Origin of the sequence: Aquirufa rosea (assembly GCF_004118285.1) — a bacterium.
Taxonomy (GTDB): domain Bacteria; phylum Bacteroidota; class Bacteroidia; order Cytophagales; family Spirosomataceae; genus Aquirufa; species Aquirufa rosea.
The window spans coordinates 1-57,671 of sequence record NZ_SDHY01000002.1; the positions used below are offsets into that span (position 1 = coordinate 1).

44 protein-coding genes (1 of these 44 running past the window's edge) are annotated in these 57,671 nt (G+C 39.8%); 22 read left to right on the forward strand and 22 right to left on the reverse strand.

The annotated features are described in order from the left end of the window. From ESB04_RS03020 to ESB04_RS03035, 4 genes are all read left to right on the forward strand, one after another. On the forward strand, positions 1–710 hold a 710-nt coding region (locus ESB04_RS03020), incomplete at its 5' end, for a gliding motility-associated C-terminal domain-containing protein (protein WP_164969576.1). Positions 711–737: 27 nt separating this feature from the next. Continuing rightward, on the forward strand, positions 738–1,700 hold the full coding sequence (locus ESB04_RS03025; protein ID WP_129026158.1) for a PorP/SprF family type IX secretion system membrane protein: 963 nt from the start codon (positions 738–740) through the stop codon (positions 1,698–1,700). An 850-nt stretch (positions 1,701–2,550) separates the two neighbouring features. After that, a complete protein-coding gene (locus tag ESB04_RS03030; RefSeq protein ID WP_164969577.1) occupies positions 2,551–3,030 on the forward strand; it encodes a gliding motility-associated C-terminal domain-containing protein in 480 nt (159 codons plus the stop codon). A gap of 9 nt (positions 3,031–3,039) precedes the next feature. Then, a complete protein-coding gene (locus ESB04_RS03035; RefSeq protein ID WP_129026162.1) occupies positions 3,040–4,020 on the forward strand; it encodes a PorP/SprF family type IX secretion system membrane protein in 981 nt (326 codons plus the stop codon). 70 nt (positions 4,021–4,090) lie between these two features. Here ESB04_RS03035 and ESB04_RS03040 read toward each other — a convergent pair whose 3' ends face one another. From ESB04_RS03040 to ESB04_RS03055, 4 genes are all read right to left on the reverse strand, one after another. Further along, the gene (locus ESB04_RS03040; protein ID WP_129026164.1) at positions 4,091–5,158 is read right to left on the reverse strand and encodes an alkaline phosphatase family protein; all 1,068 of its coding nucleotides are present in this window, start codon (positions 5,156–5,158) and stop codon (positions 4,091–4,093) included. A 13-nt stretch (positions 5,159–5,171) separates the two neighbouring features. Then, on the reverse strand, positions 5,172–6,341 hold the full coding sequence (locus tag ESB04_RS03045; protein ID WP_205749465.1) for a sialidase family protein: 1,170 nt from the start codon (positions 6,339–6,341) through the stop codon (positions 5,172–5,174). A gap of 76 nt (positions 6,342–6,417) precedes the next feature. After that, positions 6,418–7,152, reverse strand: a complete 735-nt coding sequence (locus tag ESB04_RS03050; RefSeq protein ID WP_129026166.1) for a DUF3575 domain-containing protein — start codon at positions 7,150–7,152, stop codon at positions 6,418–6,420. A gap of 107 nt (positions 7,153–7,259) precedes the next feature. Then, on the reverse strand, positions 7,260–8,087 hold the full coding sequence (locus tag ESB04_RS03055; RefSeq protein ID WP_129026168.1) for a M48 family metallopeptidase: 828 nt from the start codon (positions 8,085–8,087) through the stop codon (positions 7,260–7,262). Between the two features lie 132 nt (positions 8,088–8,219). Here ESB04_RS03055 and ESB04_RS03060 point away from each other — a divergent pair, with 132 nt between their 5' ends. Beyond that, a complete protein-coding gene (locus tag ESB04_RS03060; protein WP_129026170.1) occupies positions 8,220–10,949 on the forward strand; it encodes an AsmA family protein in 2,730 nt (909 codons plus the stop codon). On the opposite strand, the gene ESB04_RS03065 is transcribed toward ESB04_RS03060, so the two are convergent. The 8 genes from ESB04_RS03065 to ESB04_RS03100 form a co-directional block, all read right to left on the reverse strand. Then, positions 10,946–12,052, reverse strand: a complete 1,107-nt coding sequence (locus ESB04_RS03065) for a YncE family protein (protein ID WP_205749466.1) — start codon at positions 12,050–12,052, stop codon at positions 10,946–10,948. The genes ESB04_RS03060 and ESB04_RS03065 overlap by 4 nt on opposite strands. 71 nt (positions 12,053–12,123) lie before the next feature. Next, positions 12,124–13,380, reverse strand: a complete 1,257-nt coding sequence (locus ESB04_RS03070) for a PQQ-dependent sugar dehydrogenase (protein WP_129026172.1) — start codon at positions 13,378–13,380, stop codon at positions 12,124–12,126. A gap of 97 nt (positions 13,381–13,477) precedes the next feature. Further along, positions 13,478–14,611 (reverse strand): acyltransferase family protein, encoded by a 1,134-nt coding sequence (locus ESB04_RS03075; RefSeq protein WP_129026174.1) that lies wholly within the window; start codon positions 14,609–14,611, stop codon positions 13,478–13,480. Positions 14,612–14,696: 85 nt separating this feature from the next. After that, complete coding sequence (locus ESB04_RS03080; RefSeq protein WP_129026176.1) at positions 14,697–16,004, reverse strand: aminotransferase class V-fold PLP-dependent enzyme; 1,308 nt, start codon at positions 16,002–16,004, stop codon at positions 14,697–14,699. A gap of 23 nt (positions 16,005–16,027) precedes the next feature. Continuing rightward, on the reverse strand, positions 16,028–18,211 hold the full coding sequence (locus tag ESB04_RS03085) for a c-type cytochrome domain-containing protein (RefSeq protein ID WP_129026177.1): 2,184 nt from the start codon (positions 18,209–18,211) through the stop codon (positions 16,028–16,030). Between the two features lie 5 nt (positions 18,212–18,216). Continuing rightward, the gene (locus tag ESB04_RS03090; RefSeq protein WP_129026179.1) at positions 18,217–19,671 is read right to left on the reverse strand and encodes a DUF1501 domain-containing protein; all 1,455 of its coding nucleotides are present in this window, start codon (positions 19,669–19,671) and stop codon (positions 18,217–18,219) included. Positions 19,672–19,683: 12 nt separating this feature from the next. Further along, a complete protein-coding gene (locus tag ESB04_RS03095; RefSeq protein WP_129026181.1) occupies positions 19,684–22,002 on the reverse strand; it encodes a PSD1 and planctomycete cytochrome C domain-containing protein in 2,319 nt (772 codons plus the stop codon). 12 nt (positions 22,003–22,014) lie between these two features. Next, complete coding sequence (locus tag ESB04_RS03100; RefSeq protein ID WP_129026183.1) at positions 22,015–22,992, reverse strand: Kelch repeat-containing protein; 978 nt, start codon at positions 22,990–22,992, stop codon at positions 22,015–22,017. Between the two features lie 145 nt (positions 22,993–23,137). On the opposite strand from ESB04_RS03100, the gene ESB04_RS03105 reads away from it, so the two are divergent. Together ESB04_RS03105 and ESB04_RS03110 are read left to right on the forward strand one after the other, a co-directional pair. Further along, positions 23,138–24,550 (forward strand): PQQ-dependent sugar dehydrogenase, encoded by a 1,413-nt coding sequence (locus ESB04_RS03105; protein WP_129026185.1) that lies wholly within the window; start codon positions 23,138–23,140, stop codon positions 24,548–24,550. A 323-nt stretch (positions 24,551–24,873) separates the two neighbouring features. Beyond that, positions 24,874–27,321, forward strand: coding sequence for an outer membrane beta-barrel family protein (locus ESB04_RS03110; RefSeq protein WP_129026187.1), 2,448 nt, complete (start codon positions 24,874–24,876; stop codon positions 27,319–27,321). Here ESB04_RS03110 and ESB04_RS03115 read toward each other — a convergent pair. Then, positions 27,314–28,405: a formylglycine-generating enzyme family protein gene (locus ESB04_RS03115; RefSeq protein ID WP_235832168.1), complete on the reverse strand. Its 1,092-nt coding sequence runs from the start codon at positions 28,403–28,405 to the stop codon at positions 27,314–27,316. The genes ESB04_RS03110 and ESB04_RS03115 overlap by 8 nt on opposite strands. A gap of 294 nt (positions 28,406–28,699) precedes the next feature. Here ESB04_RS03115 and ESB04_RS03120 point away from each other — a divergent pair, with 294 nt between their 5' ends. From ESB04_RS03120 to ESB04_RS12655, 6 genes are all read left to right on the forward strand, one after another. Further along, positions 28,700–29,134: a Rieske (2Fe-2S) protein gene (locus ESB04_RS03120; RefSeq protein WP_235832169.1), complete on the forward strand. Its 435-nt coding sequence runs from the start codon at positions 28,700–28,702 to the stop codon at positions 29,132–29,134. A gap of 86 nt (positions 29,135–29,220) precedes the next feature. Further along, positions 29,221–29,682 (forward strand): Rieske 2Fe-2S domain-containing protein, encoded by a 462-nt coding sequence (locus ESB04_RS03125; protein WP_164969579.1) that lies wholly within the window; start codon positions 29,221–29,223, stop codon positions 29,680–29,682. Positions 29,683–29,693: 11 nt separating this feature from the next. After that, on the forward strand, positions 29,694–30,629 hold the full coding sequence (locus ESB04_RS03130; RefSeq protein WP_129026191.1) for a DUF5777 family beta-barrel protein: 936 nt from the start codon (positions 29,694–29,696) through the stop codon (positions 30,627–30,629). Positions 30,630–30,636: 7 nt separating this feature from the next. Next, complete coding sequence (locus ESB04_RS03135; RefSeq protein WP_129026193.1) at positions 30,637–31,188, forward strand: YceI family protein; 552 nt, start codon at positions 30,637–30,639, stop codon at positions 31,186–31,188. Between the two features lie 5 nt (positions 31,189–31,193). Further along, a complete protein-coding gene (locus ESB04_RS03140; protein WP_129026195.1) occupies positions 31,194–32,294 on the forward strand; it encodes a c-type cytochrome domain-containing protein in 1,101 nt (366 codons plus the stop codon). 143 nt (positions 32,295–32,437) lie between these two features. After that, a complete protein-coding gene (locus ESB04_RS12655; protein WP_129026197.1) occupies positions 32,438–35,278 on the forward strand; it encodes a sulfatase-like hydrolase/transferase in 2,841 nt (946 codons plus the stop codon). Between the two features lie 61 nt (positions 35,279–35,339). Here the strand turns inward: ESB04_RS12655 and ESB04_RS03150 are convergent, their stop codons facing one another. Beyond that, a complete protein-coding gene (locus ESB04_RS03150) occupies positions 35,340–36,944 on the reverse strand; it encodes a beta-N-acetylhexosaminidase (RefSeq protein WP_129026199.1) in 1,605 nt (534 codons plus the stop codon). Between the two features lie 269 nt (positions 36,945–37,213). Here ESB04_RS03150 and ESB04_RS03155 point away from each other — a divergent pair, with 269 nt between their 5' ends. Genes ESB04_RS03155 through ESB04_RS03165 form a run of 3 tightly spaced genes read left to right on the forward strand, consistent with a single transcriptional unit; the run spans position 37,214 to position 39,246 of the window. Beyond that, positions 37,214–38,137, forward strand: a complete 924-nt coding sequence (locus ESB04_RS03155) for a bile acid:sodium symporter family protein (protein WP_129026201.1) — start codon at positions 37,214–37,216, stop codon at positions 38,135–38,137. A 2-nt stretch (positions 38,138–38,139) separates the two neighbouring features. Further along, the gene (locus tag ESB04_RS03160) at positions 38,140–38,901 is read left to right on the forward strand and encodes a sialate O-acetylesterase (protein WP_129026203.1); all 762 of its coding nucleotides are present in this window, start codon (positions 38,140–38,142) and stop codon (positions 38,899–38,901) included. An 18-nt stretch (positions 38,902–38,919) separates the two neighbouring features. Continuing rightward, on the forward strand, positions 38,920–39,246 hold the full coding sequence (locus ESB04_RS03165; RefSeq protein ID WP_129026205.1) for a cupin domain-containing protein: 327 nt from the start codon (positions 38,920–38,922) through the stop codon (positions 39,244–39,246). A gap of 19 nt (positions 39,247–39,265) precedes the next feature. On the opposite strand, the gene ESB04_RS03170 is transcribed toward ESB04_RS03165, so the two are convergent. Continuing rightward, positions 39,266–40,303: a sodium:calcium antiporter gene (locus ESB04_RS03170; RefSeq protein WP_129026207.1), complete on the reverse strand. Its 1,038-nt coding sequence runs from the start codon at positions 40,301–40,303 to the stop codon at positions 39,266–39,268. 118 nt (positions 40,304–40,421) lie between these two features. On the opposite strand from ESB04_RS03170, the gene ESB04_RS03175 reads away from it, so the two are divergent. Genes ESB04_RS03175 through ESB04_RS03185 form a run of 3 tightly spaced genes read left to right on the forward strand, consistent with a single transcriptional unit; the run spans position 40,422 to position 43,332 of the window. Further along, positions 40,422–41,303, forward strand: a complete 882-nt coding sequence (locus ESB04_RS03175; protein WP_129026209.1) for a ThuA domain-containing protein — start codon at positions 40,422–40,424, stop codon at positions 41,301–41,303. 30 nt (positions 41,304–41,333) lie between these two features. Then, on the forward strand, positions 41,334–42,167 hold the full coding sequence (locus tag ESB04_RS03180; protein ID WP_235832170.1) for a sugar phosphate isomerase/epimerase family protein: 834 nt from the start codon (positions 41,334–41,336) through the stop codon (positions 42,165–42,167). Between the two features lies 1 nt (position 42,168). Then, on the forward strand, positions 42,169–43,332 hold the full coding sequence (locus ESB04_RS03185) for a CPBP family intramembrane glutamic endopeptidase (RefSeq protein WP_129026211.1): 1,164 nt from the start codon (positions 42,169–42,171) through the stop codon (positions 43,330–43,332). 66 nt (positions 43,333–43,398) lie between these two features. Here ESB04_RS03185 and ESB04_RS03190 read toward each other — a convergent pair whose 3' ends face one another. Continuing rightward, positions 43,399–44,757, reverse strand: coding sequence for a PhoPQ-activated pathogenicity-related family protein (locus tag ESB04_RS03190; RefSeq protein ID WP_317127015.1), 1,359 nt, complete (start codon positions 44,755–44,757; stop codon positions 43,399–43,401). 105 nt (positions 44,758–44,862) lie between these two features. Next, entirely contained in the window at positions 44,863–45,726 is an 864-nt protein-coding gene (locus ESB04_RS03195; RefSeq protein ID WP_129026213.1) for a bile acid:sodium symporter family protein, read from the reverse strand. A 164-nt stretch (positions 45,727–45,890) separates the two neighbouring features. On the opposite strand from ESB04_RS03195, the gene ESB04_RS03200 reads away from it, so the two are divergent. Both ESB04_RS03200 and ESB04_RS03205 read left to right on the forward strand, forming a co-directional pair. Next, positions 45,891–47,180 (forward strand): purple acid phosphatase family protein, encoded by a 1,290-nt coding sequence (locus tag ESB04_RS03200; RefSeq protein WP_164969580.1) that lies wholly within the window; start codon positions 45,891–45,893, stop codon positions 47,178–47,180. 158 nt (positions 47,181–47,338) lie between these two features. Then, the gene (locus tag ESB04_RS03205; protein WP_129026217.1) at positions 47,339–48,772 is read left to right on the forward strand and encodes a Gfo/Idh/MocA family oxidoreductase; all 1,434 of its coding nucleotides are present in this window, start codon (positions 47,339–47,341) and stop codon (positions 48,770–48,772) included. A gap of 265 nt (positions 48,773–49,037) precedes the next feature. On the opposite strand, the gene ESB04_RS03210 is transcribed toward ESB04_RS03205, so the two are convergent. Together ESB04_RS03210 and ESB04_RS03215 are read right to left on the reverse strand one after the other, a co-directional pair. Then, on the reverse strand, positions 49,038–50,210 hold the full coding sequence (locus tag ESB04_RS03210) for a L,D-transpeptidase family protein (protein ID WP_164969581.1): 1,173 nt from the start codon (positions 50,208–50,210) through the stop codon (positions 49,038–49,040). Between the two features lie 96 nt (positions 50,211–50,306). Then, a complete protein-coding gene (locus ESB04_RS03215; protein ID WP_129026221.1) occupies positions 50,307–51,044 on the reverse strand; it encodes a sulfite exporter TauE/SafE family protein in 738 nt (245 codons plus the stop codon). Positions 51,045–51,185: 141 nt separating this feature from the next. Between ESB04_RS03215 and ESB04_RS03220 the strand changes: the two genes are divergently transcribed. Continuing rightward, positions 51,186–52,073, forward strand: a complete 888-nt coding sequence (locus tag ESB04_RS03220; RefSeq protein ID WP_129026223.1) for a DUF4382 domain-containing protein — start codon at positions 51,186–51,188, stop codon at positions 52,071–52,073. Between the two features lie 63 nt (positions 52,074–52,136). Here ESB04_RS03220 and ESB04_RS03225 read toward each other — a convergent pair whose 3' ends face one another. From ESB04_RS03225 to ESB04_RS03235, 3 genes are all read right to left on the reverse strand, one after another. Beyond that, on the reverse strand, positions 52,137–55,442 hold the full coding sequence (locus ESB04_RS03225) for a glycosyl hydrolase (protein ID WP_129026225.1): 3,306 nt from the start codon (positions 55,440–55,442) through the stop codon (positions 52,137–52,139). A gap of 144 nt (positions 55,443–55,586) precedes the next feature. Next, positions 55,587–56,858 (reverse strand): purple acid phosphatase family protein, encoded by a 1,272-nt coding sequence (locus ESB04_RS03230; RefSeq protein ID WP_129026227.1) that lies wholly within the window; start codon positions 56,856–56,858, stop codon positions 55,587–55,589. 83 nt (positions 56,859–56,941) lie between these two features. Continuing rightward, positions 56,942–57,671, reverse strand: the 3' portion of a protein-coding gene (locus ESB04_RS03235) for a serine hydrolase domain-containing protein (RefSeq protein WP_129026229.1). 515 nt of this gene lie beyond the right edge of the window; the window shows 730 of its 1,245 coding nt (coding positions 516–1,245); its start codon lies beyond the right edge, outside the window — the gene reads right to left on this strand; its stop codon occupies positions 56,942–56,944.

The following is a 57,671-nucleotide window of genomic DNA, read 5'->3' on the forward strand; positions in this document are numbered from 1 at the left end:
TAGATTCAGACAATGATACCATACCTGACAAGGTGGAGGCTGGACCAAATCCAAATAATCCACTAGACACGGACTCAGATGGAATGCCAGATTTCCAGGATATTGACACAGATAATGACACAATTCCAGATAAGCTGGAAGCTGGTAAAGATCCAAGTACTCCAATTGATACAGATAAAGATGGAACTCCGGACTTCAGAGATCTTGATTCTGACAATGATGGTCTATTAGACAGAGTGGAAGCTGGTCCAAACCCAGGTACTCCTTTAGATACAGATAAAGATGGTACTCCTGATTTTCAAGATACAGATTCGGATAATGATGGAATCTTAGATAGCATGGAAGACAATCTTGACTATGGAGGCTTAGCGGACTGTGATAATGATGGTATTCCAAATCGTCTTGATGCAGATGTTTGTCCTTCTTTCATCCCACAAGGTATCTCGCCTAATGGTGATGGCAAAAATGACAAGTTAATCATCCCAGGCATTTTGGGCACAAAGAATACCTTAACCATATTCAACCGTTGGGGTGAGGTAGTATTCGAAACCAAAGACTACAAAAACGATTGGGGTGGTGAAAGTACTAATGCGTTTATTCTAAAAGATGGTATACTTCCAGACGGAGTTTACTACTACATCGTTGACTTTTATGGTGTTAAACCAAATATTTCAACATACATCTTTATTAATAGACTTAAAGTGAAGTAATAATCACCATTGAAAACAGAAATAAAAATGAATACGAATCCATATATAAATTCGAACAGCACTAAACCATCCAGCATGCCTATCAAAGGCATGTTGATGGGAGTATTAGCTGCTATGCTAGTTAGCATTTGTTCATACGAGTCAAAGGGACAAATTGAGACCATGTACAGCTTGTACCGTTTCAATCCTCAAATCGTTACTCCTGCCCATGCAGGATCCACAGAAGTTTCGGACATCACAGTCATTAACCGCCGCCAATGGGCAGGCTTTGAAGGAGCTCCTACCACTTTTGCGGCTAGTTTAAACCAAAAATGGGGTGTCAATAAAGGAATTGGAGTGTTAGCACTTGTTGACCAAGCTGGTCCAATTAAAACAACCACAGTAAGTGCCGATTTCGCTTATCATGTATCCTTAAATGAAAAATGGACGATGTCGGGAGGTATTAGAGGTGGATTCGCCAATATGACTATCCAATGGTCTTCAATTCGCTTAACACATGGTGGTGATGACAACTTCCAAGAGGATATCTCTAGTGGATTAAAATTCAACACAGGTTGGGGGGTACGTTTCTCCAAGGGAGATGGATTATTTATTAGTGTATCACAACCAAGGGTACTTAAATATGATTTCGGTGCCAAAAGTGGAGCATATAAGGATGTTGACTATTTCTATTCAATGTTAGGTACCAAAGTTAGAATTGGATCACAGGTAACATTATACCCTAGCGCATTATTCCGAATTGCTACGGATGTTCCTTTGAGTTACGATGTTAACATTAATAGCCGTATCCGTGAAAGATTTGATTTGGGAGTAAGCTATCGCAAAAGTGATAGCTATGGCTTCCGAATCGGATTCCAGGCAACAAAAAACTTGTATGCAGGTTATGTATATGAACTACCAATTTCAGCCATCAGCAAGATTACCACTCAGACACATGAAATAGGCTTAAGATTTACCTTCAACAAGAAAAATACTGAAGAAACAAAATAGTAAGTATTAAAGACAGTAGATTAGAGAACGAAAACTGGAAAGCTAGGTTAATTTTTGATCTAGCTTTTTTTATTTTTCCTAAAGTAGTATTTCAATACCTATTATACAGAGAAACCAGTTTCCATCAATCCCGTCATTTAGTTAAAAAAAATGTAAACAATTGTGCAATTGAAAATCTATGTAAAGAATTAGTACGAGTATTATTTATCAGGTAGCCCAAATAGCTATAAGAAAATTTAACTACTAATTTCTTAGAGCTTAAACACAATTAAAATATCATTATAGACATCGATTTGAGCATAAAATCAAACTTTTGTAAAGAAAAGCTTAAATTAAATACCCTATGCTTTAATAAGTATACCCTTAACAATTCTCAGCAATTCATGCTCTATAATCGACTGAAATTCATCAATTTTCACCCCAGAAAAGCAAAAGATTTTTTTTGTTTTTAATTTAAAATCGAGAACAAATAATAATTATGTTCTATTTTTTAAATTCATGTAACTTGGTACCTTTGTTCAGCAATAAATAAATCAACGATTTACAATTGCAGTGTAATCAGTGTTCTACATGTTCTAAATTATGATGAAAACATCTTACTCTCAGCTCAACCCACGGTTCGGCGATTCTGTGCTAAAACCACAGAGAATTTTCAATCTGAATAAACTTGTCCTTCCTACTTTAATCACGAATTAAAGAAATCAACTTGTTCTCCAACATTGTTTTGTTGGTTAACGCTTACAGATTGTCCTAGGAAATCCAGGTATTTAGAAATTAGTTGTGTTCTACCATTTGATAAATGAATTCTATAGTTACTAGAAAATTGTTCTTAATCACCTCATCCATAAAAATGACCTCGACATTTTTTATGGTAGCTGGGCTAGTAATGAATTCTTGGGTAGTTTCTGCAAAAGTTAAAGTTTCGAACATCCATTCCATCATTTCTTTGCCGATTTCTGCAGATTCAAGCCTCAGAGGTAAGTTTGTAATTCCCAAGCACAATGGACATACATTCCGGACAGAAAACCTAGAAAACTTAAACATTATTCCACAAGGAATCACTCCCAATGGAGATGGAAAGAATGATAAATTGGTTATTGAGGGTATCACAGGACTAAAAAACAAGTTAAGCATCTTTAATCGCTGGGGAAACTTAGTTTTTGAGAAAGAAAACTATAGCAATGATTGGGGCGGAGAATACCTCACATCAGACTCTAGTAGCGATAGTAAACTTCTTCCAGATGGCATTTATTATTATGTCATTGATTTTTATGGGCAGAAGGAAAATATTTCGACATATGTACTCATCAACCGACTAGCTGTAAAGTAAAATAATATAATGTTCTATAATTATAAATTTATTAAACTGAGAGTAGATCAAAAAAGGCTAAGCTTGGGCCGCCTGGCCTTAGCTTACCTCCTTTTAGGTTGGATGCTCATAGTAAGTTATACCTCTCAAGCCCAAATTGAGAGTATGTATAACTTATACCGATTTAACCCACAAATTATTACCCCATCTCATGCCGGTTCTACTGAAAGCTCTGAAGTAGTTTTCATCAACAGGCAACAATGGATTGGTATTGAAGGTGCGCCAAAGACAGTTGCCGCCACAGCTAATATCAAATGGGGTGAGAAAAAAGGATTGGGAGTTGTTACCATGGTTGATCAAGCTGGGCCGGTTAAAACCACTAGTTTTGGAGCTGACTTCGCCTACCACGTTTCTTTGAATGAAAAATGGAAAATGTCGGGTGGTATTCGTGGAGGATTCTCCAATTTATCCTTGAATTGGTCTTCCATTCGCTTAGTAAATCCCAATGATGCCTTGTTTTCTCAAGATATGTCCACAGGATTGAAGTTTAACACAGGTTGGGGATTACGTTTCAGTAAAGGAGATGGTTTATTTGTTAGTTTCTCACAGCCACGTGTGTTTAAATATGATTTCGGTAATGCAAGCGGTGCCTATAAGGACGTAGATTATTTTTACACCATGATGGGTACCAAAGTAAAATTGGGAAATAATATCAATTTATATCCTAGCACCTTGTTTAGAATCGCTGCCGACGTGCCACTTAGCTGGGACATCAACTTGAATGCTCAAATAAAAGAGAAAATGGATGTTGGTTTGAGCTATCGTCATAAAGACAGTTACGGCTTACGTCTCGGTATGCAAGCCAGCAAAAAAATCTATTTGGGATATGTATATGAATTACCGATATCAAATATCAGTAAAATAAGTACTCAAACACATGAAATTGCCTTAAGATTCTCCTTCTTTAAGAAAGAAGTGGTCGCTCCTGCAGATGATGCTCCTGCAAAATAAATAAAATTTTCATCAATAAATAAGAAGAGCGATTCCCTTGAAATCGCTCTTCTTGTTTTAAAGCCAAGGCCTATTCGATACGCTGACTTTTAAACGGTATTTTCAATTTATTGGCTAATAATTGAATTAAATCCTTCTGATAAATTTGGGCCGATTGTTTGACCTCCCCCATAGGATCGACTTTAGCTCCTATCATCGCAAACCATATCTCATGTGAGTCTTGCACCTTCTTTCCATGCGATTTCCACTGATCCTTTTGAATATCTCCCCTACCATGATCCGTTGTTATTAATAATGTTGTTTTGCCTTTATACTCTGGATTTGACTCCACCCAATCCCAAATTTCCTTAATCCAAGCATCAAAATGATGCACCGCCTGTAAATAATGTTGATAAGCACCTTCATGTGCAAATTCATCTGTCTCCCCGTAGGAAATGTACAAAGCCTTAGGCTTCTTAGTCTTCAAGTACTGCATAGCTTGAAAATGAATAAATACGTCCTGGCTTTCTACATCGCCAAAAACTCGATACGACTGGCTAAGCATGTTAGAAATTAACTTCATTTGAGGATCAGAGTGCAAATCAGGGTATACATCATATCCGTTGATGACAGGAAAACCCGCCCTTTTTTCATTTAAAATTCGATCAAATGCATCCCAAGCGCCAAATGCAGCCACCCTATTTTTAAAAGCAGGTAATTGATTCAAGTATTCGAAAAAATTGGTATTGGGATTCGGTCTGTATTCATTGGAATTAATGGCTGTATCTACTTGCCCTGTCAATAATTCAGAATAACCTGGGTAGGAAAACCAGTATGGATTAGCCACATCTACTAGATTCCCTAAAGTTCTATTACCATGTATTTGACCCTTCTGAACCAATTCCCCCCAGAAAAAAGGCATTAACTTCTTTCTACGAACCCACTCATCATTATCCCAAAAATGATTGAAAATAGCCAAACTATCCCCTCGATGATAAAGTTTATTTTGGGCCAAACTAAGATCCATGCCCTTAAAAACCTCTTGCCATCGAAGACCATCTGTAGTGATAACTATCACCCGTTGATCTGAATTTATTTGAGCTAAACTGCTGCTTAAGCCAACCATTATCAGGAAGGCTATTTTCCATAATTGTGTCATCTTTTATCAATAATTAAAGTTTTCTGAATCGTTTAATCCGATGAAAAGTCAGATAATTGGCGTCGTGATTATTATGTGCACCCCCCATATTATCATCATAAGCTGTTCGGCAGGCCATCACGATATGTTTTCCCTGAAATTGCCAATCCACATATTGAAAACCATGTTTTACTTGATCTGGATGCTGAAATATAATCTTTTTAACTTCCCAGTTCTTTAAATCATCTGAACAGCATAAGGCTAAAGTATTTCTAAAGCTTGATGGATTTTTACCCGAATTAACAGCTTTGACCTCCTCAGGTATTACATTGGAAATAGTCCAATACTTATTAGAAACAGAATCAAAGCGAATTGAGAATTTCTTTGCCCCTCCTGGAAAACGAATAAATCCAGTTTGCGTATCGAAACTGGCCACTTGACCATCGGCACTAATTTTTACCATAGCCGCATATTCATCCATAGTAGATTTATTATCTACCCTCAATATATTCCACATTTGACCTTGACGATCCACCATTGCATTTCCCTCAATCCATGCTCCAAAATGATTCTCCATATAAGTGGAATCATAGGGCAATACATTAGTTTTTCGCCAACTAGATGCCAACATAGGATCTGCATCCAGAGGCATAGACATCATAAATGTGCCATACCTTTTTCCCCACTTTTTAATGGGACCCATGGCATCCTCCATGGCTCTCCACAATCGGCCATTGTACTCCAAAAATGGCATGGGTGCACAATGATACTCTCCTGCCAATAAGAGCCCATGATTTGCATCCACTGGCTCTGTCCAGGTATAACCTCCATCAGGAGAGTTTCGGATGATGGTGTTTCCATGGTGCTTATTGGTACCCATGAGGTACAATTTACCCCTAAATTGAAAAAGCTTTGACCAAAATTGACCCTGAATTTGGCTAATTTTCTGCCAACTTTTCCCTTTGTTTATGGAAAGATAAATGACAGATACGGCTGAACTGTGCTCAGTTGATTGAGGACCAAAAAAATCGTGTGAGGCTAAATAGTGACCATTATCAAGAATACAAATACTAGGTGAACCAATGTACTGTCCGCTGGCAGAAGCACTATGAGCAATAATAAGCCCAGGAACCTGGGCCACTAGCGAATTTACTTGACCACATGCCAAAACAATGAGCAACAGCCCCCAAGATAAAATTTTCATTTGATAAATAGGTTTTAAATTAAGTCTTGGGGGTAAATATAAGTTAAGAACCTGTTATGAAACAAAAACTCACCTTTTAAAACTTAAAACCTATATTTAGGCCTAGACCCCGCACCCCTACCCAAGGGCCGTCAGTATTGATTTGAGCATTATTGGCAGAAACTTTACCAATCGACTTAAACGGAGAAATATCCAAATTATCCACCTCTCTTTGTAATAAATCTTGCTCCTGTTGAGTTAAAGCTGGCTTAAATTCAGCTGTCAGGGTACCAGTGCTTGTCCCGAAATGAGCTCCGACAATCCAGAAATCTAAAACCATTTTGTTTTTCCATATTGGATACTGCACTCCAAACATCAGCCCCCCATTCATAGAAGTAATTTTACCTTTAAAATCACGATCTACAATACTAATCAACTGTCCATTTGTTTTATCCTCCACTGTAATAGGAGCCGTAATCTCATATATCAAATACCTTCCATAAGGAGCCACATAAAAGCCTTGATTTCCCTTAGAGCTAAAATAATATCGAATCTCTGGAGTGATAGCAGTATTACCCAATTGCAACCGCTTCAAATTGATGGATTGATCGTCAATTTGCTCAGAGATACTTTGCTCAAATGGCACATTTCCAAAAGGCATCGTTCTAACGCCTAATGAAAAAGACCAATGTTTACTCAAACTTCTTTCATAAGTAAAATTGTAATTCTTTAATAATAAGGAGCTTAGATTCACTTTAAAGCTATTTTTGGGTGAATTCTGGGCAAAAAGAAGGTTAGGTATTATAAGTAAAACACAAATAATTTTTTTCATTTCAGTAGATTGATGGTCGGTTAAAAATACATGGAATACGGCTTATATCTCATCCAGCAATGTAAACAGTTTTCAAATGAGCTTCTCTATAAGCGGCTTTTAAGAAACTATTTTTTATAAAACTTCATTACCTCAGGCAAATACTCTTTGATCTTTTGAATTCTTGTGGCGTCGGAAGGGTGAGTACTTAAAAACTCTGGAGGTGTTTCTCCCGACTTAATTTTCTGCATACGCTCCCAAAATGCCATAGCCTCAGTTGGGTCATAACCCGATTTAGCAGCCCAAAGTAAACCAAATTTATCAGCTTCTAACTCTTGCTCACGAGAAAATGGCAACATAATTCCAACTGTTGTACCAATGCCATAGGCACGCATGAAAATGCTTTGTGTTTCCTTGGGTTTTGTAGAAATAGCAGCCGATAGCACCGATGCGCCCAACTCTTGAATCATAGACTCGCTCATGCGCTTATTACCATGCTGCAATAAAGCATGGGACACCTCATGTCCCATAACAAATGCCAATGCCGTCTCATTTTTGGTAACTGGCAAAATACCCGTATATACTACAATTTTTCCACCCGGCATACACCAAGCATTTACTGTAGTATCATTCTTTACCAAATTATATTCCCATTGATATCCTTTTAAGAAATCCTTATTATTTTTCTCAGCAAAATAAGCCTCCACCGCCGCAGTGATTTTCTTGCCCACACGCTGTACCATCTGTGCCTGAGCATCTTTGGCTGGGGAAATCACCACGCTGGATTTTAAGAACTCCTGATATTGGGTCAATGAAAGAGCTTGAATTTCTTGTTCTGAAACTAACGATAACTGGCTCTTTCCAGTCAAGGCATTTTGTGCGCATGAAATCACCAATAAAGCTCCAAATAATAAAACACAGGTTAATATACCGTATACTCGAATAGAACGTTTCATATAAATCAGATTATTAATAGTCTGGCAAACAGAAATAATTTGTAAATTTAAGTTAAGCTGACTGATTTACCCAATTTATTAGATGGCTAATGCAAATTCAGATAAAAGATCACCGCCTATTTCCTTCAAATTATGTTGAAAAAAATCCTTTATTCCTTGCTGGGTTTGATACTGGTATTTGTACTACTTTCGATAGGAATATCTTTCCTATACAAAAAGGAGATCAAGGCGATGATTACATCGATTGCCAATGAAAAACTTAATGCCACCTTTCAATTTCATGACGCTTCTATCAGTCTCATCAAACATTTTCCAAACCTAAGTATTGAAATTGAAAACAGCTCTATCTTAGGGAATGAAGAATTTAGTCAAGACACCTTGGCAAGTATTCCCCAATTGAGTATTGAAATTGCGCCATTAGCATACCTATTTAACAATCAAATTGAAATTCAAGATATTAGCATCAATCAAGCAAAACTACATTTAATCATTCTCCCTAATGGAAAAATGAATTGGGACATTTATAAATCCCAACCCGAAACTTCAGCAGCCGCTAGTACTAACAAAGCTATAAATCTTGGCTTAAAACATTATCAATTGATCAACTCAGATATTCATTATACGGATAAAATGAGAGGCTTTTCCACACAATTGCTAGAATTGAACCATGAAGGCTCCGGGAATTTTTCACAGGATATTTTTACCCTTCAAACGAGTACTGAAGTGGGGAAACTAAACATCGAGTATTTAGGAAAAACCTATTTATCTGAGGTTAAAAGCAAACTAGAGGCCCCCATCGAAATGAATTTTTCCAAGAGGGAATTTGCCTTTAAAAACAATGACTTGTACTTAAATGACCTTCCTGTTCATTTTGACGCTAAAATTGTTATGCCTGACAGTTCCATTGATTTAGATATTCAATTTAAATCCCAAAAATCTCCACTGAAAAACTTCCTTTCCCTCATTCCATTACTTTACCAAAATTCCTTCAAGGACCTAACAGCGTCAGGAGACTTTACTTTATCTGGCTATGTAAAGGGTCGAATGACTGATACAAGTATGCCGGGATTTGGCTTGGAATTACTCGTGTCTAAAGGTGCATTTAGCTATGCCCAAGTGCCTGTGGGTGTGAAACAAATGGAACTGGACTTACAAGTTTCCAATCCCGATGGAGTGGTCGATCATACGGTGGTTGACTTAAAACAATTACAATTGATGATGAATCATCAGCCACTTCGGGCTAGCTTATTATTCAAGAACCCGATTTCCAATCCATACATCAAAGCAAGTCTGAAAGGGATGCTTAACCTAGGAGAAATAGCTAAAATCATTCCGCAAAAAAACACTCAAATGAGTGGAAGCCTGGATAGTGACATCCAATTGGATGGTTATGTGAAAGAATTTAAGCAGTCTAAAGGCAAGGCCAGTGGATATTTTAAGGCTCATCAAATTATCTACAAGATCAGTGAAACCCAACAAAATTTAGCCATTCATGAGGCAGCTGCCAGTATAAGTCCCAAATTTATCAACATCAGTAAACTACATGGGACTTTAGCTAATACCCGATTTGAAGCCAGTGGAAATGTAGAGAATTACGTGATGTACTTTCTTAAAAATGAAAAAATCATTGGTACACTACAATTAAATTCTCCTTTGGTCGACTTAAATGCCTGGGGAATAAGCCATGCTAAAGCGCAAACGAATAGTTCCAATCAATCCAGCAAGACAATTGCAAACTGGGAAATTCCGAAAAATATAAACTTCTCTTTCCGATCTAAGATTGATAAATTACTATTGAAAGATTTGGTCATCACACAAGCTCTGGGGGATATTCGAATAGCTGATCAGGTGGTTTCCTTGAAAAACTTATCTTTCGATTTAGCTAATGCCTCATGGAAATCTACGGGTACATTTAGCAAGGTGCAGCAGCATTTGCCTGTTATCCAGTTTGACTTTAAAATTAATAATCTCGATATTCAAGAGGCCCATAAATACTTCAGTTTAGTCCAGAAATTTGCACCTATCGCCGCCGCTGCGCAAGGAAAAGTTCATGTGGACTTTACTTACAGTGGTACGCTAAATAGTGATTTATCCCCTAATCTCATGAGTACCCAAGCGGTTGGAAACATGGATTTGATTAATTTAAATCTAAAAAAATCGCCAAGTTTCAATCAGATGCTTAGCTTAACCCGCTGGGAACAGCTGAAAAACCTTGAACTAAAACCTACTCATCTGAACTTTCAAATTCAGCAAGGCCGACTACAGTTTAAACCCTTTGAACTAAATAGTAATCTAACCAAATTTCACGTCAGCGGCTCCAATGGCCTGGATCAAAGTTTAGAATACAATATTCTAGCTGATATACCTGCCAAAACCCTCACTTCGGGAATAGCAACTAGTTTAAACCAACAATTGATGAAGCTAAATCCTAAGCTTGATTTGGCCAACTTACAGCAAGCCTTAAAAATGCAGTTGCAGGTGCGTGGAAACATTCAAAAACCTCAGTTCAAGGTCAATTTAGTCAATGGAAAACAAAATAACGCGCCAGTTTTGGTGGCAAGCCAAGCAAAAGAATTAGTTAAACAGGAAGCGAAACAACAACTCAATAAGCAATTGGATGAGGCCAAAATAAAGGCAGATGCCTTGAAAAAAGAAGCCGTAGTACTTTCTCAAAAAATTCGCCAGGAAGCTTATGCCAATGCCGACCGATTGGTGGAGGAAGCTAAAAATCCATTTGCCAAGATTGCTGCCCAAAAAATAGCTGAAAAGCTCAAAAAAGAAGCTGATAGAAAGGCAGATGCCCTATTGGAAGAGGCTGATAAAAAAGCACAGGAGCTTATAGAGAAGGCCCGTCAAAATTAACGAACCTTTCCATTGCCAAATTGGTCGCTAGCACGGATAGCCTTGCTGCCTCGAAAATCTATTTCCAGTAATTTTTCGCTGGAAACAGCATTATGCTGTTCGTCTTCCAAATGAAATAAGATCTTTCTACTAACAGGATCAATCACCTCTCCACTAGAAGGATAGGCATATTTACCATCCAAAGAGAAGCTTATCCAGCCTGGCATATCTTTCAAGGTTATGCTGGTTAATTGCTGATAGGGAGGATTGGCTTGAAACACATGTAAGCGCATGTTAAACCCATCACAAAGCCAAATTTCCCTTTCATCTGGAGTCAGGGCAATTCCATGACTCGGATTACCATGCCTTCGAACAGGTCCTTTATTCCAACCCTCTACCGAAATACTGGCTAATTGTTTACCCGTTGAGATATCTCCTACTTCAAATCCCAATAAACTATCTACCGTTACAAATGCTCGATTTTCCTTGCCATTCACGGTAAATGGACGCACAAAATTACTGAATGGCCCCACCTTTTGTAAAATGCTATGCTTTTGTGCATCTACCTGATACAACCAGGGATTTGCAATATCAGCCAAGTAGACATATTTCCCAGATAGTCCATACAAAGTATTATGAGCCCTTTTGAAACCCTTAATTTGTTGGATCATTTTCCCCGTTTCACAATCAAGCACCGTCCAGAAATCCTTTTCAAGAGACGGTAAATACATGGTTTTTCCATCAGGAGAAATCGACATCCGATCACAACCTCCCGGCATAGGTAATTCCCAAATAATTCGATCAGTCGTCAAATCAATCCTTTGCAAGGACTCCAAGGTACTGACATAAATACTTTGTAAAGGAATGCTGACCGCTATACCTTTTACATTGGAGGGCTTGCCATTGGGATGCAATCCTTGGGTTTTAATTCTTTTGACAAAGCGATGTTGCTTATCTATATCAAATACTAAAATACCATGCCCGCCATAACCCAAATAATCCCGAATACCCGGTGTAGCCACATACAAATACCGTTTGATGGCAGATTTTGGTTGAGCCTGTAAGACCTGACTTGCCAAAAAACTACAGCCAATAAAAAGTAGAAATAATCTTGCGTTTTTCATTTGTCTAGCAAAAAAAAATGAGATGAACATTTGGGCGCCCATCTCATTTGGTTTAAATCATATCATTCCATCTATTTTTTGTAACTGATCTTGAAGATGGTACCTCCCAAATCATCTGCTACATACAAGGAACCATCTGGACCTTGTGCCAATCCACATGGACGGTGCTGCACTGGACCTGTAGGCTTAGCTAAATCAATCCCAGAAAAATTATCGGCAAAAATCTCCCACTTACCGGAAGGCTTATTGTTTACGAAAGGTACAAATGCTACAAAATAGCCTTTTTTCATTTCCGTATTTTGACCATGAAAGGCCACAAATGCTCCATTTTTGTATCGTGCGGGAAACATATTCCCTGTGTAAAATAAGACATCGTTAGGTCCTAGATGAGCAGGGAATGCTACTTTAGGGTTAATTGATTTTTCGCCGGCTGTCTTTTTACCATCACCCCCATATTCAGGTGCTAAGATTTTCTTGTTTTGAAATTGGTCATAATAAATAATTGGCCAACCCGCGTCATCTCCCTCATGAATCTCATACAAACATTCTGCAGGAATCTCTGCGCTTTGTTTAGGCGTATAATATTGAGGATAGAAATCATGGAAAAATCCGCGACCATGTGAGGTAGCGAACAAGGTATTAGTTTTCGTATTCCAAGTAAGGCCTACAGCGTTCTTTAATCCCGTGATATAACGCTTTCCATCTTGAAACTTTTGTCCTAATTGCTCGGCCTTAAATTTCCAAATACCTCCCGCTGAATCAAGCACCGTACACGGCACCATTCCTTGACCAGTTCCCGGTACACGGCAAGCATCGTTCCAAGAACCAATGGTCACATACATATTGGATTGCTTATCAAAAACAAAAGGCTTGGCATTATCACGACCCTTGTCAATTAATCCGCTGACAATGTTTTCATAATGCTCCTTGTCTACCACCTCAAGCTTTTCGTTCATTTTAAATCGATTCACTCCGGAGTTTGAAGATGCATATAAATAACCGTTGTGAATTTGAATGCCTGTCCCCACAAAATCACCAAAATAGTTGATTTCATCGGCTACGCCATCTTTGTTAGCATCTTTCAGTTGAACAATGCCTTTACCATCCTTGAACTTGGAAAGTTTAGCATAGACATCGCCGTTTGCAGCCACAGTCAAGTGGCGGGTGGCGCCAAGGTTGGAAGCTAAAATCTTAGTACTAAATCCTGCAGGCACTTTAACGGCCGACTCTTCCACAACAGATTTTGTGTGGGGCTTATTGGACATTAGTGTACCCAAAGCTAGCACGGCCAAGGCAAACTGACTCATGCTTGATTGAAAGTTTTTCATGTGTAAAGGAATAGGGTAATTGATAGGTTATTAATTTTAAATTTCAATTTACAGAAATGACAACAAATTCCTAACTGTGTCTATACGTATATAAATGTTACACCCGCAAGAATACTTTCTTTTGGTACATAAAATAAAGGAAATACCATTTGATACCCGTATAACAAATGGCCATGGCTACCGCATTGAATGGGTCTCCTAGCAACTGCCCCAACCAATGAAACACACTGTCAGTGCTATATTCCCAATCAATAAATACCCCAGACATGTAAATCAAAATAGAGTTCATTCCAATAATACGGAAGAAAAAGGACCATTTTTGATAGCCTTTGACGTCGATGATGTAATAAAACAAAGACAATAATAACAAGCTAATACCGCCGACCAACAGAACAAATGAACTAGACCAAAGATTTTTGTTGATCGGGAAATCCAGATTCCAAATAAGGGACAATACCACCAACAAGGCACCCAAAATAGCCATGCGCTTCGTTTTTTGAATACCTTCACTCGCATCATTTCTCAAGTAATTGCCGGTCAAAATACCTAATAAACCCGTAGAAATAGCGGGGATAGTTGAGGTTAAACCTTCCGGATCATGGTTACCACGGTATAAGCGACCGGGCATCACTAAGCGGTCTAGGTAGGAAGCAAAATTACCCTCTTGACTCAAATCTCCCGCAGGAAATCCCGGAGCCGAATTAAACTTCAATAGTAAATAATAAAAGAGCAAAATACCTCCAAACCACATCGCTTGAATACTTGGCTTTTTCGTGTACAAATAAATAATATTCGCAAACATATAACCAAGCCCGATTCTCGCTAATACACTCCCAAAACGAATCTCCTCCAAAGGCTTAATCTCAAGTCCATTATTATATATAACCCCTAAAACAACTAATATTAGACCTCTTTTGATGACACGGAACAATAATTGTTCTCGGTTTTTACCTTTCTCAATTTCTTTGCCCAAAGAGAATGGTGTCGCTACTCCAGCCATGAATAGAAACAAAGGAAAAATTAAATCGTAAAAACGGAATCCATGCCATTCGGGATGAGAGAACTGATGCGAAAAGAAACCCCAAAATGGAGAATTCGTCGCCTTAAACATGGTGTGAAAAAGTTCATCAGCTCCCATGATCCAAAACATATCGAAGCCCCTTAGGGCATCCAATGAATAGAGACGATTTGAGCTTAAACTAGTTTGATCTAAATTAGGTAAGGTAGTCATATGGGTAGGTTTAGAATATTTGCAAAGGTATATAAATGAGCATATTTATGACATGAATTAAATAAAACATGTCAATTTAATTATGTTACGATTTTTTATTCTTAGCCTGAGCAGCTAGTTCCGTAATGGCATGCACCATTTTATCCAGGTCTTTAAGTCGGGTGTACACATGCGGAGTCACTCTCACACAGGAAATATTTTCCCAAACAATCCCCACGGTATGAATCTTATATTTTGTAAATAAGGCACTATCCAATTCTGGGATGGTCATTCCCTCTATGCTCACGCCTGCGATGGCACAGGAGTAGGCAGACTTAAAGGAAGTATGAATTTTGACTCCAGGCACATCTTTTACTCGGGTGGTCCAATAGTTCTTCAAATATCTAATCCGCTCCTCTTTACGCTTGGAACCAATGGCATTGTGGAAGTTGATCGCCTCACCGATGCCTTGCTCGATAGGAAAACTACGTGTACCCAAGGTCTCAAACTTACGGATATCCGCACCGCGAGGTTTGTCATTACATACTAATGGCCACACTTTTTCTATATTTTCCTTCTTGATCCAAAGCATACCCGAACCAATCGGTGCCGATAAAAATTTATGAAGAGACGTACCGAAATAATCACATCCTAAATCAGGAATTTTGAAATCTAATAAGCCAAACGTATGCGCACCATCCACTAATACCTCTATTCCATGTTTCTTGGCCATGGCACAAATCTTGGCTACGGGCATAATTTGCCCCACCCAGTTGATGATGTGAGTCACATGCAATAATTTGGTTTTGGGGGTGATGGCCTTCTCAAATGTTTCCACAATTTGAGCATCATTCTCGATAGGAAAATCAAAACTCAGTTGAGTATATACAATTCCATCCCGCTGTGCCCTTTGTCGCCAAGCATTAATCATATTGGGATAATCTTGCTTAGTCCCAATGATTTCATCGCCCGCCTTAAAATCCAATCCAAAAATCACCGTATTTAAGGCCTCCGTAGCATTTCTATTGATGGCAATTTCCTCCTTATCGCAACCTGCCAGCTCCGCTAATTTTTCCCGTAAAGGCTCTCTTCCCTGATCCAAAACCCGCCACATAAAATAGGAAGGGCCTTCGTTAGACAATTTATTATATCTCTCTACAGCTTCCTGCACGACGCGTGGACTTGGACTTACTCCCCCATTGTTTAAATTGATGATGTTAGGACTGGTAGTATATCCTTGCTGCACAAAAGCCCAGAAATCTTCATCCTCGGCTAATTGTGCTGGCGACAAATGCTGCTTGAAATCCAGCATTTGTTGGAAATCGGCCGCATGAGCTTGTTGAAATAAACTGGAAGCGGAGAAGGCGCCTGTCATCAAACCTAGGCTTTGCACAAATTTTCTACGGTTAGTCATATAGGTTTAAACTTATTTAATTATCAATAAAACAACACTTCATCCAGCTTTATAATCGCAGGATTGGCTTTGTCTTTTACGTAGTCTGGGAAACGCTTGATTCTTTTGGCCAGAACTCGGTAATGACTGAAATTGGTCTGTGGCAAATCCAAGTTAATGGCCTGCGGAGAATAGCCACCATTTTCTTTAGGTTGTTCTGGCTTAGCTACCACCAATTTCTTCAAGTTATTGGCTGAGTTTCCAGCCCATACTTCAATCTCCAGAGGAGGGAAAATATTGGAATCCTGTTTTCTTAAATAACTTAAAGTGATACCTCGAACAGGTTTTGCCTGCTTAAACTCAAACAGGGCATCCACATCATGTTGTTGAAAGCCCAACCAAGTATCATTGGCCAAGCCTCTGATATCACGCTTTCCTTGAATCAAATCTTTCAAAGTACTCCCACCTTTTGCCTGCCATTTAGGCTCGGGTTGAGTAATTAAATACACCGAATCTGGCACAAATCGATATTTGTAAAAAGTGTTTTTAACTACCTTACTAGCCCACCATCCAGCCTTTGTAGCTATCACTTTGACTACGGTATAATTAGGTATATCAATAGTCCCCTTGGTCACCAAAGTACCCAAGGAATCTGGTTCCTGATCTTTGTCTAGGGTATAATGTATACTAGTCCCTTGAATGGTATGCTTATATTGAACCTTATCTTTAGGTCCTAAAAAGAAATTTTCATTCACTAAAATGGGAGGATTAATCATCAGCTTTTCATCCGTTGGTACAAAACCTTCTTCCCAACGTATGGCGGGATAAGTCTTCCTCCAATGGGCAATCTGTTCAGCAGCAATGCCTGTATTCCACAAAAACACCTCCTTTAATTGAGGTAATGAGCCTAGTAAAGCTTGCAAATGACTCGCCGAAATGTTAGTTCCCGACAAGGCTAAGGATTGCAACTGTTTGTTGGCCGCAAGTACTTTCAGGTTAGGACCTTTAATTTCCGTAAAATTCAAATTTAATTTTTCAAGGTTTACAAATTGGCTCAGAAGGCCTAAATTCTCATCCTTTATGGGCATTTTTGCCAAATTGATTCCGACCAACTGATCCGCCACTTTGGAAAGGTTTTCTAAACTTTTCAGCTCAAATCGCTTGGTGACATAAAAATCAGCCTGCAAGGCAGGCGCATCACTGGAAAGCGGATAAACCGAGCAAAAGGGCGTATTAACTGATTGAATATCGGATTCACTGGCTGCGTCAAAGGGGTATTCCCTTTTTTGAATCTCAATTTGTATAGGTGCTGCCAATAACTTAGCAACCAATTGGGGAACCATGGAGGCAGCCGCATATTCTTTGATTTTTTTATCCACCAAAGCCCCATCTTTGACCCATGCTTCCAAAAGCAATAGCTCATCGGCAGTCAATTGAACCTTACCTTTAGGAGGCATGTGTTCCTTGTGCTCCAGAGGCAAATGAGCCCGCTTTAAAAATAGGCTTCCAGCCACATCACCAGCCTTCCACATGGCGCCATGTTTACCACCATGAAGCATCTTGCTTACAGAACTCATGTTCAACTGACCTTTCAACTTCTTATCATTATGGCAAGAAACGCACTTTTTCTCAAAAATGGGTTGAATAGCCCCTTCCAGTAAACTGGATTCTGGGGTTAGGGCGACTGGGGTATTGGATGCATTTACTAATTCCGTTAAATAATTTTCACCATGCGTAATATTGGCCCCGCCATGTCCGGCGATGGCTACCAAAATTAATCCCAAAGCAGCAGCCCAGCTGGATTGAGAAATAGAAAGGTACATTCGATCAAAGAGGACTAATAAAATCAAATAATACCAGGCAACGGCTAAACCAGCCCATTGGTGGAAAAAAAGTGGATCTTGTTCAAAACCAGATTCCTGCGACAAAAAGAAGCCCATCAAGGCAGAGAGCGCAGCACTCAAAGCCGTTAAATAAAGTACAAATCGAAAGGAGATATAAAATGCTTGTTCCCCCAAGGGTTGCCGAAGTAAATATGCCAAAGGGAGCAAGACGGCAAAACCAATGGGTAAATGCAAGATCAAGGGATGCAAACGGCCCATCCATTGGAAGACCATAGGCAAACTTACCTGCTCTTGCCAAAAAACTAAAAACAGCAATAAAGCATGTAGAAAAATCAGGCCGCTCAACAGAATGCTATACCAAGAAGATAAGTTTTCTCTATTCATCCTATCTATGCCAAAAGTCCTGGGATGACCTTACCCGATACATCCGTCAGTCGGTACCTTCTTCCCAAATGTTTATAAGTTAATTGCTCATGATTGATTCCCATCAGATGCAGCACGGTGGCATGAAAATCATGAATATTCACGGGGTCTTTGGCCACATTGTATCCAAATTCATCCGTCTCTCCATACACGGTTCCTGGCTTAGTACCTCCGCCAGCCATAAAAATACTATAAGCTCTTGGGTGGTGATCACGTCCGTAATTATCTGGAGTGAAATTCCCTTGACAATAATTCGTCCTTCCAAACTCGCCACCCCAAATAACCAAGGTTTCATCTAATAAACCTCTTTGCTTTAAATCGGTAATCAAAGCTGCGGAAGCACGGTCTACGTCCTGTGCTTGCATGGCCATTTCATTCGGCAGGTTTCCGTGAGAATCCCAGCCTTGGTGGTACAATTGTACAAAGCGCACCCCTGATTCAGATAATTTTCTGGCGAGCAAGGCATTGGCGGCATAAGTTCCCGGTACCAAGCAATCAGGACCATACATTTTAATAATATGGTCAGGTTCTTTAGAAAGATCAGTTAATTCAGGCACCGCAGTTTGCATGCGATAGGCCATTTCATATTGCTGTACTTTCGCTTGAATTTCAGGATCACCACTTTCATCAAATCCTAATTGATTTAACTCCGCCAAATGATCTAACATTCGGCGGCGGTCCTGCTTATCTACGCCATCGGCATCATTCAAATATAAGATGGGATCTTCGCTGGAACTAAAAACTACCCCTTGGTGTGTAGAATCTAAGAAACCATTGGTCCACAATTTGGAATACACGCCTTGTCCATTACCACGGCCTTTAGATAATAGCACGCAAAAAGCAGGCAAATTCTTATTCTCACTGCCTAATCCATAACTTAACCAGGCTCCCATACTTGGCCTATTGCCCACTTGTGCGCCAGTCTGCAAAAAAGTTAATGCCGGATCATGGTTGATGGCATCCGTATTCATAGTTCGTACGATACAAATGTCATCTGCTATTTTAGCAATATTGGGAAGCAAATCACTGATGTATGCGCCCGACTGTCCATGCTGCCTGAAATTATAATAAGACCCCATCAGAGGAAACTTGGTCTGACTGGCGGTCATACCCGTTAGGCGTTGTCCTCCCCGAATGGACTCCGGTAAATCCTGGCCCATCATTTTGTTTAACAAGGGCTTGTAGTCGAATGTCTCGTATTGGGAGGGTGCCCCATTTTGGCATAAATAAATAATGCGCTTGGCCTTAGGGGCATACTGAGCCAGCCCCAAAGGACTAGCTGACATATCTGTGCCATCTCCTTTCCAAATCTTGGGAATCAATAATGAACCCAATGCTAAACCACCAATTCCCGCGGCTGCCTTTCCGAAGAAATGCCTTCGCGTGATATTCAGTCTATTTTTCAAAAACTCATTTTCCATAGCTGAAATCGTTTAAACCCGCATTAAAGTTTCTTCCATATTATAAATCATCTGTATCGTTTGCATCAAAGCTGCTGTAAATGGGTTAAGCAAAGATGGTTCTACAGGATATTCCCCAATTTGCAGGAGCTTCTTAATTTTTTGTGGCCTCTTCTTGAACTCATTTTGCTCAGCCTCCAGGTATTTTTTCAAAATCGATAATTCCTTGGATTGGGGAGTCCTACAAACAATCTTTCTAAACACTTGACTTAACAGTTCATCCGTAGGCAACTTAAGCTTTAACATATTTTCTGCCAACACGCGGGCACTTTCTGAAACATGGGGATCATTCATCATGACCAAGGCTTGCAAAGGCGTGTTAGTCCTTCCTCGTTGCACCTCGCATTGATCTCGGTTGCTGGCATCAAAAATCAACATGGAGGGAGGAGGAACAGTACGTTTAATAAATACATACATGCCTCTTCGGTATAAATCTTTTCGATGGTCCTGTACATAGGTCATTAAGGAACCCCGACCCGAGGAGGCCACTTCCCAAATACCCTTGGGTTGATAAGGCTTCACGCTGGGACCACCTATTTCTGGATTGAGTAAACCTGAACTAGCCAATACGTGATCACGAACATTTTCGGCAGGTATCCGTAGACGAGGGGCATGGGATAAATAAACATTATCTGGATCCACTTTCAGGTGTTCTGACTTCACTACGGAGGATTGACGGTAAGTAGCTGATGTGACAATTTGCTTCACCAATCGCTTGATATTCCAATGGTGGGATTTGAAGTCTACGGCTAGCCAATCCAATAATTCAGGATGAGATGGTAATTCCCCTTGCATTCCAAAATCTCCCAAGGTTTTTACAATTCCCCTTCCAAAAAACTGAAACCATACCCGATTGACAAATACGCGTGAAGTCAATGGGTTTTGATCATCCAAAAGCCATTTGGCTAGACCTAAACGATTTTTTCCATATTTCTGTGGAGAATAAGGCAAAATGCTTTTAGGAATACCCACTCCTACCGGTTCCCCATGTGCATCATAATTTCCCCGATTCAATACATAAGTGGGACGCCATTGAGTAGAGTCCTGCATCACCATCACTTCCACAGCCGCTGTATCCCGCTTATTAATGAATTTCAAAATGGATGACACTTCCTGACTGGTAATTTTAATATTGGGAGGGTCAGCAAAGGAAGCATCGATGGTTCCAAACAAACCTTTTTCAGGCACTTGATTGAAAAAGGCAAAAGTACTGTAATAGTCCTTTTGTGAAATCGGATCATATTTATGATCATGACATTTGGAGCATTCAAAGGTCAATGCCAAAAATGCCTTCCCAAAAGTACTGGTTCGGTCATTGACATATTCTACGCGGTATTCCTCATCTATCACCCCACCCTCTTGGGTGATTTTATGATTTCGATTAAAACCCGTGGCAAGAACCATTTCTTTAGTGGCATGGGGAATTAAATCTCCGGCCAACTGCCAGGTTAAAAATTTAGCATAGGAATAATTCGAATTAAAAGCATGTATGACCCAATCTCTCCAAGGCCACATGGTACGCAATCCATCATCTTGATACCCATGAGAATCAGCATATCGGGCCACATCTAACCAATAGGTGGCCATTTTCTCGCCGTAATGTTTATTGCCAAGCAATTCATCCACGATTTTTTCGTAAGCGTTGGGACTAGTATCTTTCAAAAAGCGCTCCTGCATTTCTAAGCTTGGAGGTAAGCCCGTCAAATCAAAACATACCCGTTTGAGTAATCGCTCCTTGTCCGCTTCTTCACTTGGGCTCAATCCTTTCTCTTTCATCTTAACATAGGTAAAATGATCGATGGGATTACGTACCCAAGATTCATCCGCGTCAGGGATAGCAGGGGATTTAGGAACAATAAAAGCCCAATGTGGCTTGTATTTGGCACCTTGCTGAATCCATTTTTCTATCAATTCTATTTCCCGAGGACTGAGGGTCAAATTTGACTTCATGGGAGGCATTCGAAGAGAGGTATCTTTGGAAGTGATACGGGCCATCACTTCGGAGGCTTCTGGGTTTCCTGGTACAATGGCATGTGCTTTGGTATTATCTTTAAATGCAGCATAAGCTCCCTCTGGGGTATCTAATCGCAAATGGGCTTCCCTTTTATTAGCATCAGGACCGTGGCATTTAAAACACCGATCCGATAATATAGGGCGAATATGGTAATTATAATCAACGACATCAGGTAAGCTAGTATCATCTGCTTGTAAAGTGGTACATTGCCAAGAACTGTAGGCAAAGACACTAAGAATTCCAACAAGAAGTAAAAACCGAATGAATTGCTTTAACATATATAGACTCATTTATTTCCAAGATAAGCATTCCATTTCATTCAACTCTGGTCCTCCTCCCCGATTAGCACTACCAGCTACTACGTATATTTTACCTTTCCAATAAACAACGCCTGTTCCATGTCTACCTTGTTTTAAATTAGGTAAGCTAAACCAAGTTCCTTTTCTCGTATCTAGTACTTCTACTTCAGCATGACCTGGCACTTGCTTCACACTTTCCCCATTCATCACCACCAAATATGGACCGATTCCTAAAGAGGAAGTGCCCGCTCTTAAGGTAGGAAGCCCCTCTACCAAGGTAGACCATTGATTGGTTTTAAAGTCAAATACATCCACTTCCTTGATGCACAAATCTAACACTTTACCAATTTTAGCGTGGGAAGTCCGGCCTCCTGCCACGTAAGCTTTATCCTTTCCCACCATTACTGCTTGAAAATGATCTCTCGCCCTGGGTGCATCAGGTAGGACTTTCCAAGTGTTGTTTTTAGTATCATATTCATCAAACCAAGTTACGTGTCCATCGTAATGTCCATCGATAATGCCTGCGACTAAATAAATTTTAGTCCCACGAGTAAAAACACCAACGGAACCCCTTACACGTTCGGCAGGAATACTGGCACCTTGTCTCCAGGTTTTTGTTTTAGGATTGAAAATCAAAAAATGAGGTATAGGTTTTTCATGTGGATAGGAGCCTGTCAATGCCCCAATCACATAAATCTCATGCTGAAAAGAAATGGCTTGAAAATGATGAAACTCCATGGGAGCATCCGCTAAAACCGTCCAGTTGGATGTTTTGGGATCAAATTCTTCGATCGGACGATTACCTCGACCACCCAGAGCATAAAATTTTCCATCGCATTCCACCATGGAACTCTCATGTCTTTTTTGTGCTGGCTGTTGGGAACTTATTATTTGCCAAGAAAGATTTGTGTCCTGCGCAGACATCCCAAGTGAGATTAATCCCAAGCAAATCGAGAGAAACATTTTCATGGTTTAATAGGTTTAAAGTTCTAATGTAAAAAAAATCTTGAAATGTTCATCTTTTTACAGGGATAGGACTAGATAAAATTTCCACATTTTATTTTTAGATTAGTGCGTTAAAATACCCAGTAAGGACCCTTTAATTTGACAAAATATGAATAAGAGACTTAGCCTCATCGGCGGAATTGCCCTTGCATCCATCAGTTTGCTGTCGCTAAAAAACGCCCCTAAGGAGGCCATACTAGATGAATCTACTGAAAAAACCTACACCCAGTATTGTTCTAGCTGCCATGGCGAGAAAGTGGACGCCTTTGTAGACCGCACTTGGAAACATGGCAAAACGAAGCCAGAATTGATTGCCTCCATCAGTAATGGATATGCTGATTTAGGTATGCCTGCTTGGAAAGCCGCTTTGAGCGCCAAAGAAATTGAAAAGTTAGCGGATTTAATCACAGAAAAATTAGCCAGTGTAGACCAATACAAGTTTGCCAATAAGCCTAGCTCCAATGTATTCAAATCGGAAGGAATGACAGTGGTTTTGGACACCATTGCTACTGGATTCGAAAGTCCGTGGGGCTTTGCTCAATTACCGAACAAAGACTACTTAATTACGGATCGTTCAGGTACCTTATATTTAGTAGACCAAAAACAACATAAAACAGCCATAAAAGGTACTCCAGCGGTTATGGCGAAGGGACAAGGCGGTTTGTTAGATGTAGTTCTACATCCAAAATATGCTTCCAATGGTTGGATTTACCTTTCCTATTCCAAGTTTAAAACAGAAAATGGTCAAACATTAACTGCTACCGGAATAGTCCGTGGAAAAATTAAGAACAATGAATGGGTAGAGTCTCAAGATATTTTTGAGTCAATACCTTATACCAAAACCTTCCACCATTTTGGTTCTCGTATTGCCTTTGATAAAAAAGGATACTTATTCTTTAGTGTGGGTGAAAGAGGAATGGAAAAAGTATTCCCACAAGAAACGGACAATGACAATGGAAAAATTCACCGTCTAAACGATGACGGATCTATTCCAAAAGACAATCCATTTGTAGGCAAGGATAAAGAAAAATTCCATCACAGCATTTATTCTTATGGACAAAGAAACCCACAGGGTTTAACGTTAAATCCATACACTGGTGATATCTGGGAAACAGAACATGGTCCAAGAGGTGGTGATGAAATCAATATTATCCAGGCTGGTAAAAACTATGGATGGCCCACTATTTCTTACGGAATCAATTATGATGGTAAACCTATTACCAATATTTCAAAAAAAGAAGGCATGGAACAGCCGATTACCTATTACTTACCTTCTATCGCTCCATCAGGCTTAGCTTTTGTAGACAGTGATAAATACCCAGCTTGGAAAGGAAATTTAATGATGGGTTCATTGCGTTTTAACTACATGAACAGAGTTGTAGTAAAAAACAATAAAGTAGTTTCTCAAGAAAAAGTCTTGGTTAACCTAGGCCGTATGCGTAATGTGAAGATGGGTATGGATGGCTATTTATATGTAGGCGTAGAGAATCCAGGCATGGTATTCCGTTTGAGGCCACAATAAGAATTTAATCATTTAGTACCTGAAAAGGGGTCAGCATATGATATGCTGGCCCCTTTGTTTTTTAATAGCCTTCCATTTACTGCCCATTATTATGGAGCAATACTGCTTCCTTCCACATACTCGCCAATACTGGTATTTTACAATTTGCATGAACTATTCACCACTCATCCAAAACAAACTATTGTTCGTCATATAGTACTATGTATAACAAAGTACCTAGTATAGTTTTGCATTGTTAACGAAGGACATGCAACCAATGGCTTCATGTATACATCTAAGACATATTCTCATAAAACAACCAAAAAACTAATTCAATCCGCCTAATGAAAACTTTTATTTTATCCACCTTTATGGCCATTATTACCCCTATTTTAGCTTTTGCCGACAACGGTTTATCGGCTAAAATCAGAGATGAAAAAAATCAGCCTGTTCCCTTTGCCTCAGTTATTTTGAGAAAAGCTAGTGACTCGACTTTAGTGAAGGGATTTATCACTGACGAGAATGGTGAGTTAAAAGCCGCCGCCATTCCTCAAGGAAATTATACTTTAAAAATTCAATTTACTGGTTACAAAGCCTTCACAAAAAACATAGGTGAAGTGAATGCCAATACTCAAATAGACTTAGGGGTTATTGCCTTAGAACCAGCAACTACTGAGTTGACTGAAGTCATCGTAAAAGCGACAAAGCCATTCATCGAAAAACAGTTGGATAAAACCGTAGTCAATGTAGAAAACTCAGTGATGGCCGCAGGAAACTCCGCCATGGAAGTGCTCGAGCGCTCTCCGGGTGTAATTGTCGATAAAGATGGGAACATCAGTTTACGTGGCAAACAAGGAGTGAAAGTGATGATAGACGGAAAGGTTTCCTACCTTTCTGGAAACGACCTAAGTAACTTTTTGAGAAATCTATCTGCTGATCAAATTTCTCAATTGGAAATTATGACCAACCCCTCTTCTAAATATGATGCGGCTGGTACCGCAGGAATCATCAACATTAAAATGAAAAAGAATGCAAACATGGGTATGAACGGATCAGTAAATGGTTCGATTGGCCAAGGTGTTTACACTCGCTCCAGCGCAGGGTTAAATTTGAACTATCGTAACAAGGGCTGGAATGTCTTTGGAAACGCCTCTTATTTTGGTCGAAATAACTTGCAGCATAATGATATTACTCGATATTTCCGTGCACAAAATGAGGTTTGGAGTTCCTCGACCGACCTACCCTTCAAAGGTACTTACACCAATTTAAAAGCTGGGGCAGATTGGACGGTCAACGAAAAAACAACTTTGGGAGTGCTTTTCTCGGGAGGGTTAAATCAAACTACCTTGAACAACGGCTTAAATCAATCCATACAGCGAAACCTGAGCACCAATGCCATCATGAGCAAATTGGATACTTACAATTCTATGGACAACCCGTTCCATAACTTTGCGAACAACTTCAATCTAAAACATACTTTTGATAGCACAGGAAAAGAACTGACAGTCGATTTGGACTATGCTAGATTTGTGGATAAAAACCAAAATGACTATTTGACTCAATGGTATGGATCAGAGTTAACTAAAATCAAAAATGACTCCCTTTTGCGTACCGGAGCACGATCTTTCATCAATCAATATTCCTTAAAATCTGACTTCGTTCTACCCATTTCTAAGACTAGCAAATGGGGAATGGGAGTTAAATCTAGCTATGTTAAAACTGATAACGATTTACAGTTCAGGGGAAAAACAGCCGGTGAAGAGAACTATACCTTCTTATATAAACAAAGCAACCGCTTTATGTATGAAGAGCAGATTCATGCCGCATATTTAAATACAGAGCGGAAAATAGGTAAATGGAGCTATCAAATTGGATTGAGAGGAGAATGGACGATCGCAGATGGTAAATCCATGGCTTATGAAAATGCTGCTACAGATTCTTCTTTCCACAGAGATTATAAGCAATTATTCCCAAGTGCCTTTTTACAATACGAAGTAAACAAGAACCATACTTTAGGATTGAACTACAGTCGCCGCATTAATCGCCCTGGATACTCAGACCTAAATCCATTCGTATTCTTCTTGGACAACTATACTTATCAAGTGGGAAACCCGATGTTGATGCCACAGCTGACCAACTCCTTCGAACTTACTCATACATTTAAAGGCGCCTTCAATTCCACTTTTGGTTACAGCCATACCAATGATGTGATTACCCAATTGCTCAGACAAGACACTGAAGCGCGTAAGACGTACCAAACTTCTGCTAACCTAGCTCAGAGAACATCTTATAGCTTAAGTTTCTCCTTACCGATACCAGTAACCAAATGGTGGACAAGTAATACGGACATCCAACTTAACCGCAACGAATTAGTGGGTAAGGTAGATGATGCTCAACTTAACCAATCTGGAAACATGTTCTACATCAATTCTAACCATACATTTACGCTAAACAATGGCTTTAAATTAGAAATGGGCGGACAATTCTTCTCAGGTGGTTTAGAGCAAGCCTTTAACTTCGGTCCGGGAGGTTCCTTAAACTTAGGTATTCAAAAATCCATCTTAAACAAAAAAGGAACGATCAGCTTGAATGCCAACGATATCTTATATACTAGAAATCCTAAGGCCTTCATCAAATACGGCGACATTGATATAACGGTGAAAAACAGGAATGATACACGCGTAATAAGGTTCAATTTTACCTATCGATTTGGAAACACGGCTATCAAAGGCGCTCGTTCCAGAAACACGGGTTTAGATGATGAAAAAGGTCGGGTAAAAACCGCTAATTAATATCTTTTACGCAGCGAAAGCCCGTATGCATCAATCCGGAATCTGGACTTGATTTCATGCGGGCTGAACTGCGATAAGAGGCACAATAGGAATCATTACACAGAAAAGAGCCACCTCTCATTACTTTTTTAGGAATGCCTGGCTCATCTGGATCAAAACTGGTGACAGGGCCTTTGGGATTCTGAGCTATTGTTCCACGCTTTTTTAATTGAGCATAATAGTCATGGCGGTAATTATCTTGACACCATTCCCAAACATTGCCTGCTATATCATATAAGCCGAATCCATTGGCTTGAAATTGCTTTACTGGCGCAGTAGTGAACTGGTATCCGTCTTTGGCTACATCTTTATATGGAAAATTCCCCTGCCAGGTATTTGCCTTCACCACCCCCACATCTACTGGTTCTGCCCCCCAAGGATACTCCATATTTTTCAATCCTCCCCGAGCTGCCCACTCCCACTCTGCTTCGGTAGGTAAGCGTTTACCTGCCCATTTAGCGTAGGCTTGGGCATCATCCCAAGATACTTGAACAACAGGATGATTCTCTTTTCCCACTATCGATGACTGAGGTCCAGAAGGGTGCCGCCAATCTGCGCCACGGACAAATTGCCACCATTGGCTATAATCCACTAAATTCACGGGACCTGTTGTGGGGACAAAAACTAATGAACTAGGAGCTAATAATGAATCTGGAGGACGTGGAGTGCCTGGTGGAACTTGCTTACTCAATTCTTCCCAGGACACCGCTTTCTCGGCCGTTGTTATATAACCTGTTGCCGCCACAAAACTTGCAAATTGAGCATTAGTTACCTCGGTTTCATCCATCCAAAATGATTTAACCGCCACACGGTGTAGCGGGTATTCATCTGTTCTACCCTTCTCATCATGTGAACCCATTTCAAAAACACCCGCTGGAATTTTTTTCATTCCTACCAATGAGTTCTTTTGCAGTAAATTTTGGGTGGACGTATTCCTTTTGACCCATCCTCTCTTGGCAGGTAAAGGCACATGGCAAGCTGCCAAAGAATCCTTTTGCTTTTGAGTCAATTTGTCCTGGCCAAGCACAGGTAAACTTAGCATCATATAGACCATACCGAAGCATCTTCTATTCCAAGTAATCCAAGAAAATCTAAGCTGGAAAGGCATAAAAATATTAAAAGAAATCACAAGATAATAATTTAAACTAAACGAATATCACCTGGTCCCCAGATATACATGATAAGCCATCAATCAAGATAATTAAAATAAATCGCCACAATTAGACTAGTTGTAGGCGTGTTTGTTAACAAAATCGAAATTACCCAAATACCTGACAATGGTCAGTAAAAACAATCGTTCATTTGCTTAGTTTTACAACAGTAAAATCAATCAAACCCTATGTCAGAAAAAATTAAACGTCATGAATTTCTAAAGTCCTTGGGTTTACAGGGCGCCTCACTAATGGCAGTGTATTGTGGAGCAAGTACGCTTAGTTCCTGTAAAAATGAATCCAGCATCACACCTGCCTCGTCAGCTGATTTCACCTTGGATTTAACCCAAGCGGCCTACTCTAAACTCAATACAGTAGGTTCTTATGTGGTCACTCAAGGTATCGTGGTGGCTAGAGTTTCTAGTACAGCTTTTGCGGCAGTAACCCAAGTTTGTTCCCACGAAGGTCGACCATCTGTGGTATATAGTAATGGTGGTTTTTATTGCCCAGAGCATGGTGCTAGCTTTGATATCAATGGTAAAGGATTAAATGCCAACGGTAGCCGTGGGTTAACTACTTATAAAACAGCATTATCTGGCAATTCGCTTAGGGTTTATTCATAAATCTACTTTTTGGGTAGATTATTTTGGAATTCAAAAAAAATATAGCAACATTGACCGTTAAATAAACTCAAATGTTCTATAATTCCATGAAAACTACCCTAAACAGAAATGAATTTTTGAAGTCACTTGGCTTCAAAGGAGCCTCACTAATGGCCGTTTATTGTGCTGCCTCTGGCTTAAGCTCATGTTCCAAAGAAGAAAATGTTAGTCCGGCATCCAATGTAAAATCGGGCACTCCTGCTACTGGAGTAGACTTTACTTTAGATCTGACAAAAACAGATTATTCCAAATTAAATAACCCAGAAGGATTTGTCATTGTAAACCAGATTGTCATCGTTCGAGTAAATACAAATACGTTCTCTGCTGTGACGCAAGTTTGTTCCCACGAGGGAAATGTAGCCATCAGCTATGCCAATGGAGGTTTTAACTGCTCTGTCCATGGAGCGCTTTATGACATCAATGGCAAGGGTTTAAATGCAGAAGGCGCCAGAGGATTAACTACTTATAAAACAGCATTAACCGGTACCAACCTAAGGGTGTACTCATAAAATAATCTAACATGAAGAAATTATCCATCTTACTGCTCTTCTTTAGTAGTACGATCAATACTGCTATGGCCCAAGATGACTTAATGGCCATGCTGGATCAGCAGGCCTCGAAAGAGAAAGTATACACCCAAGCAACATTTAAAGCAACTCGATTAATCAATGGTCAAACGATTGAAACGATTGCCAAAAAACATTTGAACTTTTGGATTTCACATCGTTTTGGTGCAGTAAATTCAGGCTTTTTGGAGAACTTTTTTGGCTTAGACGAAGCCCGTATACGTTTAGGTTTGGAATATGGCATTACCGATCAATGGCTAATCGGTGCTGGTCGCTCGTCCATAGAAAAAACCTATGATTTTTACACCAAATATAAATTACTGAGGCAGTCAAACCAAATGCCTATCTCGGTAGCAGCTTACGGAAACTGGGCAATTAATACGATGCCTACGGGATATATCATGCCTAGTGGAACGCAAATGCGATTTTATAATGACCAGCAGCGGCAAAGTTTTGTTGGGCAGGTTTTGATTGCCCGTAAATGGAATGAAAAACTTTCTTTACAAATCATGCCGACTATTTTACATAATAACCTAAGCGAGACCAGTTACCATGAAAACACCATTTCTTCCGTAGGATTCGGCGGGCGGTATAAATTAAGTAATCGATTGAGCATATCCGCTGAGTATTACAAAAACTTGATTGATAAAAACGCCTACCTAGCCAAATCTGGAGAAGTTTATCCTTATCATGATTCATTCGCAATTGGATTTGACATAGAAACTGGTGGCCACGTTTTTCAGCTGCATTTTTCCAACTCGAGAGGGATGATTGAAAAACATTTTATAGGACAAACGAATGGCACCTGGGGCAATGCAGATATTTTCTACGGTTTCAACATTGCTCGAACTTTCAGTTTTGAACCTGATGCTAAAAAAACACATAAATAAAACCCACATGAAACAATTAATTTTTGCCCTAGTAGTGATTGCAACCTATGCCATTCCTCAGTTTGGCCATGCTCAACTTTTTCAAGCTCAAAATGGAGAGATATCATTTTTCTCTAAAACTCCGCTTGAAAATATTGATGCCAAATCAAAAAATGTGAATAGTATCATCAATGCTACTACCAACGAAATAGCTGTGCAAGTGCGTGTCACCACATTTGTCTTCCCAAACAAGCTAATGCAAGAACATTTTAATGAAAATTACCTAGAAAGTGAGAAGTTCCCCATGGCCTCATTTAAGGGCAAAATCAAAGAGGATGTTGACTTAAAAAAAGCAGGCACCTATCCTGTAAGTGCCTCTGGAGTAGCCACCATTCATGGCGTTACTAAACCCATTGAGCTCAAAGGAACTATCGTCTCCGATGGAACAAATCTGACCTTGACAAGTCAGTTTAGTGTACGTTTACAAGATTATCAAATCGATATCCCTAAAATTGTCTTTGCCAAAATAGCAGAGGTCATCGACGTCCAGAGTAAGATACATTTTACCCCCAAGAAATAAAACATATGAATTATAAGTTCCTTGTAGTAATTGGCGCCAGTCTATTGGTTGCTGCCTGCCTTAGCGATAAAAACACACCTACACCTACTGCATCAGGGACTGAAGTAGTGAGTGGTAACAGTAATAATGGAAGTGTAACATTACCCAACTCCACCTCTACTTGCGATACGATGACCATTACATTTGACAAATCTGTGTGGCCCATCTTACAGTATAATTGTACATCCTGCCACAGTGGCGCCATTATATCAGGAGGTGTAGACTTAAGTACATATGATAAGGTCATTAGCTATGTGAAAAATGGCAAACTATATGGAGCTATTACCCATGCCACGGGATATTCCCCGATGCCTAGTTCCACTACGCGCCTATCCAATTGTGATATCAATATTATTAAAAAGTGGATTGTCGGTTCATACCCATCTGGCTCTGTACTAGTCAATTTGAATCCGACCAACCCAGTCAATCCAGTCGTGACGGCTAGTCCTGTGGTACCTCCATCAAATACCACACCCACCGTTACCTGTGATCCCAATCTGGTATATTTTCAACAAAAAGTCTTGCCAATCATCATTTCCAACTGCGCCATGAGCGGTTGCCACGATGCGGTAAGTAGAAAAGATGGTGTTCAATTAACCGATTATTCCAACATCATGAAATCCGTCAAAGCCGGTGATCCTAACAACAGCAAACTATATAAGAGTATAGTGCGTACAGATAATGAAAGAATGCCTCCACCACCCATGTCACCTCTGAGCACGGATAATAAAACTGCCATTTTTAACTGGATCAAGCAAGGAGCCTTGAACAATTCTTGCGATGCCAGTGCTTCCAATTGTAACACTACCAATGTGAGCTTTTCCACGACCATTCAAGCGATATTAAGAACGAATTGCCAAGGTTGTCATAGTGGTGCCGTTGTTTCTGCCGGTATTGATTTAAGTACCTATACCAATGTCATGAAAGTGGTTACGAATGGTAAATTATATGGATCTGTTAATCATTCTACTGGCTTCATACCGATGCCCAATGCCTCTACCAAAATTTCTAGCTGTGAAATCAGTCAAATTAAATCTTGGATAGATGCCGGTGCCAAAAACAATTAAATTTCAATGGCTATTTTTTGAAGAATCTTTTCAATAAATAGCCTTTTTTCTTCCTATATTTTTTGAGACGCAATTAGCGCTTTATGCTCAGACATAGATGTTATCCGAAGGGAATGATTAAATTCGGAAAACAAATCAAGTCTATGAAGCAACTTGTTATCACTATGATGGCCCTTATTTGGGCAAGCACTAATCTTATTTCTGCTCCCAAAAACAAGAAGCCCAATGTCATATTAATTCTTATGGATGATATGGGTTATGGGGATTTAAGTTGCTATGGCGCCTTACAATATGAGACACCAAACATCGACCGACTGGCCCATCAAGGCATTCGATTTACCAATTATTTAGCAGCTCAAGCCGTTTGTAGTGCCTCCAGAGCCGGAATTTTAACAGGTTGCTATCCTAATCGATTGGGAATTTCCGGAGCTCTCTTCCCGAATTCACCCGTGGGATTAAATCCAGAGGAAGAGACCATTGCGGAAATTTTAAAAGATCAAGGTTATGCTACTGGCATGTTTGGCAAATGGCATTTGGGCGATAAAAAAGAATTTTTACCGAAACAACAGGGCTTCGATGAATATGTGGGTATCCCTTATTCCAATGATATGTGGCCTGTGGATCTGGAAGGCAAACCCATCACTACACCCGGTGCTTACAAACAGGATTTACCCGTACTTTCTATTTTTGATGGAGACGAACCCAGTATTTATTTGAGGAATTTACAAGATCAAGAACAAATCACAGGGGTCCTGACAAGGCGCTCCATTCAATTTATTGAGAAAAATAAAGACAAACCCTTTTTCGTTTACATTCCTCATTCCATGCCTCATGTACCCATTGCTGCTTCCATGGAATTTCAAGGGAAAAGTAAACTGGGGCTTTATGGTGATGTCATGATGGAGGTAGACTGGTCGGTGGGTGAAATCATTAAAACTCTCAAGAAAAACCATTTAGAAGAAAATACGCTCATCATATTTACCAGCGACAATGGGCCTTGGTTAAACTACGGCAATCATGCTGGGTCCACTAGTGGCCTACGAGAAGGCAAAGGAACTTCATTTGAAGGTGGCCAACGCGTTCCATTCATTGCCTATTGGAAAGGCAAAATTCAGGCTGGACAGGTATCCAATAAATTAGCGGCCGCCATGGATGTATTACCTACTATCGCCGAAATTACACAAGCCAAATTACCGAAAAAAAAGATTGATGGCCTTAGTCTTTGGCCCATTTTACAGGGAAATAAAAAGGCCGAACCTAGAAAGGAATTCTTATATTATTATCGCAGAAATAACTTGGAAGCAGTCCGGAAGGAAGATTGGAAATTAGTATTGGCACATCCTGGACGAACCTATGAAGGCTTTTTACCCGCCAATGATGGATTTGCTGGCCAAGTCAATGAAAATTTTGCCGTACCACAAGGCTTATATGATTTAAGAAGAGATCCAGGTGAACGATACGATGTTCAAGCCAAGTATCCAGCAAAGGTACAAGAGCTCTTAGCCCTAGCGGATAAAGCCCGAGAGGATTTGGGGGATGATTTAAAACAAATCAAAGGCAAAGAAAACCGAGAGATTGGACGAATCAAAAAGCCTAATGTGGTTTACATTTATGCGGATGATTTGGGCTACGGAGAGCTAGGTGCTTATGGTCAAAAACTCATCAAAACTCCATTTTTGGATGCCTTAGCTAAACAAGGGATTAAATTCACTCAACATTATACTTCAGCTCCTGTATGTGCTCCTGCCAGGTGTATGTTGTTGACGGGTAAACATGCAGGACACGCACAAATCCGCGGAAATCATGAATTGGGTGGATTCACTGATGAGACAGAAAGAGGACAAATGCCCCTAGAAAAAGGCACTTTCACTTTAGGAACCTTGATGAAAAACGCGGGTTATCAAACGGCCGCAATAGGTAAATGGGGATTAGGCATGGCCGATGGCACTGGAAATCCCAATGCCCATGGATTTGACTATTTTTATGGTTTATTAGATCAAAAACAAGCCCATAATTACTATCCAACGCACCTTTGGGAAAATGGCAAATGGGATACATTAAACAATGCTTATATCAATGTTCATCAATTCCAAGGCAAGGGAGCACCTGCTGATATTGATTTCAAGCAATTCCAAGGCAAAGAATATGTCGTAGATAAAATGATGAACAAGGCCTTGAATTTCATTGATAAAAACAAAAGCCAGCCTTTCTTTCTGTATCTTCCCTTACCTCTACCCCACCTTTCTCTACAAGCACCTGAGGAAGCAGTCAGAACATATATAGGTGCCTTTCCAGATAGTGCTTATTTGGGTAAAAAAGGATATACTCCTAATCCATATCCAAGGGCAACTTACGCCGGCATGATTTCTTATTTAGATAGTCAGGTTGGACGAATAGTAGAAGCTTTAAAAAAGTATAAAATCAATCAGCAAACCATCATTTTCTTTTCGTCAGATAACGGCGCGACCTTTGATGCGGGAGGCGTGGATACTGAATTTTTCCAAAGCACCGCAGGTTTGAGGGGCAGAAAACAAGATGTTTATGAGGGAGGAATACGTGAACCATTGATTGTGGCTTGGCCGGGAGTCATTCCTGGTGGACAGGTCAACCACCACCCTACTGTGCAATATGACATGCTGGCAACTTTGGCAGAACTTACGGGTCAGCCAACACCTGAGACCGATGGCATTTCCTTTTTACCAAGTATTTTACGACATAGCGAACAAAAAAAACATCCTTTTATCTATTTTGAATTTCCCGAGAAAACTGGTCAGGTGGCCATTCGAATGGGCCGATGGAAAGGAGTTAAATCAAACTTGAAGAAAAATAGGCAGGCTCCTTGGGAGATTTACGATTTAGAAAATGACCCGATGGAACACAATAATGTGGCAAATCAGCATCCTGAGATAATTCCGCAGTTGGATAGTATTTTGCAAAAGGAGCATCAGCCAGCAAAAATACCCGCTTGGGAAATCATTCATTAGACCCATAAAATACAAAAGGCTGTCGGAATACCTCGACAGCCTTTCTTATTAATTAGGGGAATTATTTCAATCCCACAGGACAATAGTTGATTTTCAAAGCATCCATTCCTGGTAAAATACCCTTCACTCGGCGTAAGAAATCATCGTAATCTTTGGTCTGTTTAGGGGACCAAGAAATCTCCGCCAAAGCCAAGGCTCTTGGGAAAGTCATGTATTCTGCATACGCAGGTGTACTGATGTACTCAGTCCAAACATTCGCTTGGATTCCCACAATATGCTTAGCTTCTTCTGTTGTCAATTCTGGTAGATCTGGTTCAAATGAATAGCTTTTCGACAAAGGAAGATTACCGCCTATAGCCAAAGGTTGCGTTTTAGGATCTGCCTGGTAATAATCTAGATAGAAATAACTGTTTGGCGACATCACCACATCATGATTCTGTTTCGCTGCCTCGATACCCCCTTTGGTACCTCTCCATGACATCACCATGGCATTAGGTGATAAACCTCCTTCTAAAATTTCATCCCATCCCAATAATTTTTTACCTTTAGAAGTAACAAATTTATCAATTCGACGGATGAAATAACTTTGCAATTCATGCTCGTCTTTTAAACCTAATTTCTTGATAAGGTCTTGACAAAAACGACTTTCTTTCCATTGCTTTTTAGGGCATTCATCTCCTCCAATATGGATGTATTGACCAGGGAATAAGGCCATTACTTCAGTCAACACATTTTCCATAAACGTGAAAGTTTCTTCTCTCGGACATAAAACATCTTCTGATATACCCCATTTGGTGGCTACTTGATATATTTTGTCCGGATTACATCCCAACTCTGGATAAGCAGCCAAAACTGCTTGAGAATGGCCCGGCATTTCAATTTCAGGGATGATAGTAATGAATTTCTTAGCCGCATATGCAATCACCTCCTTGATTTCCTCCTGAGTATAAAAACCACCATATGGTTTATTATCAAATTTTTGATCGCGGTAATGGCCTACCATGGTTTCCTTACGAACCGAGCTGATGCTGGTTAATAATGGGTATTTTTTTATTTCGATTCTCCAGCCTTGGTCTTCAGTTAAATGCCAATGAAAAGTATTCAATTTATATACGGCCATCAAATCCAAAAAGCGTTTGATGAAGCTAACAGGAAAATAATATCGTCCTACATCCAGCATCATACCACGATAAGAATATCGAGGGGCATCTTCAATTTGACAGGCCAAGGCAGTCAAAGTTTCATTGGATGCTGACTGAGAATAAATCTGAGCTGGCATCAATTGAAACAAGGTTTGCAAGGCATAAAAAGCACCTTTTCCAGATTTGGCTTGAATTTCAATCTTTTTGGCTGAAACATTCAAATGATATGCTTCATCAGCCAAATTCGCATTTTGAACAAAAACTACTCCCTTAGAAGTAGCTGCTCCAGATTTGACATCCAATAGTAAGCCTGTAGAAACTCTTAATTGTTCCTTGAGCATATTGGCCACTGCCTGAAAACTATCATCTTTTGAGCTGATGGTGATGACTGTATTTTTTTGAAAGGTGAATTTTCCTTGAATAGGAGTTAATTTGGCAGGTTTAGGGACTAAATTATAGCTTTCCTGAGCATGCAAACTAAAACAAAGTAGTAGGGCAAATAGGCCCCAGATATTTTTTTTCATTTGGAATAGGTTGGTTGAATGTGAGCAAAGATAACTTTTACTTTTAAAAATGAAATTTAACTCTATCGGCTTTTTATATTTTCATGCCGAACATGGGGAAATTGTTTCCTTTAAAAAATCAGTAGTTTAATAATGTAATGGGATTAGATACTAAATACAAATCCCCGTTCGTTGTAACGCTGTCAAGGTTGTCAACCTTAACAGCGTTGTAAAAATGCATCTTTTATTCATTCGAGGAAATCGTATATTTGTTACGATCAAAACCTTCTATGAAAAAATTTATCAGTGGCATTTCATTCTCCTTTTGGATTATCATTGCAGTAATCTTTACCCTTATTTATCCTCAACCTTTTTTAGGAATTGGCGACTTTTCATTCAAAGTATTAATCATCCCGCTCTTACAGCTCATCATGTTTGGAATGGGTTCTACCATGGGAATTCAGGACTTTCAAGAAATCCTAAAATCCCCTAAAGCCGTTTTTCTGGGGGTATTCTTCCAATTCAGCATCATGCCATTGGTCGGATGGGGATTGACTAAAGTATTTAATTTCCCCACTGAAATTGCCGCTGGAATCATTCTGGTGGGTTGCATGCCCTGCGGTCTCGCTTCCAATGTGATGTCCTATTTAGCCAAGGCGAATGTGGCCCTTTCCTTAACCTTAACTTCGATAGCTACCTTCCTAGCCCCTATACTTACACCTTTTTTGATGAAAACTTTGGCAGGACAATTGATTGAAATTCATTTCTGGGATATGGTTTGGGAAATATCTAAACTGATTTTAATCCCTATTATACTCGGAGTTATTTACAATCAATTGATTGGCCAAAGATGGCCTTGGTTTCAAAAACAGCTCCCACTGATTTCTATGCTTAGCATTGCATTCATAATCATTATCATAACAGCCAATGGAAGAAATTCTCTTTTGTCCGTAGGTCCTTTACTAGTCTTGGCTTGTTTTTTACATAATGTTTTAGGATTCATTCTAGGTTATTGGGGTGGCAGAATAAGTGGATTGCCCGAAAAGGATTGCCGCACCATCGCCATAGAGGTAGGATTACAAAACGCTGGATTGGCATCTGGCCTAGCCATGGCCATGGGCAAAGTGGCTACTTTGGGATTACCTGCTGCTATTTTTGGTCCCTTGATGAATATCAACGGGTCCACATTAGCCAATTATTGGAAAAATAAATAAAGATGAAATACTTCCTTAGTTTATTGCTCAGTTTACTTTCCATAAGCCTGTGGAGTCAAACTAAAATTGACCCTAATTTTCATATTTATATCCTCATCGGACAATCCAATATGGCAGGCCGCGGGGAAATGATTGAGCCATTTGCCTCAGAGCAACATGAAAGGGTACAAATGCTCAATGCTCAAAATAAATTTGTGCAAGCCAAACATCCCATGCATTTTGACAAACCTTCTATCGTGGGCGTGGGGCCTGGCCTCCGTTTTGGCATAGAAATGGCAGAGCATCGACCTGACATTAAAATTGGTTTAATACCCTGCGCCGTAGGTGGTACATCTATCAATTCATGGAAAATCCAAGGGTACGATGAGGCTACAAAAACACATCCCTTGGACGATGCCATCCAACGTATTATGGCGGCCAAGCCATTTGGGGTAATCAAAGGGATCATTTGGCATCAAGGAGAAAGTGACTCATCGCCCCAAGCTCGCATCGATTATATACCCAAATTACAAGCATTAATCCGTTTGTTAAGAGAGCTCATCCAGCAGCCCAACCTTCCTTTTGTGGCGGGGGAATTGGGCTATTTCAATTCCAATTACCAAGAATTCAACCAGATTTTGACTGTACTCAACTCTCCCAATCATCATACTGCCTTGGTCTCAGCCCAAGGCCTAGAGGCGAAAGCAGACAACATACATTTCAATAGTTCATCTGCCAACATCTTAGGAAAACGCTATGCCGAGGCCATGTTACGTTTTCCTTAAAAAAAATACTACCCTATTATGCAAACCTTAATACAAGATCAAGATATTCCCTGGACTGATATTGAACCCGGAATCCAAAGAAAAGTAATGGCCCATAATGCCCAAATGATGCTGGTCAAAGTACTTTTTAGTCAGGGAGCTGTAGGCAGTTTACACCACCATCCCCATACCCAAGCTTCCTATGTTTCTAAAGGGAAATTCGAGGTAAACATCTCAGGAATAAAGAAAATTTTACAAGCGGGAGATGTCTATTTCGTCCCTAGCGAAGTGGTACATGGTGTCGTTTGCTTGGAAGATGGAGAGTTGATCGATGTTTTTAATCCAAGCAGAGAGGATTTTTTATAGTGTAAATCTTGTGCACTCATTAAGTTATTGCCCAAAGTCCGACCAGCCCGAGGATATATGTTATCAACACAAAAAGTGAATCAATGCCCATCCGAAAAACCTGCTTCCTAGAATGCAGCACCATACCGACCATATAGATACAAGTAAGCAAAATACCCAGGCCTGTCAAATACATATCGGAATGGCTCAAAGTAGAAATAACCGCTTCACCACTAATGACAGAAGCGATAAAAAACAATACCGGTAAAAAAGCATTTCCACCAAAAATATCACTCACAGCCATATTGTAATCTCGAATTTTGGCAGAAGCTATTCCGGTAGAAATTTCAGGTAAGGCTGTGGCCAAAGCCAACACGGTTCCTCCAAAAATTACGCCACTTATATCCCAACGTTTAGAAAGGATTTCACCCGAATATTCTAAAGCCCAACCAGCAAATAAGGTAAATATGGCTCCGACAATCAAGATGGTGATGGCTGACTGTATTCCTCCCTTTAAAGGTGATTTGGGATGTCGTAATTTGGATATAGGAGTCTTAGCTTCCTGCGTATTTTGATCGGATTGGGCGATTTTCGAAATGGAATAGATGGAACCTAGCCAGATAAACAATATCAGCCACTCTATGGGATTCGATCTGAATATAACCAAATGAGAAGGGAATTGCTTCGCCATCATGACCAAGGTTAAAATCATGATGAGAGCTACGCCCTCCAAAATCAAAACCCTTGAATGCCCTTTTAAAGTTAAAGGAGCTATCCTCCCTACCCCAAACACATCGATTAAAACCAAGACTACTGTCTGAATGGCCACCCCACCCAAAATATTACTGACGGCAATATCATAATCTTGGTGATATGCCGCTACTACCGTGATGGCTATTTCAGGTAAATTGGTCACGATGGCTAAAAAAACCATACCTCCAAAAGCCTCCCCCAAATTGAAATAGGTGGTAATCACATCCACTGCCTTGGTAATCTTGACTCCAGCTACCCAAATAATCGCCGTACAAAAAATAAAAATCAGTAATAAATTGGTGGATGATAAAAACGTAAAGTCCATGTAATCCTAGATAAATTTCACTAAAGTATTCAATGTTTTGTTAAAAATCATTTAGTTTTGGAGAATACATAAACCTATCAGGGTGAATTAAATTTTTCACCATGAATTGATAACTACTATGAAATTAACTCTTCGTCTTTGGCCGTTTGCGCTGGTACTTATTTGCCTATTTTCAATCAGCAGTTTTGGCAAGCAGCCTACTCAAAAGCAAAAATCAAAAAAGCCCCTCATTGTATTTGTAGCAGGTGATCATGAATATAGTGGAGAAAGTACTTTACCGCTATTAGCCAATATTTTAGAGAAAAACTATGGTTTTAGAACCAAGGTATTGACCTCCTACCCTGATCAAAATGCCGAAAAAAATATACCTGGTTTAGAGTCCTTAGCTGAAGCTGATTTAGCCGTCTTTTTCCTTCGCTGGAGATTATTACCTGCCGATCAAGTGGCTATGATTGATGCCTACGTCAAATCGGGTAAGCCAGTGATGGGTTTTAGAACTACCACTCATGCTTTCAATTATCCTAAGGGAGATCCACTTGAATCATATAATGCATGGGCAGAATCTACCTTTGGAGCGCCTCCAGGCTGGGGTGGTAAGGCTAAGCATACCCATTACGGACATAATGCCAGTACCGATGCCTCGGTGATTCCCTCTGCCAGTAAACATCCTATTTTAACTGGAGTAGCACCCAATTTCCACGTACGTTCTTGGTTATATCGAGTATTACCAAATTACCCTGCTAAGGGTACAGAATGGTTGGTCATGGGAAAAGCCGTGAACCCTGATAAAGCGGCAGAAGATCAACCCATCGCCTGGACTTGGGTAAACCCTTACAAAGGGCGAGTGTTTTTTACTACCATGGGGCATCCTGAGGACTTTTCTGTGGAGCCTTTCCAGCGATTAATTGTCAATGCCATCCACTGGGAGCTAGGCAAAAAAGTCCCAAAAAACTGGCCAGGTATGTTAGACATCCATGTTCCTTATCGTGGAATGAAATAAACTTTTGTTGAAATAAATCACTCATATTTTATGAAATATCCTGTTGCAATGAACATGTTGGTCTATGGTCCAGACATGAACAAATCACTCATTCCTCATTTATCCTACATCAAAGAAGTAGGTTATACTGGAGTGGAAATTCCCATTTTTGAAACTGACCTAGCTTATTGGAAACCATGGAAAGAAGAAATTGAACGTTTGGGACTGGAAGTATTTACGGTTACTTTCTTAGGAGCAGATCGCAATACCATCTCTTCAGACCCTGCAGTTCGCCAGAATGGGGTGGACTTTCTTAAAAAGGCTGTGGATGTAACAGCCTATTTGGGTGCCACTTGGTTATCAGGACCTTACCATTCTGCTTTGGGTGTATTTTCTGGGGCTGCTCCAACCCAACAGGAATTAGATTGGTCTAAGGAAAGTATGCTGGCCCTAGCCGAACATGCTCAGAAAATGAACGTAATGCTGGGACTAGAATATTTAAACCGATTTGAGAATTACGTGGTTAGCTCAGCTGATCAGTTATACGCTTTAGTGAAGGCCATCAATCACCCGAATGTCAAAATCATGTTTGATACCTTCCATGCACACATTGAAGAATTCAATACAGGAGAGGCCATGATTCGAATTGCCGATGAAATTGGCCATTTTCAATTATCTGAAAACACCCGTGCTACTTTAGGAGAAGGTCAGGTGCATTGGGCCAATGTCTTTGAAAGTCTTGACAAAATGAATTACAAGGGTTGGTTAGTTGTAGAGGCCTTTACGCCACTTCTTCCTGCTGCCTGCATTTGGAGAAAAAATTATACTACCGAGGAAGAATTAATTTTGAAAAGCTATCAGCATATCCAAAAATTCATTGGTTAAGATGTCTAGCTATCACAAATCCATCCAACATGGCGCTGTGTTAACAGGGCTTATTTATGTAATTTTTCTATATTTCAATCATTCCGTCGCTGTCCAAGAGCTGCTCATTTCGAGTGTTTATTTCCTCATTTTATATGGATTCATATTTACCATGGGGAGGCCTGCGGTGGTAAAGAAATTGCAGGATTTGTATCAAAACTCAAAAGAGAGGGCCTTATGGGTTCCTCTTTTTTTATTCACCCTATTGGCTAGCCATTACCTCTGGCATGGCATCAATCCTTTCACAGGCAGTTCGGGATTGTATTTTTTCCTGTACTTATTTCCCGTGCTGGCTTTTCTAGCGTTCCCCAGGAAAGACGTAGCCTGGGCAGATTTATGGATACTTTTGCTAGTATTAATCCCCAGCACCATCATTCATTTTCCTGGAAACAGCGATTTACCTTGGCAAACCTCTGGCTTCAGCTCAGTGCAGAAAATCACCTTAATTTTAGGCGCAGCCTATTCCTTTGTGGTTGTCAGAAAATTACCCGAAGTAGGTTTTTATCCCACCTGGAAAGCTTCACATCTAAGTGTTGCCTTGGGTTCATGGATTTCCTTTTTGGGTTTTGTGTACTTCATAGGAATTATCTGGGACTTTAATATCAATCAACCCTTCCAAGACTTTGGTTGGTTATTGATTCCCGCAGCCATTCGTGAGCTCATTCGAGTGTACATTGGTACGGCATTATTTGAAGAATTATTCTTTAGAGGGCTTATTCAAAACATCTTGGCGAGGAAAATCAATTTGGCTACTCATTGGAAATCCTATTGGATATGGGGAGGACTGTTGTTTACCCTACTTAGTTTTTTTACGGGCTATGCCATGTATCCAGCGCTCTTTTGGTTTCCGGGGGTTATAAGTCTAGTGCTTTTTGCTGGAGCTTATTTATTGGAGAAAAATCAAGTGGCCAAAACCGGCACCTATACCGCCTTGGCTATAACTAGCATGTTCTTCGGCTTAGTACATTTCCATGCCGGCTCAGTGATTTTTGTGGGACTAGCCAGTGTGGCAGGCTGGGCTTATGGTTATACTTACATTAAGACCAAAAATGTATTTTATGCTGCCCTAGTGCATTGTTTAGTAAATTGCTCAGAATTCCTATTTTCTTTACACAGCATCAAGTAAACAAAAAAATCAGGACAAACATCTTGCGACATCTGTCCTGACCGGTTTTCATAGGTTAGAGGTTTATTATATAATCTTTTGGGTATCTGTGACAAATACCCTGGTACTAATGGTATAGCTTCCACCAGAAGCATCTTTATATTTTAGGTCTAGAAAAAATGCTTGAAACCCCTTTTTAGGGTATTCTTTTTTAATTTTCAACTGAGGTAGATCTTGCAATTTTACTCGAGAACTCAACCATAGGTTGTTTCTGAAATCCTTATCCATGGATGTGGTTTCCCAGAGCGTTGCTTCCAATAAATCTTGTGTGGCTACATTGACCGACAATTCAGCCGCAGCTACTGCGGAAACCACATTCCAAGTACAAACTGGATACTCACGGCCCTGAATGGTATTGGCAAAAAATCCACTTAAAGCCTCAAAGGCCTGCTTACCACCTGCTAAATCATGTCCTGCATTGGGTACATAATGAATCATGTTTTTACCAGGAATCTGATCCCAGTAATGCTTGATGGCATCCACCGTCCAATATTCATCGTTGGTACCAATGAATAAGGTCTTTGGTACTTTCAATTTGGCACGATAAGAAAATGGATCTACAAGGGTTGTTAATAATTTACCATCAGGAGTGTCTTTCCCCTGAGGAATTCCCAAATTAACATAATCTTGAATCTGAATACTGTATTCGCCATAGGTTTTAAATTGGTAATCCAAAGTAGCTGGCATATTCAACATATCAATCACCATCGGCCCAATAGCCTTTACCCTGGGGTCATCTATGGCAGCGCTGAGCCAGGTAGTCCATCCACGTTTAGAAAAGCCAGATATAACAAAACCGCCCAACTTGGTTTTCATCCTTTTTTGGCTAAACTCTTGCACGGCATCCATACCACGAACCGCCGATTTAACCATAGGAAAAAGCAATGGCCAAGTATAATCTTTGGTTTCTTTGAATTGATGTAAGGTATATGAGATCAACTCATCCTCCGTTTTGTCCCCATATAATGGTTGATTGGGAACCTGTCGAATTAATGACACAATCGCCTTATTCTTATCAGCCATATTGGATAAAATGGGCCAAAGACGCTCATCGGCTACTAAATTGGGCTGCTCATTTTTATTGGAACCGCCTGAAATAAATAACATGGCATCTTGGTACTTAATCTCCCTTGGAACAAATATAGTCAATTGATGACGCCAAGTATATTCACGCCACTTTTGAGAAGTCAAGATTAATTGATAAGCCTTACATGCTCCTATGTTGGATGAATCACGCACTTCCCAATGATATGATGCATCTCCATTATGAATATATGAACTTAATGCTGTCTCAGGAAGTATCTTGCTTTTTTGAGCATAAACAGATGAACTGATAATTAAAATAAGCGCAATAATCTTAATCAACTTACTATGCATAGAATTCATGTGGCGTAATTATAGTTAACACACCACAAATTAATAGCATATTTAAACGGAAGAAGTTAATTATACTTTCCAAAAAATAAACTATTCTAGCGAAATCAAGTGAAATTAGTCTTCTTTCCTGCCAATATTAACTAAATATCCAAAAATGGCAGCGGTAAAAAACATCAATAGACTATAAATAACGGGTGGAATACTCATGGTACTATTTCCAATAACCGTCAGCGCAATAAAGATGGCCAAAGTTCCATTATGAATGCCAATTTCCATACCAATGGCAATGGCTTGCTTCTTACTAATTTGGAAGAATTGTGGCAGGAAATAACCAATGGCCATACTCGCAATGTTTAGTGTCAAAGTAGCTAATCCAACCTCTTTAAAGTCGTCAACGATATGGTTTTTCTCTTTCAAAATGGTCAAAATAATCACCAAAGTCAAAAAGATGGCTGAGGCTATCTTCACTGGTTTATCCAAAGTGGCCGCAAGATTAGCCAACCTGGAGCGAACGACCATACCTATCGAAACGGGTAATAAAACAATCATCACTACCTCCATCACTTTAGAAAATTGTAGAGGCACGTATTGATCAGATTGCATGAATTGCTTCATAGCAAAATTGACAATGATGGTGATGGAAAAGACCGAAATCAAACTATTCAGTGCCGTTAAGGTCACATTTAGAGCTACGTCACCTTTGGAAATATGGGAATATAAATTGGCAGTGGGACCACCCGGTGAGGCAGATAAAAGCATTAAACCTACTGCTAATTCAGGTGACAATCCAAAGCCCAAGGCAATAAAATAACAAATTACAGGTAATAAAATCATCTGACAGAATAGTCCTAGCAACACAGCTTTAGGAAAAGTAACTACCCGCTTGAAATCTGAAATTTGTAAAGATAGGCCTAGGCCCATCATGATGATGGCTAAAGCCAGAGGCAATAAAACAGCTGATAAAAAATTAGCTTGCATAAATGAATAGGTTTAGAATATGGTACTAAGTTAATGATTTTTTGAATTTAATTAATAAGTCCATGGGCCATGTTGGACAGATCTTAAACAAAAATTCACCTAGACTTCATCTCCTATAAATATTAATGGGTAATATTGTGCATTCAAAAACCTATTTTTCACTTATGAAAATTCCGAACAAATTCCTTTCTATTCTATTCCTATTATTCGCTCAATTTACCCTAGTAGCACAAGTCATTCGTGGGCCATATTTGCAAAGTGTGAGTCCAAGTCAGGCCATTGTGCGTTGGCGTACTGAACAAGCCACAGAAAGTAAAGTGGTATTTGGAGATAGCCCTAACAAACTGAATAAATCGGTTGAAAGCGCTCAAAAAGTAACCGAACATGAACTTTTAATTTCTAACCTAAAACCGAATAAAAAATACTATTATACTATTGGAGATAGCAAAAACCTAGAGCCCGCTACGGAAAAGCGATTTATTCTGACTGCCCCTAAATTAGGCTCTACACAGCCGGTAAGAATTTGGGCTTTAGGTGATTTTGGTTCTGGTTCCAAAAATCAGCTGGAGGTAAAAAATGCCATCATCAATTACACCAAAAATCACCGTCCGGACGCTTGGATTTGGTTAGGTGATAATGCGTACAGTAAGGGCCTAGACGAAGAATATCAAAGGAAGGTATTTCCAATTTATCAAGAGGATTTTTTTCAAAACCTAAATTTATATCCCGCCCCAGGCAACCATGATTATGCTGGAAAACATGATCCTGCCGAGCCACCCTATTTCAAAATATTCAATATGCCCGTTCAAGGCGAATTGGGAGGAGTGCCTTCTGGCAATGAATCCTATTATTCTGTCAACTATGGTCAAGTACATTTGGTATCCATTGATTCCGAATTGATGGAGCCCAAGGGATTACAGGTCATGGATGGGAAAGGAGCCCAATTTGAGTGGTTAGAAAAAGATTTAGCTAGCAACAAGCTTCCATGGACTATCGTCTATTTCCATAAACCTCCCTATTCTAAGGGTTCACATGACTCTGACACGGAAAAGGATATGGTTAAAATGAGGGAAAATGTAAATCCATTGTTTGAGAAATATAAAGTAGATATCGTAATGGCTGGTCATAGCCACGTTTATGAAAGAACGCATCCTTTGAGAGGTCATTATGGTATCAACAATACCTTTGATGCCAGCAAGCACATCGTGGAAAAGACGTCTGCACCGAATGAATATGTGGTCGGCAAAGAAGGACAAGGCGTGATTTATATCGTCAATGGTTCCGGTGGACAATTAGGAGGGCAGCGAGAAGGCTATCCCTTGAAATCATCCATTTATTCTAACAATAAAATTGGAGGGTCTATGATTTTAGATATCACCAAAAGCAAATTAGAAGCTGTTTGGCTCGGATCAGACGGAGAAATACATGACCGATTCTCCATCACCAAAAAATAAACTAACAGGCTAGAACATGATACCATAAAGTTCTAGCCTTTTTTATTTCCATTTCAGTAAATTTCCCTCATATATTTCTTTTAAATAAAAAATCACAAGGAATAAATACCACCAAGCTATTTCATATTAAATGGTATATTTGGACAAACGAAACGCATATGAAATCTAATCAAGACCGTCGGACCTTCCTGAAAAATGCAGGATTACTTTCAGCCGCCTCTGCCTTCCCTTACATTTGGACCAATCCGGAAAAACATTCTTCTTTTTTAGCTACCAAAAAAGCGGGGGACAAAGTTAATCTAGCTTGTATAGGCATTGGTAACCAAGGAGGTTCAGATGTGATGTCATTTCATAAAACAGGTCTAGCCAATTTCGTGGCTTTCTGTGATGTGGACATGGGGGCACCTCAAACCTTGGATGTACTTCAAAAATTCCCAGATGTTCCTAGATTTCAGGATTTCCGAGTGATGTTCGACAAAATGGGCAATCAAATAGATGCGGTAGCTATCGGCGTACCCGATCATGCGCATTTTGCTATCACCATGATGGCCTTAGGTTTGGGCAAGCACGTTTATGTGGAGAAACCAATGGCTCGTACTTTCAACGAAATCGAATTGATGATGAAAGCGGCCAAAAAACACAGTAAAGTGGTGACTCAAATGGGAAACCAAGGACACTCGGAAGCTAATTACTTTCAATTCAAAGCCTACAAAGAGGCGGGTATCATCAAAGATGTTACCGCGATCACCGCACATATGAATTCCTCCAGACGCTGGCATGGCTGGAACACCCAGATCAAAAGCTTTCCTCCAGGAGAACCCATTCCAAGTACTTTGGATTGGGATGTTTGGATGGGTGTTACTCAACCCAAAGATTATAATAAGGATTTTGTGAACGGGCAGTGGCGTTGCTGGTTTGATTATGGATTAGGTGCCTTGGGAGATTGGGGTGCGCATATCATTGATACAGCTCATCAGTTTTTAGAATTAGGCCTTCCAACGGAAATCAATATGCTACGTGCAGACGGACATAATCCTTTCTTTTATCCACAAGCCTCCACCATCTTATTCAAATTTCCAGAACGAGGCAATATGCCTCCAGTGGATATCACATGGTATGATGGGGTAAATAACCTCCCTCCTGTACCTCAGGGATATGGTGTCACCGAACTAGATCCGAACATCCCTCCTGCTAGCAATGGCAAGATTCAACCTGCCAAATTAAACCCTGGTAAAATCATCTATTCAAAAGACCTAACCTTTAAAGGAGGATCACATGGAAGTACCTTATCCATCATTCCACCGGAGCAGGCCAAAGACATGGCCTCTAAACTTCCAGAAGTTCCTAAGAGTCCTTCCAATCACTATGCTAACTTCCTGAAGGCCTGTATGGGACAAGAGGAAACTCGTTCTCCATTTGCCATTGCAGGACCGTTGAGTCAGGTATTCTCATTAGGCTGTATGGCTCAAAAATTAAATACTAAATTGATCTTCGATCCAAAAACCAAGCAAATCACCAATAACTCTTTGGCAAATAGCCTGTTGAAAGGAGCTGCACCTAGAAAAGGTTGGGAACAATATTATAAAGTTTAGGGGGATGAATGGTGAATGGTAAATGCTGAATGGTGAATGGTGAATGGTAAATTATAGATTATTGATTATAAACATAGTTGGGATTAACCAATTGAAATTAGGTGCTTAGGAACTAAATACCCATACCTAAAATCCTGAGGATAAAATGTAACCTGGTTATGTGTTGGATGTATAATCATTACTAAACCAAAGTATAAGACTAGATTAGAACACAATACATTCATAATCTATAATATATAACTTGACTCTCGATCTCGTCATTCTATTAGTAAACATTTTTCCAATAAACCACAGCCCCCTTTTCATCAATATCCACTAAATTATTCCAAATAATCAAAGGAGCTTTCTTATTTACTTTAATCCACTTGCTAGGTATATCGTGATAAGGTCCTTTGATATTCAAAGTATCCATGGCCAAAGTATTTGGCGACAAAAGTAATTTACCATATGCTATAGGATCTTCCAGTCGGATACAGCCATGACTGTAAAACCTTTTGGAGGAAGCAAATAGCTTCTTTTCTGAGGTATCATGCAAGTAAAGTCGATAAGGATTATCAAAAGTTATCTTCATTATTCCCAAGGTATTCCAAACTCCCGTTCTTTGACGGAAACTATAGGGAAAGTATTCCTTGCTCAGTTTCTTCCAATTTACTTTGGCAGCATCAACTACCTGATTATTTCTGTCCAATAACTCTAAATGACTGGCATAAAAATAGCGAAGGTTCTTCTGTATCTCAGGTAACAATTCCTCCGTAGCTATACTGCGAGGAACGAACCAATTAGGATTGATAATAATATTTTTAATCTGAGAGCTTAGTTCACGGGTAGGTCTAGCTGGTCGCCCAAGCACCACTTTCATTTGTAAGGCTACTTGATCTCCTTGATAAACCTTTAAAGAGGCAGCGGGGATATTCACGACGGTCAGTAAAGTATTTTTACGAACGTGGTTTAACCAGCGATAACGGTTTATGGACTGAACTAAAGGCTCTAAATAAGCAGATTTAGAGCCGAGACTATCTCGCTGAACTTGTAAACTAGCTAACAAAATTTTTATTTCAATTGGACTATTTAGATGATTAGCTAATTTTACAATTGATTTTTTCTTCATATACTCTTGAATTAACTGGCTTACTTCTTTTTTCCTTAATTCGAAGGCATAGCCCTGGAACTTAAAAGTTGGCCTAGGGTTACCAAAGCTCAAATCTTCAAAAAAGGATTGGGCCACATTAGCGATTCTTTGCTCGCAGAGTAAAGAATCATTCCTACCTTTCAAATTATTTGGAAATTGAATCAATGAATCTAACAAAGCATGTGAATAAAATTCAGTCTTGAGCGCCCATTGAGGCGAAAGATGAATCAATGAGTCTAAGCTTTTTATTTGAGCCTTATCCTTTAACCAGAGCCATTGACTTTGTTGAGCCATGACTTCTCCTGACAAAATGAAATATAGCCCGAAGACCCATAGCACCTGAAACCTTGGCCTAAAGAATCTTTTTGACAAGAAATTACCTTGACTGAATAAGAGATCATTCATTTAGGTGAAAATTAGTTTGATACTTGCAATGACCAATCCGACGGCCAATAAGTATCGCAAGGTGGGTACATTGAATCTTTGACTTCCAAAATAGGACCCCAATAATCCTCCAAGGACTGTAGCTGCGACAGCCCATTGAAAATGCTCTGTCAGTTGAATGCCACCTTTTTGCAATTGTCCATACAATCCAGATAAAGAATTGACAAAAATAAATAAGGCTGATACCGCCGCCGTCTGCTTCAGACTTGCCCAGCGCATCAACAGCATCAAGGGGCTTAAAATGATCCCACCTCCTATGCCTATCATACCCGATAACAAACCTATGGCTCCACCTGATAGCAATCCTGCCCCCCAAGAAATAGGTCTAATTTCCTCCTCCTGATTTTTAAACCGAAAAAGTAATCTCATAATAGAAATCAAAATACACAAGGCCAAAATTTTCTTGTAAATCGAATCTGAAAGGGTCATTGTTCCTCCTAGAAAGGCCATGGGCACCGAGGCCAATGCAAAGGGTAAAAACAGCTTTATTCTGAAATATCCTGCCCGATAAAATCCAATAAAGGAAAATAAGGAAACAGCTAAATTCATCACCAAAGCAGAAGGCTTCATGATGGCAGGAGCTACTCCCAGAAAAGCCATCACAGCTAAATAACCACTCGCTCCACCATGCCCCACCGATGCATACAAAAAGGCAATTATTGCCAAAATAATGCATAAAACGACTAAAGAACTCAACATATCTATAAACACAAAATTTGCGATGACCAATAGGCGAAAAATGACTAATAAACCCGTCTATTTTAACCAATTTAGCATTTTTTTAATAAAATTTAACAGTATAATTTCGTTATAATGAAAATTTAAAAAATATAAACTAACATGAAACTCTCTAATCAACTCTCAGCCCTTGTTGTATTTTCTGCCTTGTTTTTTGCTTGTTCTAAAGATGAAGTATCTGAGGGAACAGGAAAACTTGCCCTTAGCGTGACAGATGCCCCAATCGATGCTAATAATGTAAAAGCGGTCTATGTTACTTTTACAGGTTTAGAATATCAAAATAATGGAGGTACTTGGGAAACCGCTACCGACTTTACTGGTCCACAAACTGTTAACATACTTGATTTGCAAAATGGTAAAACTTCCTTGTTGGGTAATTATACGCTTAAATCAGGTAACTATTCAGGTTTACGATTCAAATTGGATGCCCCTAGTAAAGGAACAAACAATCCAACGAACCCTGGATGCTATGTCGAATTGAACACAGGCGAAAAAATGCCACTTTTTGTTCCCAGTGGATCCCAGTCAGGTTATAAAGCCAATGGCAATTTCTCTGTACCAATCAACGGAACAGTAGAAGTAACAGCGGACTTCGACTTAAGAAAATCCATTACTGTTACAGGTTCAGGAAATACCTATATACTTAATCCTACCCTAAAAATAATTGTTAACAATCAATCTGGAAGTATTTCTGGAATAGTGAGCAATTTAGCTGGCGACAAGAAATATGTGTTGTATAGCTATGAAAAAGATAAATATACCAACAGCGAAAGTAACGAGCCTACAGGCGAAAATGTCCGTTTCCCTAACGCTATTTCCAGTACCAAAATCAACTCAACTGGTGCATATACCTTATCATTTCTGGCAGCAGGTAATTATGATTTAATTCTGGTTTCAGAAACGGCAACAGGGCAGATCAAAGTAGAAAAACAAGTAAATGGAATTACTGTTCAAAGCCAAAAGACGACCTCCCTTAACATTGCCTTATAACTAAGGTTTTCATCAAAAAAAATCCCCGGAAAAACCGGGGATTTTTAACTACTCATTATCATTTTATTTGTATTTCAAAACTTTAACTGGCCCAAGTAAGCCTGATTCCTCCGTTGGGCTATTAGGACGAACCAATGGGAACGAGGTAAACGTAATTTTATTAGCCCCTGCTTGCGCATCGCCCACCAAACGGTTCACCCATGAATTAATTACCTTAATTTCAATGGTATTTTTACCCATTTTCAATGGGGAAGTGATATCCACGATAAATGGCTTTTTCCATAAAGTACTTACCTTTTGACCATTGACATACACCTCCGCCAGATTCTTTACATCACCCAAGTCTAACTTGATACTTTCACCGCGAGCGATGCTCAACAATTCATACTTATTACTGTAAGTGGCAGCTCCTGAGAAATATTTCACCCCTTGATTTTCATGTTTATCCAAGGAAATCAAATTAGTTAAGGTTATTTCAGACGGGGCGCTTCTATCCTTTTGGAACTGTACTTTCCAAGGCCCTTCTATGGACTGACTACCGACTAATGCAGGTTTAGGATAAGACATTTTCACTGAGGTGGCCTTCCCTTCAAATACGACAAAATAGGCATCCCAAGGGGTAAAAGTTAAATCCAATACCGTGCGACCACCTTTCATCTCATAAGACACTGTAGAAATTTCTCCCGTTTCTGGATTCCAGATGAAAGGAACTTTTCCTGTCACACGGAAAGACACTTGGGCAGAATTAGAAGCATCCGACCGACTGTTCAACCAGTAAATTTCTTTATCCGCCAAAGTACGGTGTACATACAAGATTTCGGCTTTTTGATTAGAAATCTTTACATCTTCCAACACACCATGTTTTTTCAATACATCGGGTATGGATTGTCCAAAAAATACATTGGGCAATTTTTTCAATTGAGCTAATTGCGATTTAAATTCTTCTTCATTATCCATCAAACTTGGACTGTATACTGGAACCTGTCCAGCTACTGGCACCCCAGCTTTTGCCAACTGAAGTATTTGAAGAAGCACTGATAATGTCATTTGTTTCGCTGTAGCGTCCAACACTAGGATAGAATAAACTCCTCCATGAGGATTCGTCAACTTTTTATCCTTAGCCTGGATAACATTTTTCAAGGCTGTCGAATTAACAAAATCATACTCATAGCCTTTGGGTAAGTCAGGCAGGGCTTGTGTAAAATTGGAAGTGATGTTGGTATTCTCGCCATAGTAATATAGTATGTCCGCAACAAACTTTCCCTGCTGCAACATATAGGAACTTCTTCCTAAATAATCTCCCCAAACACGGGCTTGATCTGCCCAGGTTTCCTGACGAGTAAACCATTGACCAAAAGGCCCCAACGTAAACCCAGGAAATAAATTATCCAAGGGCTGATGCACAGATGTATGTATCACAAATCGATTCAAGCCCGAGGCCATTTCCACATCAGCAGTTCTTTTTAAGGTACCTGGATGAGGTTTAAATGGATTTCCCACGGTAGTCATGGACTCTGCCGCCACGATATTTTGTCCATAAATATGGGCCACCGAAGCAGACTCACGGATATCAGCTCGGCTCCTAATTTCCTCATCTGAACCCGCTACCAAAGCACCCGGCTGCCACATGGCAGACATAGGTATGTCTGATTTCTTTTTGACATCCATTCCATCCGCTAAAAATATACGACCCGTTTCATGGGACTCCGTGTATCTTTTCATGCCTATTTGGGCTAAAATTTCGCCAATCAATTCATAATGATTCTCCACAATCATTTCACCGATGGTCTTTCTGAAATCCCATAAGAATTTCTCGCTCGACTTTAAATCTTGAACAATTTGACCCACCAAAACGGGTAACCAAGGTTTCATATCATAGCCTCTTTTCGCTTTGAAAACCTCAAACATAGCAGGAGTCCAGGTCATGTGGCCAGCTTCATAGCTATCCAAAACCATGTGGGTTAAACCCTCTTTACCCATCAACTCGGTGCCCGTAGCCTCCTTGTATTGATCTAAATAATTATTCAAATATCGACTCACTGCCTCTCGGTCAATCTTGTCCACTTCCAGACCCGTCGCTTCAGGAGAAGCCGGATGATTCTTTTTACCCGTTAAGGAATAACCAAAGCGGTAAATCACCCAATGTCCAGCGGGTGCTTCCCAAGTCAAACTACCATCTGGCTTCATTTGACTTGTCAGGTCGATAACCTGTTGAACACTAGGTCCAGATGGGTTATATGTAAGGTTTTCTGGCGTCTCAACCCATGGTTGAAATCCAGCCTTTCCTTCATATAAATGCACTTTGGGACTAAAATGAACAACAAATTCGGAGACCATAGTGCCTTTAGGAGTGTTATCAGCATTTCCTCCAAACATAGCCATCATACTAGGCGCTGGCGCTAAGGTCTTATAGACCAATCGGATGAACTTAGCCTTAATTGGACTAAATGAAAGAGTCGTTTGTGCCGTAATGGTACCAGGAATGGCTATAATCTGTTTAAAATTTATTCCATCCAAGCTATACTGTAAAAATCTATTCTCAGGACCTCCCCTAAATACCGCCAATTCACCATATCCTTCGTTAGCCACTGTGACCGCCGAAATCTCCTCTGCCGAGGCAAATTCATATTGAATCCAGGTTTCCTCACCCACGTTTTTAGGAGGCAGCATAGAGAAATTGTGTAAATCCCCATCGGTCAATTGACTTACACTAAAACTACCTCCGCTACTTGTTAAGGTAGGTTGTAAGCTAGCAAGTGTTTTATCCTGTGAACTTAAGGGATAAGCAATAAGCGCAAAATCTTGGTAATACTCGGGCGTAGGAGCTACCGGACCCGCAACAGGGCCACCAAAACCTCCCACTTCCACAGGTGTATTTTGCATAGGACCAGTTACTGAGGAAGGAGCTGGAATTTTACCTGTAAACAATTTACCCCCCATCACTCGAGTTTCTGACCATACATATTTTTTCATGGCATCAGCAGGCTTTACCCAGGGGCCGCCCGTCACACTCCATCCCGGAGACCCTGCAATAGCCATCTCCAAATTCTTTTTCTTGGCTAAATCCGCTGTAAACTTAAAGGCATCTTTCCACCCAGGATTCATAAAACTCAGCTTTTCCTTTACCACCACTGGGGTCATCAGGCTAGCATCAAAATTCTGAAATCCTCCAATACCCGTTTTCTCCATCCACTCCAAATCCTTCTGAATCCCTTCCTTGGTGATATTTCCATTCATCCAATGCCACCAAACCCGTGGCTTGGCCGAATTGGGCGGAGATTGAAATGAGGCTTTCATAGCATCTTGTGCCTGCGCCTCCATACCTAAGCAAAGGGGAATAATGACTAATAAATGTCGATAGTTAACCATGAAAAATTCAGTTTTATACTTGCAAAGTACCAAAGAATTTCTTTCAAACTATCATAGTCCGTCCTAGGGTTGCCACTAAATCAACCAATAAATTCCTTCAAAGGCTTCTGAAAAGATTTCGGAAGGAAAACATCACTACGACAATTATTTTTGAATACTGAATTCATCGTGCACTCGTCCGTCTGATCCAATCCACCTCCCCACTAATTTCCTGCCTTTAACATCCAAGATCAATGATCCTCCCAAAGCGACTGTTGAATATGCAGATGATTTCAATGGAAAATCGGGCTGACTTTTACCCAATTGTCCTCCTGACCCAGCTACAATATATATAGTTCCTTGAGGCTTGATTTTGTCCACCAGGTAGTGATTAGGCTTGGATTCCTTGGCAACCACATGCTTAGAAGTATCAAAACTGGCATCTATTCCATAATGTCCCCGAATAGGCAAGGTTCGCTCATAGGAATGACTATGGCCAGCCAATACCAAATCCACTTGATAACGTTCCAAAATAGGTACAATTTGTTCACGAACTTTTGTCATTTCCTCATCTGTATCCGTATTATGTGAACCCTTAGAATAAGGAGGCTCATGAAAATATACGATAGTCCAGGGTAATTTATTAGCTGCCAAATCTTTCTTTAACCATTGAGCTTGAAGGCCCGTACTGTCTATGATACTCGTACCATCCTCCGAAGTTTCCTCGGAGTTGACCGACACAACATGTACATTTCCAAGGTTAAAAGAATAATAGGCCTCAGTCCCGGAAGCAACCCCTCCAGCCTCTCCATCAGTGGGCATGGTGAAATTTTGATAGTAAGCTAATTTCTTCGAGTCTTTATTGTCCTTATAATCATGATTTCCCGGGTTAGGCCATAGTTTAGTGTTAGGAAAAAAATCTGATTGGTAGATATCAAATACATTCTTTTGATATTCAACATCTTTACCACTTCCATAGGCATTATCCCCCAACCAAATCCAAGCATCTATGGGCTTTTCCTTCATGAATGCCTTAATTGCATCCCTTACCAACAACTGATTTCGATTGCCAGTACCAAAATCTCCCAACGCCCAGATACGTATAGCCTTTTCTGAACCAGTTTTAGGCAAGGTTTGAAACCACTGATTGTCCACTTTTTCTAAATTCCCAATGGAATAAAAATAAGTATGATTAGGTTTTAATCCCGTTATTTTCAATTCATGTTCGGTGCTCAATCCACCGTCCTCTACCATCAGATTCTTTTCTGGACCTTTCTTTCCATAATAAATCCGACTTTCCGTAGGAACATCTGTCCTCCATCGAATAACACCAGAAGAAGCAGTAAAATTTTGTAAATAAGGGCCACGGATTATTTTGGCTGTCTGTGCACATAGGGGTAGGAACCCTACACTAAATAGAAGGATTAAATATTTCATGATAGGTTTAGATAATTATGCCAAAGCTACAAAGGCTTTGGCATAAGGAGTAAATTCTTGGGTATAATAAGCTCGGCTGATTTTTACTCGACTATCGCTTGATGAATCAACTGACGCATTTTAGTATGGTAATAAATGGTATGTGGATCCTTTTGGGTCAACATGATTGCGATTAACTTCTCTTTGGGGTTAATAAAAAAATGGGTATTATTCGCTCCTGACCAAAAAAACAATCCTTTATCTCCCAACATTTGACTACTAGCTACACTTTCCAACACCGCAAATCCAAGGCCAAAACCCTCCCCTTGTCTATCAGGAATTCGCTTTTCGTACATATCTCCTACTTGATTGGAAACCATTAGTTCCAAGGTTTTTTTGCTCAAATACTGCTTTCCTTTCCACTTACCTTCATTCAAAAGCATCTGACAAAATTCCATGTAATCCTTGGCCGTAGAGAATAAACTATGTGTTCCAAACCAAATCGTATTGCCCGAAGTCTTGGGTTGATTTGAATTCAAAACTAACTCCCCACTTGGAGCATTACGATGCACTTTCACTACTCGAGCAGCTTGGGCATCTGTCAAGTTATATGCCGTATTGGTCATTCCCAAGGGCTTGAATAATCTTTCCTGCAAAAAATCGTTGGTGCTCATGCCAGAAAACTTCTCAATTAAGGCCGATAAAACATCGGGACTTGCGCTATAATTCCATTGCTTTCCTGGTTGTCCTACTAAAGGGATCTTGGTTGCCTTAATGACTAATTCCTGAATATTTTTAGGGAAAGGCAAACCGTAATATTTCATTCTAAAATCC

What these genes read in the sequence shown, in the direction of transcription:
- ESB04_RS03120 (WP_235832169.1), top strand. Translation starts at nt 28,700, where the DNA reads ATGTCAGAAAAAATTAAACGTCATGAATTTCTAAAGTCCTTGGGTTTA.
- ESB04_RS03025 (WP_129026158.1), top strand. Translation starts at nt 738, where the DNA reads ATGAATACGAATCCATATATAAATTCGAACAGCACTAAACCATCCAGC.
- ESB04_RS03080 (WP_129026176.1), bottom strand. Translation starts at nt 16,004, where the DNA reads ATGACTAACCGTAGAAAATTTGTGCAAAGCCTAGGTTTGATGACAGGC.
- ESB04_RS03225 (WP_129026225.1), bottom strand. Translation starts at nt 55,442, where the DNA reads ATGGTTAACTATCGACATTTATTAGTCATTATTCCCCTTTGCTTAGGT.
- ESB04_RS03055 (WP_129026168.1), bottom strand. Translation starts at nt 8,087, where the DNA reads ATGAAACGTTCTATTCGAGTATACGGTATATTAACCTGTGTTTTATTA.
- ESB04_RS03125 (WP_164969579.1), top strand. Translation starts at nt 29,221, where the DNA reads ATGAAAACTACCCTAAACAGAAATGAATTTTTGAAGTCACTTGGCTTC.
- ESB04_RS03110 (WP_129026187.1), top strand. Translation starts at nt 24,874, where the DNA reads ATGAAAACTTTTATTTTATCCACCTTTATGGCCATTATTACCCCTATT.
- ESB04_RS03075 (WP_129026174.1), bottom strand. Translation starts at nt 14,611, where the DNA reads ATGACTACCTTACCTAATTTAGATCAAACTAGTTTAAGCTCAAATCGT.
- ESB04_RS03220 (WP_129026223.1), top strand. Translation starts at nt 51,186, where the DNA reads ATGAAACTCTCTAATCAACTCTCAGCCCTTGTTGTATTTTCTGCCTTG.
- ESB04_RS03085 (WP_129026177.1), bottom strand. Translation starts at nt 18,211, where the DNA reads ATGAATAGAGAAAACTTATCTTCTTGGTATAGCATTCTGTTGAGCGGC.
- ESB04_RS03155 (WP_129026201.1), top strand. Translation starts at nt 37,214, where the DNA reads ATGAAAAAATTTATCAGTGGCATTTCATTCTCCTTTTGGATTATCATT.
- ESB04_RS03130 (WP_129026191.1), top strand. Translation starts at nt 29,694, where the DNA reads ATGAAGAAATTATCCATCTTACTGCTCTTCTTTAGTAGTACGATCAAT.
- ESB04_RS03170 (WP_129026207.1), bottom strand. Translation starts at nt 40,303, where the DNA reads ATGGACTTTACGTTTTTATCATCCACCAATTTATTACTGATTTTTATT.
- ESB04_RS03175 (WP_129026209.1), top strand. Translation starts at nt 40,422, where the DNA reads ATGAAATTAACTCTTCGTCTTTGGCCGTTTGCGCTGGTACTTATTTGC.
- ESB04_RS03095 (WP_129026181.1), bottom strand. Translation starts at nt 22,002, where the DNA reads ATGTTAAAGCAATTCATTCGGTTTTTACTTCTTGTTGGAATTCTTAGT.
- ESB04_RS03200 (WP_164969580.1), top strand. Translation starts at nt 45,891, where the DNA reads ATGAAAATTCCGAACAAATTCCTTTCTATTCTATTCCTATTATTCGCT.
- ESB04_RS03040 (WP_129026164.1), bottom strand. Translation starts at nt 5,158, where the DNA reads ATGACACAATTATGGAAAATAGCCTTCCTGATAATGGTTGGCTTAAGC.
- ESB04_RS03140 (WP_129026195.1), top strand. Translation starts at nt 31,194, where the DNA reads ATGAATTATAAGTTCCTTGTAGTAATTGGCGCCAGTCTATTGGTTGCT.
- ESB04_RS03045 (WP_205749465.1), bottom strand. Translation starts at nt 6,341, where the DNA reads ATGAAAATTTTATCTTGGGGGCTGTTGCTCATTGTTTTGGCATGTGGT.
- ESB04_RS03150 (WP_129026199.1), bottom strand. Translation starts at nt 36,944, where the DNA reads ATGAAAAAAAATATCTGGGGCCTATTTGCCCTACTACTTTGTTTTAGT.
- ESB04_RS03060 (WP_129026170.1), top strand. Translation starts at nt 8,220, where the DNA reads ATGTTGAAAAAAATCCTTTATTCCTTGCTGGGTTTGATACTGGTATTT.
- ESB04_RS03050 (WP_129026166.1), bottom strand. Translation starts at nt 7,152, where the DNA reads ATGAAAAAAATTATTTGTGTTTTACTTATAATACCTAACCTTCTTTTT.
- ESB04_RS03100 (WP_129026183.1), bottom strand. Translation starts at nt 22,992, where the DNA reads ATGAAAATGTTTCTCTCGATTTGCTTGGGATTAATCTCACTTGGGATG.
- ESB04_RS03065 (WP_205749466.1), bottom strand. Translation starts at nt 12,052, where the DNA reads ATGAAAAACGCAAGATTATTTCTACTTTTTATTGGCTGTAGTTTTTTG.
- ESB04_RS03195 (WP_129026213.1), bottom strand. Translation starts at nt 45,726, where the DNA reads ATGCAAGCTAATTTTTTATCAGCTGTTTTATTGCCTCTGGCTTTAGCC.
- ESB04_RS03215 (WP_129026221.1), bottom strand. Translation starts at nt 51,044, where the DNA reads ATGTTGAGTTCTTTAGTCGTTTTATGCATTATTTTGGCAATAATTGCC.
- ESB04_RS03205 (WP_129026217.1), top strand. Translation starts at nt 47,339, where the DNA reads ATGAAATCTAATCAAGACCGTCGGACCTTCCTGAAAAATGCAGGATTA.
- ESB04_RS03035 (WP_129026162.1), top strand. Translation starts at nt 3,040, where the DNA reads ATGTTCTATAATTATAAATTTATTAAACTGAGAGTAGATCAAAAAAGG.
- ESB04_RS03180 (WP_235832170.1), top strand. Translation starts at nt 41,334, where the DNA reads ATGAAATATCCTGTTGCAATGAACATGTTGGTCTATGGTCCAGACATG.
- ESB04_RS03165 (WP_129026205.1), top strand. Translation starts at nt 38,920, where the DNA reads ATGCAAACCTTAATACAAGATCAAGATATTCCCTGGACTGATATTGAA.
- ESB04_RS03115 (WP_235832168.1), bottom strand. Translation starts at nt 28,405, where the DNA reads ATGATGCTAAGTTTACCTGTGCTTGGCCAGGACAAATTGACTCAAAAG.
- ESB04_RS03190 (WP_317127015.1), bottom strand. Translation starts at nt 44,757, where the DNA reads ATGAATTCTATGCATAGTAAGTTGATTAAGATTATTGCGCTTATTTTA.
- ESB04_RS03230 (WP_129026227.1), bottom strand. Translation starts at nt 56,858, where the DNA reads ATGAAATATTTAATCCTTCTATTTAGTGTAGGGTTCCTACCCCTATGT.
- ESB04_RS03030 (WP_164969577.1), top strand. Translation starts at nt 2,551, where the DNA reads ATGACCTCGACATTTTTTATGGTAGCTGGGCTAGTAATGAATTCTTGG.
- ESB04_RS03160 (WP_129026203.1), top strand. Translation starts at nt 38,140, where the DNA reads ATGAAATACTTCCTTAGTTTATTGCTCAGTTTACTTTCCATAAGCCTG.
- ESB04_RS03135 (WP_129026193.1), top strand. Translation starts at nt 30,637, where the DNA reads ATGAAACAATTAATTTTTGCCCTAGTAGTGATTGCAACCTATGCCATT.
- ESB04_RS12655 (WP_129026197.1), top strand. Translation starts at nt 32,438, where the DNA reads ATGAAGCAACTTGTTATCACTATGATGGCCCTTATTTGGGCAAGCACT.
- ESB04_RS03105 (WP_129026185.1), top strand. Translation starts at nt 23,138, where the DNA reads ATGAATAAGAGACTTAGCCTCATCGGCGGAATTGCCCTTGCATCCATC.
- ESB04_RS03185 (WP_129026211.1), top strand. Translation starts at nt 42,169, where the DNA reads ATGTCTAGCTATCACAAATCCATCCAACATGGCGCTGTGTTAACAGGG.
- ESB04_RS03090 (WP_129026179.1), bottom strand. Translation starts at nt 19,671, where the DNA reads ATGGAAAATGAGTTTTTGAAAAATAGACTGAATATCACGCGAAGGCAT.
- ESB04_RS03070 (WP_129026172.1), bottom strand. Translation starts at nt 13,380, where the DNA reads ATGAAAAACTTTCAATCAAGCATGAGTCAGTTTGCCTTGGCCGTGCTA.